The organism is Bradyrhizobium sp. G127 (genome assembly GCF_021502575.1).
Classification (GTDB): domain Bacteria; phylum Pseudomonadota; class Alphaproteobacteria; order Rhizobiales; family Xanthobacteraceae; genus Afipia.
On sequence record NZ_JAKFGN010000001.1, the window covers coordinates 336,134 to 393,366 of the forward strand.

The window sequence follows — 57,233 nt, forward strand, 5'->3', positions numbered from 1 at the left end:
TGAGCGGCGAATCCTGATTGGGGCGCGTCTCGATGGCGAGCTTGCCTGCCTTCGAGACCGTGACGAACACCCAGCCGGAGCCGAACTGGCGTCCGCCGGCGGCGTTGAAATCGGTCTGGAATTTCTCCATGCCGCCGAGATCGCTGGTGATCGCAGCGAGAACCTCGCCCTCCGGCTTGCCGCCGTTCGGACCCATGATCTCCCAGAACATGGTGTGATTGGCGTGACCGCCGAGATTGTTGCGCACGGTGAATTTAATGCCGTCATCCAGGGCGTTGATGTTGCCAAGAATATTCTCGATCGGCGTGGTGCCCAGTTGAGGGTTGGTTTTGGCGGCCGCGTTCATGTTCGCGACATAGGCCGCGTGATGCTTGTCGTGATGGATTTCCATGGTCCTGGCATCGATGTGCGGCTCGAACGCGTTGGTCGCGTAAGTCAGCGGCGGCAGGACAAAGGGGCCGGTGGCGGCGGGCGCTGTTGCGGCGGGGGCTGGCGCCGCCTGGGCGAAGACGGATCGCGGCGCGGCTGCGACGGCGGTGAGGCCTGCGGCTGCGGTCATGAAATGGCGACGAGACAATGCGGACATGAAATCTCTCCCTGGAGATGGTCGATCGGGACGCAGCCGTGATTGGCCGTTTGAACGATACGCCGCCGGCTCAATCCGGTTTCGCGTTATACCCCCATAACGAAAAGGGGCGGCAAAATGCCGCCCCTTAGGTAACACATTATTTTGAAAGCTTACTCCGCTGCGGAGACGCCTTCGGCCTTCTGCTTGGCTTCCAGATCTTCGCCGGTCTCCTGATCGACGACCTTCATCGACAGGCGCACCTTGCCGCGATCGTCGAGACCGAGCAGCTTGACCTTGACCTTGTCGCCTTCCTTGACGACGTCGGAGCTCTTCTGCACGCGGTTGGACGCGAGCTGGCTGATGTGAACGAGGCCGTCCTTCGGGCCGAAGAAGTTCACGAACGCGCCGAACTCCATCACCTTCACGACAGTGCCGTCATAGATCTGGCCGACTTCCGGATCGGAGGTGATCGACTTGATCCACTTGATCGCGGCGCGGATCGACTCGCCGTTGGCGGAAGCCACCTTCACGGTGCCGTCGTCCTCGATGTTGATCTTGGCGCCGGTCTTTTCCACGATTTCGCGGATTACCTTGCCGCCGGTGCCGATCACGTCGCGGATCTTGTCGGTCGGGATCTGCAGCACCTCGATGCGCGGCGCATGTTCGCCGAGCTCGGCGCGGGCGTTGGTGAGCGCCTTCGCCATTTCGCCGAGGATATGGATGCGTCCGTCCTTCGCCTGGGCGAGGGCCTGCTTCATGATCCCTTCGGTGATGCCGGCGATCTTGATGTCCATCTGCAACGACGTGATGCCGGTCTCAGTGCCGGCCACCTTGAAGTCCATGTCGCCGAGATGATCCTCGTCGCCGAGAATGTCGGACAGAACCGCGAAACGTTCGCCCTCCAGGATGAGGCCCATCGCGATGCCCGCGGTCGGCCGCTTCAGCGGAACGCCCGCATCCATCAGCGCCAGCGAAGCGCCGCAAACCGACGCCATCGACGATGAGCCGTTCGACTCGGTGATCTCCGAGACGACGCGCAGCGTGTACGGGAATTCGTGCGGCGCCGGGAGCACCGGATGCAGCGCGCGCCAGGCGAGCTTGCCGTGGCCGATTTCGCGACGCTTGGTGCCGCCGAGGCGGCCGGTCTCGCCGACCGAGTAGGGAGGGAAGTTGTAATGGAGCAGGAAGCGCTCCTTGTAGGTTCCCGACAGCGAGTCGATGTACTGCTCGTCTTCGCCGGTGCCGAGGGTGGTGACCACCAGCGCCTGGGTTTCACCGCGGGTGAACAGCGCCGAACCGTGGGCGCGCGGCAGCACGCCGACTTCGGCGACGATCGGGCGGACAGTGCTCAGGTCGCGGCCGTCGATGCGCCGGCCGGTGTCGAGAATGTTCCAGCGCACGATCTTGGCTTCGACTTCCTTGAACACGTCGAGGACGCGCAGCTTCTCGTAACGTTCTTCGACGCCGTCCTTGAAGAAATGCTCAAGCAGCTTCTGCTTGACCGCGCCGACCGCGGCGTAGCGGTCCTGCTTGACGGCGATGCCGTAGGCCTTGCGCAGGTCCTGCTCGACGATGCCGAGAATTTCCTTCTCAAGGTCTGCGTTGACGGTGGTGACGAGCTCGCGCGGCTCCTTGGCGGCCTTTTCAGCCAGTTCGATGATCGCCTTGATCACCGGCTGGAAGTGCTTGTGGCCGAACATCACGGCGCCGAGCATGATGTCTTCGTTCAGTTCCTTGGCTTCCGATTCCACCATCAGCACGGCGGTTGCGGTGCCGGCGACGACGAGATCGAGATTGGTGTCGGCCATCTCGTCGAGGGTCGGATTGAGGACGTACTCGTCGTTGATGAAACCGACGCGCGCGGCGCCGATCGGGCCCATGAACGGCACGCCGGAGATCGTCAGCGCGGCGGACGATGCGACCAGCGCCAGAATGTCCGGATCGTTTTCCATGTCATGGGACAGCACGGTGACGATGACCTGGGTTTCGTTGCGCCAGCCGTCGGCGAACAGCGGACGGATCGGGCGGTCGATCAGGCGGGAAACCAGCGTTTCCTTTTCGGTCGGACGGCCTTCGCGTTTGAAGTAGCCGCCGGGAATGCGGCCGGCTGCGTAGGTCTTTTCCTGATAGTCGACGGTGAGCGGCAGGAAGTCGACGCCTTCACGCGGCGACTTGGCGGCGACGACGGTGGCGAGCACGATGGTCTCGCCATAGGTCGCGACGACAGCGCCGTCGGCCTGACGGGCGATCTTGCCGGTCTCCAGCTTGAGCGGACGCCCGCCCCAGTCGATTTCGACTGAATGAGATTTAAACATTGGATCGTTCTTTCATGGGTTTACGAAAGAACGGACGCCTGAAATACAAAAACCATGCGCAAGATTGCGGGACGCTGATCGCGCGAACATATCGCGTCAGCGTCCGGCGATCCTGCCATGGTTCTTGAATTTCGAATGGCGTCCATCCTTCCGATGGTACGGGCGATTTCGAAAATATCGGCCCGTGCGACGGGCCGTTGCCCGTCTTCGCCCAGCCGCCGGATTGCTGCTGGACACGCCGCGTGGACTTTTCGATTTGTCCGCGCGTTGGTCGACGCATGATCTGTCCGGATCATGCAAAAACGCGCGCAGTGATGCGCGCGTGCTTCCGTCAGCGACGGATGTTGTGCTTCTCGAGAAGCGACTTGTAGCGCGCCTCGTCCTTCCGCTTCACATAGTCGAGAAGCGAACGGCGCGTGGACACCAGCTTCAACAGGCCGCGGCGGGAATGGTTGTCCTTGCCATGGGTCTTGAAGTGCTCGGTGAGGTTGGCGATGCGTTCCGACAGGATCGCGACCTGAACCTCAGGCGAACCGGTGTCGCCGGTCTTGGTTGCATTCTTCTTGATGACTTCCGCTTTGCGTTCTGCGGCAATCGACATCGTCAAACACCTTCTTTGCGAACCGGACTGGCAGTCAGTCCGTTCAGGTTGAACACGCGCTTGGGGATGAGTTCGCCATTGCCAAGTTCGGCGAGGGCCAGAAGCCTTCCTCCGACGGTGACATAGACTGTGCCGTTTGAAATTGGCGCATCCCGTCCGCGCAACAAAACCGCCTGGCCCCTGTGGAGCCTTGCGGCATCAGCCCGTGTGACGGCCAGTGCCGGGATGTCGTCCAGCGCGGTCTCAACGGGCAAAAGCGCGTCGGCGAGGCTGCCCTCGCCAGACGCGGCTCTATCGCACAAAGCCTCCAGATCTGCCAGCGGAATCATGTCTTCTTCAGTGAAAGGGCCGCACAGCGTGCGCCGGAGCGCGCAGATATGGCCAAAACACCCCAGAATCCGGCCCATATCGCGGGCCAGGGCCCGGACATAGGTGCCCTTGCCGCACTCGGCCTCAAACACCGAACGGTCGTTATCCAGTTGTTCCACAAGGGTTAATTCGTGAATCTCGACCGGGCGGGGGGCCAGCGCTACGACTTCGCCATCGCGGGCGAGGTCATAGGCCCGCTCGCCCTGGATCTTGATGGCGGAATATTGCGGCGGGGTCTGTTCGATGGTTCCCGTGAACTGCGGCAGCAGCGCCCGGATTGCCTCGGGCGTCGGCCGATTGGGGCTGGACTGGGTGACGCGGCCCTCGGTGTCGTCGGTGTCGCGTTCTTCGCCCCAGCACACCGTGAAGCGATAGCGCTTGCGGCCATCCATCACGAAGGGAACCGTCTTGGTGGCTTCGCCGAGCGCGATGGGCAATCCGCCGGAGGCCAGCGGATCGAGAGTGCCGGCATGGCCCGCGCGCTTGGCATTGAACAGACGCTTGAGCACGGCGACCGCGTGGGTCGAGGTCATGCCGACCGGCTTGTCGAGGCACACCCAGCCGTGAACGTCACGGCGGTCGCGTTTCTGCTGGCCGCCCTGGCGCGGTGGCTTGCCGCCCTGCTGCTGGCGCGGATCGTTCGGCCGCGCGCCGCCCGTTGCAGAAACATCGGAAAATTTATTTTCGGCAGGCGCATTCGAATCGGCGATTTGCGGTTCGATCACGCTGTCTGGAGTGGTCACATTCATCAGTCTTGGTCCGAATCTGTCTTGAGGTCTTTTTGAACCGCGGGTGTTCTCAGTAATTTCTCGATCCGTTCTGCTTCGTCGAATCGTTCGTCAACGCGGAAGCGAAGATCAGGCGCAAATTTTAAGTTAACGCGATGCGCGACTTCGCCGCGGAGGAACTTCTTGTTGCGCTCGAGCGCCGCGATCACGTCGTCGATGCCGCGTCCGCCGAGCGGCATCACGTAGATGGTCGCGAGTTTCAGGTCGGGCGACATCCGCACTTCCGGCACCGTGATGATGTGGCCTTCGAGCGCGGGATCGTGCACGCCGCCCTGCGTGAGAATATCCGCGATGGCGTGGCGGATGATTTCGCCGACGCGCAACTGGCGCTGCGAGGCGCCGGTCGTACCGCCGCGCGGGTCGCTGTCCTTCTTGCGAGTTGCCATGATGGTCCTTGCCGAAAATTAATTCGTCATGGCCGGGCTTGTCCCGGCCATCCACGTCCTTGCTGTGAAACTTAGAGAAGACGTGGATGCCCGCGACAAGCGCGGGCATGACGTCCCGTATTATTCAGCGCGCCTGTAAGACTTGGACTTACAAGGAGCGCTGAATGGTCTCCACGCGATAACACTCGATAACGTCGCCGACGCGCATGTCCTGATAGTTCTCGAATGCCATGCCGCATTCCTGACCGGACTGCACTTCCTTCACTTCGTCCTTGAAGCGCTTCAGCGTCGAGAGTTTGCCTTCGTGCACGACCACGTTGTCGCGGATCAGGCGCACATTCGCGCCGCGTTCCACGCTTCCGTCGGTGACGCGGCAGCCCGCGATCTTGCCGACCTTCGAAATGTTGAACACTTCGAGGATCTGGGCGTTGCCGAGCATGGTTTCGCGCAGGGTCGGCGCGAGCAGGCCGGACATCGCCTTCTTCACGTCATCCACGAGATCGTAGATGATGTTGTAGTAGCGGATCTCGATGCCGTTGCGCTTGGCGAGCGCGGCCGCTTCCTTGTTGGCGCGCACGCTGAAGCCGATGATGGCGGCGTTGAAACCTTCCGCCAGCGTAACGTCGGATTCCGAGATGCCGCCGACGCCCGCATGAAGGATGCGCGCGGCGACTTCGTCGGTGCCGAGCTTCTCCAGCGATCCCAGAATGGCTTCGAGCGAACCCTGCACGTCGGCCTTGATGACCAGCGGGAAGTCCTTGCGGCCCGTGGTCTTGAGCTGGCTCATCATCTGCTCGAGCGAACCGCGCATGCCGGAGGAGGCTGCGGTCTTCTCGCGCTTCTGATGGGCGCGATAATCCGTGACCTGACGGGCGCGGGCTTCGTTCTCGACCACGGCAAGGCGATCGCCGGCTTCCGGCGGGCCGTTGAAGCCGAGCACTTCGACCGGCACCGAAGGGCCGGCTTCCTGCACGGTTTCGCCCTGATCGTTGATCAGCGCGCGGACACGGCCCATTTCGGCGCCGGCCACGATGATGTCGCCGACCCTGAGCGTGCCGCGCTGAACCAGCACGGTGGCCACCGGACCGCGGCCGCGATCGAGCTTGGCTTCGATCACGGTGCCTTCGGCCGGACGGTCCGGATTGGTCTTCAGGTCGAGTAGATCGGCCTGCAGCGCAATCATTTCCAGGAGCTTGTCGAGGTTGGTCTTGTTCTTCGCGGACACTTCCACGTCGACCACTTCGCCGCCGAAGGATTCGACCTGCACTTCATGCTGCAGCAGTTCGGTGCGCACGCGCTCCGGCTTGGCGTCCGGCTTGTCGATCTTGTTGATCGCCACGATCATCGGAACGCCCGCCGCCTTGGCGTGGTTGATGGCTTCGATGGTCTGCGGCATGACGCCGTCGTCGGCCGCCACCACGAGGATGACGATGTCGGTGACCTTGGCGCCGCGGGCGCGCATCGCGGTGAACGCGGCGTGGCCGGGGGTGTCGATGAAGGTGATCTTCTTGCCGCTCTCCGGCGAGGTGACCTGATAGGCGCCGATATGCTGGGTGATGCCGCCGGCTTCGCCGCTGACAACGTTGGCGTGGCGCAGCGCGTCGAGCAGCGAGGTCTTGCCGTGGTCGACGTGGCCCATCACGGTGACGACCGGCGGACGCGGCGTGGTATCCGAGGCATGATCCTCGGCGACGTCGAACAGGCCTTCTTCCACGTCAGACGCGGCAACGCGCTTGACGGTGTGGCCCATTTCCTCGGCGATCAGCTGCGCGGTATCGGCATCGATCACGTCGGTGATCTTGTGCATCGCGCCCTGCTTCATCAGCAGGCGGATCACGTCCACCGCGCGTTCGGTCATGCGGTTGGCGAGTTCCTGGATGGTGATGGCTTCCGGAATCGTGACTTCGCGGATCAGCTTTTCCTTCGGCTCGTTGGACGCATGGCCCTTGAGGCGCTGGGTGCGGCGGCGGAACGAGGCGATCGAGCGCTCGCGCACTTCGTCGGCGTTCAGCGCGGTGGAGAGGGTCAGGCGGCCGCGCTGCTTGGCGGGCGCAGGCTTGGCGGTGGGTTTGGCCGCGACCACAGGCCGCGCAACGCCGCCACCGGGGCGGCGAACCATGCGCGGCGCTTCATCATCGTCGGAGCCGTCGGCCGCCACGGCCGCAGGCCGGGCAGGGGTGCTCGGCGCTTTCGCGGGAGAGGCGGCTGCCTTGGCGGCGGCTTCGGTGCGCTTGTTGGCTTCACGCTCGGCGCGGGCCTTGGCTTCTTCCTCGGCGCGATGGCGTTCTTCCTCGGCCTTCTTGCGGGCTTCGGCGGCTTCGCGCTCCTGCTGTTCCTTGAATTCCTTGGTGTTGCGGCGGGCGGCTTCTGCTTCGGCGGCGCGGCGCTCTTCTTCCTCGCGCACGCGCGCGTCGGCAAGCGCGCTGGCGCGCGCGCTCTGTTCGTCTTCGGTCAGCGTGCGCAGCACGACGCCCGATGTGCGCGAGGCCGGACGTGCGGGCTCGGGGCGCGGCGCAGCCTTCACCGGCGCGACAGGAGCGGCCGGCGCGGAAACCGGCGCTTCAGCCGCAGGCGCGGGATCGCCGGCAAGGCGTCGCTTGGTCTTCTTCTCGACCACCACCTGCTTGGTGCGGCCGTGACTGAAACTCTGGCGCACCACGCCGGTCTCTGTGCGCGGTTTCAGCGACAGAGTTTTCGTACCGACGCTCAGCGGTTTGTCGCCAGGATTTTTCGTATCAGCCATTCAACAGTCCCAATCTCGTTCGTTGCTCGCATGCCGGCCGTGCCGGCGATGCTCTAAATCGTCTTGTCCGTCCCGCCGCTGTTGCCGCCGCCGGTCATCCGGAATCGGGTGAGCGTCTGGCAACGCGCGAGGAAGGTTTTGCCTGCCGAGCCCGCGAGCAGGGCAGCATGTACCACATTTGCCCGCCCGAGTGCCAAATCCAATTCATCGCTGCTCAGGACGCTGACAATGGGCAAATCCACTGATTCCGCGGCGTTTTCCCGCATGATGGCGGCCAGTTTGGCATTCAGCTTGCGAATTCCGTCCGGCGCGCCGTCGGTGGCGTGAATCAGGGCGACAGCCTGCCGCCCTTCGATCGCGCTTTCGACCTTGGAGAACCCCGACACCACCTGGCCCGCCTTTGCGGCCATGGCGAGGGCCTCGGCCACACTCCGGACCATCATCCGCTCGACATCGTCGGCCAGTGTCCTGGACACGTGGACGTCGCGCTTGAAACTCTTTGCGAAAACATTGCGCCGGGCGGCTTCCGCAACCGCGGCGTGGGACAGCGAGACCCACAATCCGCGTCCGGGCAGCTTGCGCTTCAGATCCGGGACCGGCTCGCCGGCGGGCGAGACGACGAAGCGGATCAGATCGTCGATCCCCGCGACTTGCCGCGTGACCGCGCACATCCGCTCGGTCCCGGACTTGGTCCGGGGCCCGTGGTCGAGATCTGCTGGATCAGCAATGGCAAGCATGCGCGGGGCATTTCCTTTAACTCTTGATGAGCATGATGTTGTCCGAAGACCGCGTCATTCTCGTTCAAGCCGGATTTTCTTCGGAAGCGGGCGCTTCCTCGGATTTCTTGGCGAGATCGGCTTCGGTGATCCAGCCGGCGGTGACGCGCGCCTGCATGATCAGGGCTTCGGCGTCCTCGCGCGAGATCTCGTTCGCATCGAGAATGCCCGGATGCTTGGTTGTCTCGCCGTCCTTGCGTTCCACCCAACCCACGAGGTCGTCGGTGGCGCAGCCCGCGAGATCCTCGACGGTCTTGATATCGTTCTCGCCGAACTTGACCAGCATCTTCGAGGTCACGCCCGGCACGGTTGTTAAAGCGTCTTCCACGCCCAGTTCCTTTCGCTTTGCTTCGAGTTCGGACTCGAGCTGTTCAAGATATTCCCGGGCACGGCTCTGCAGCTCGTTGGCGGTTTCCTCATCGAAGCCCTCGATGCTGGTGAGTTCCCGCGGGTCCACCAGCGCCAGATCCTCGACCGAACCGAATCCCTCGGACGCCAGCAACTGGCCGACGACTTCATCGACGTTGAGGGCTTCCATGAAGACGCGGGTGGAGTTCTCGAAGTCGGCCTGACGGCGTTCCGATTCTTCCTGCTCGGTCAGAATGTCGATATCCCAGCCGGTGAGCTGCGAGGCCAGACGGACGTTCTGGCCGCGGCGGCCGATCGCAAGGGATAATTGGGTATCGGGCACCACGACTTCAATGCGTTCGCGGTCTTCGTCGATGACGACTTTCGCGACTTCGGCGGGGGCCAGCGCGTTGACCACGAAGGTGGCGATGTCCGGCGACCACGGAATGATGTCGATCTTCTCGCCCTGCAACTCATTGACCACGGCCTGCACGCGCGAGCCGCGCATGCCGACGCAGGCGCCGACCGGATCGACCGAGGAATCGCGGGAAATTACGCCGATCTTGGCGCGCGAACCCGGATCGCGGGCCACCGCCTTGATCTCGACGATGCCGTCGTAGATTTCCGGAACTTCCTGCGCGAACAGCTTCGCCATGAACTGCGGATGGGTGCGGGAAAGAAAGATCTGCGGCCCGCGGGTTTCGCGGCGGACGTCGAAGATATACGAGCGCACGCGGTCGCCGTTGCGGAATACTTCGCGCGGCAGCATTTCATCGCGCCGCACGATGGCTTCGCCGCGGCCCAGATCGACAATGACGCTGCCGTATTCGACGCGCTTGACCACGCCGTTGACGATCTCGCCGATGCGGTCCTTGAATTCCTGATACTGCCGGTCGCGCTCGGCCTCGCGCACCTTCTGCACGATCACCTGCTTGGCGCTCTGCGCGGCGATGCGGCCGTATTCCAGCGGCGGCAGCGTGTCGGCGATGGTGTCGCCGATCTGCGCGCCGGGATTGGCGCGCTGCGCGTCCTTCAGGGAAATCTGGTTGGCGGAATTCTCGACCAGCTCGACCACCAGCATGTGGCGGGTGAGCTGCAACTGGCCGGTCTTGGGATGAATCTCGGCATGCACGTCGGTTTCGCTGCCGTAGCGGGCGCGGGCGGCTTTCGCGATGGCGTCTTCCATCGCCGCGATCACGATTCCGCGGTCGATCGACTTTTCGCGCGCGACGGCGTCGGCGATCTGCAGCAGTTCGAGTTTATTGGCGCTGACAGCGGCCATGACTTACTCTCCTTCGTGGTGGTCCGATGTGCCTGCGCGCTTTTTCTTTTCAGCGGCGAGGCGGTGTTCCTTGGTATTGGTGGGTTTCGGCTTGGGTTTCGGCTTGGGCTTGAAACTCTTGGAAATCGGCAGTTCGGCCCGCGCCTTCTTGGCGTGCTCCGGCGGCGGCGGCGCGAGGCCGAGTTCTTCCTTGATCTCGCGCGCGGCCGATTTGCCCCGGCGCATCGATTCCGCGATCAACTCATCGGTCAGAACCAGGTTGGCGCTCGCAATGTCTTCCATCGTCAGGATCACAAGCGGGTCCTGGTCGGCGCGCACGTCGTCGCGGATGATCCTGATGCCGTTGCCTTCGACGCCGTCGAGCTTGCCGCGGAACCGTTTGCGGCCTTCATGCAGCACGGCCATCTCGATTTTCACCAGATGTCCTGCGTAACGTTCGAAATCGGTACGGCGGACCAGCGGCCGGTCGATGCCAGGAGATGAAATTTCGAGGCGATAGGCGCGCTGGATCGGATCGGCGATATCCATCACCGGCGAAAGCGCCTTGGAGATCGCCTCGCAATCCTCGATCTGCATGGTGCCGTCGGGCCGCTCCGCCATGATCTGCACCGTGCAGCCGGCTTCGCCCGACACCTTGATCCGCACCAGCCGGTAGCCCATGCCTTCCAGCACCGGTGCCGCAACGGTCGCCACGCGCGCGGCGACGCCCGGCTCGACCACAAGGCGCGGTTCGGCAAGCAGCTCGGCATCAAAGGCGTCGTTGGAAGCGGTCATGTCCAGGATCGAAAGCACTCTTGCGGTTGGCGGTCCGGCCGCGACATGCGGCGCGTGTCATGAGGTAATAAAAAAGAGCGGGTCCCGCGGGGCCCACTCTCCTACATGCGCGTATGAGAATTTATCAGTTGCCGCGGATATAGACGTTTTTGGCCTGTGCGGCAAGGCCTTCCGCGCTCCCGGCCGCCGATTGCGCGGCCGGCTTTTCAGGACAGGCAGCGGCCTAATTCGTTGAAACGGCAGCGATGCCGTGCCGGCCATCGGCATTTTGGCGGCCGGAGGCCTCTTTTCGGCCGCTACCGTCCAAAGCGAGCTTTCCGGCTAACCGTTCATTCACCCGGCAGGCCTAGGGTTCCATGGCTCCCCGGAGGAGCCATGGCGCACCGGTAAACCGCCGCGGCCAGCGATGATCTGAGAAACGAATGGCAACGGCCTTTTCCCTGATTCCGGAACTTGACGACATCGTCAAGCACGGCACCCCCGAGAGGCGGGCGGAAGCGATCGAGCGGATTTCGGACCTGTTCCTGCAAGGGGCGGCGAATTTCGAGACCCAGCATGTCGCGCTGTTCGACGATATTCTGGTCGGTCTGGTGCCGGCGACGGAGGTCGAGACCCGCGCCGATCTGGCGGAGCGGCTGGCGACGATGGACAACGCGCCGCCGACGCTGGTGAAGCAACTGGCGCGCGAAAACGAAATCAAGATCGCAGGTCCCATTTTGAGCAAGTCGCCGCTGCTCGATGATCCGACGTTGGTCGATATTGCACAGGGCAAGGGCCAGGAACATCTGGCGGCAATTTCCGGACGACCCACGCTCTCGCCGTCGGTGACCGATGTGATCGTCCGCCGCGGCGACCGCAACGTGGTGCGCAGTGTGGCGGCCAATGCCGGCGCGCAGTTTTCCGATGACGGCTATTCGGGGCTGGTGAACCGCGCCACCGACGACGGCATGCTGGCGGTCACCGTCGGCCAGCGCGAGGATCTTCCGGCGGCTTCGCTGAAGCAGTTGCTGTCGAAGTCGGTCGACATCGTCCGCCGCCGTCTGCTTGAGGCTGCGAAGCCGAAGCAGAAGGCCGCGATCCATCAGGCGATCAACGAGATTTCCGGCGCGCCGAAGACGCCGCAGCCGCAGGCCCGCGATTTCGAACCCGCACAGCGCGCCGTCATGGCTTTGCGCAATGCCGGCGGACTTAACGAAGCGGCGCTACTCGACTTCGCCAGGCAGCACAAATACGAGGAAACGATTGCGGCGTTCGCGGCGCTGACCAGCATGCGGCTGTCGGTGGTTCATCAACTGGTGCAGGGCGATCGCTACGATCCCGTTCTGCTGCTCGCAAAATCAATCGGGCTGGCATGGTCCACCGTGCGCGCGCTGGTGGTGCTGCGGCTCGGACCGGGGCGGGTTCCCGGCGGTCCGGACATTGAAGATGCGCGCCTCAATTACGAGCGGCTGTCTCCTGCAACGGCCCAGCGCGTTCTGGCCTTCTGGCGCACCCGCGACAAGAACCTGCCGGACTAGGAATTCAGCCGTCTGAAAATCAGGTACGCCGCCTTGCGTCCTTCGCGTGCGGCCTTCTTGCCGTATCGCGTCATGGTGTAGCGCGGCCACGGCAGGCGCCAGTCGTCGGCGCGTTCCGCGGTCCACAGGAAATCCCGCGCGCGTTGCATGTGCATCAGCGTCCACGCGCAATAATCGTCGATGTCGCAGACGAAGCGGAACTCGCCGTCCGGTTTGAGAATGCGCGACATTTCGGAAATCGTCGCGTCCTGCACGAAGCGGCGCTTCCAGTGCCGCCGCTTCGGCCACGGATCGGGATGGATCAGATCGATGCGCGCCAGACTCGACGGCTTCGCCCATGCCAGAAGCTCGGCGGCGTCGCCCGCGAACAGACGGATGTTCGTGATGTTGTGCGCCTCGATCTGCGCAAGGATTTTCGCCATGCCGTTGACGTAAGGCTCGCAGCCGATGAAGCCGGTGTTCGGAAATGCGAGCGCTTCGGCAATCAGATGTTCGCCGCCGCCGAAACCGATTTCGAGACGCAACTCATCGATGGGTGAATCGAACAGCGATCCCGGATCGGATGCGTTGGCGTATTCGAGATCGAGCGCAAGATGCGGCAGCAGGTTGTCGATCAGGTCGGCCTGATGGTTGCGAAGCTTGTGGCCCTTGCGTCGTCCGAAAAATGATCCGTGGCCGTGCTCGGCCGTTTTGCGCAAGGGCGCGGAGTCATTGTCTGGCATGGGTCTTTACTCTTGCCGGTCGCAGCCGCGTCGCGATGGCCTTGCCGATCGTGCGTCGCGCGGGGAATTTAGCTTGCGTCGGATTCGCGCGACGCCATCTGCTCGACAAGCTCCACGATGCTGCGGCGAAGTTTGGCGTCGGTGATGCGCGTGAAAGCCCGGGTCAGCGCCAGCCCCTCGGAGGTCGCGAGAAAATCCGAAACGTAAGCAGGCGATTGCGCCTCGCTGAAACCCGCCAGTGCATTGGGGCCTGCAGGTCCGCCTTCGAACAGGAATGAGACCGGCACCTGAAGGATTTCGGAAATCTGCTGGAGACGGCTTGCACCGATCCGGTTGGTTCCCTTCTCGTATTTCTGCACCTGCTGGAATGTCAGGCCAAGCGACTCGCCGAGTTTTTCCTGGCTCATCCCGAGCATGATCCGCCGCATGCGCACGCGGCTGCCCACATACTTGTCGACGGGATTGGGCGCTTTGGTCGTCATCTGCTGGAGCCGCCTATTCCTGTAAATTGGATGCAGTACGAACGCGGATATTAAATCAAGGCTTCGGAATACGCTGCCGGCGATAACATCGTCAAATGCCTGCCCGGCGAATGCTGCATAATCTGCGTTAAACCTTGTGGCGGCATTCGGGCGGCACCTCTCGATACTTGCATTATACCGGATGAGATTGTTCGCTGAATCGCATAATAGTGCAATAGTGCAAGTCACTTCAAAACAGCTACGCGCTAAAAAGCTTTTGGTTTCGCGCGCCGTCTGGTCATGAAGATGAACGCTATCGCCACCGCGATCGCCGCCGGTGCATCCTGCACGCGCGAGAAAGTCGTATTTTGCAGGGGTTTCGGCAATGCGGAGTCGAGTACGCCTTCGCTGCCGAGATCGAGCCGTGCGACGATCCGCCCGAGCGGATCGATCACAGCCGAGATGCCGGTGTTCGCAGCGCGTACAACCGGCAAGCCTTCTTCGATCGCTCTGACCCGTGCCTGCTGCAAGTGCTGGTAGGGACCGGTTGAAATGCCGAACCAGCCATCGTTGGTCAGATTGATGATCCAGCCGGGACGATCGTCGCGCGGCACAATGTCGCCGGGAAAAATCGCCTCGTAGCAGATCAGCGGCAGCACGCGCGGCGCATTCGGCAGCGCCATCGTCCGCCGCCGGTCGCCGGGAATAAATCCGCCGCGCATCTTTGTGATCTGCACGAAGCCGAGTTTTTCCATCGCGGATTGAAACGGTAGATACTCGCCGAAGGGCACCAGATGCAGCTTGTCATAGATCGACAGGATCGTGCCGTCGTGATCGATGACGTAGATCGAATTATAGGCGCGCGTCACTTGGGTCCCGGCGGGCTGATCTGGCGGCCGGACAGCGCCGGTAATCAGCACCGTTCCCTGCGGAAGAAGGCCCGCGATCTGCGCCATGGCGTCGGCTTCGCGCGCGAGGAAAAACGGAAACGCGGATTCCGGCCAGATCAGAATCGTCGCGTCGCGCACGCCGCTCGATTGCGGGCCGGTCGCGCGATCGGATAGCGACAGGTATTTCTCCATCACCATCCGCCGCGCGGCGTAATTGAATTTCACGTCCTGCTGCAGGTTCGGCTGCATCAGCCGCAGCTTGACCTTGTCGACGAACTGCGTCGGCTCGCTCGCCAGACGGGCTGCGCCATAGACGCCCATCGCGGCGAGAACGCAAAGAGAGAGCGTAATCGCAAGCCACGGACGGCGCGTGATCTGGCGGTCGTCGATCAATGTGGCGGGACTCGCGAAGACACAAACGGCGATAAATGTCAGGCCCCACAGGCCGACCAGCGAAGCGGTCTGCGCGAGCGCCAGCGGTTCGGTCAGCGCATAGCCGAGCGTGTTCCACGGAAAGCCGGTCAGGATATGTCCGCGCAGCCATTCGCTGACCGTGAGCGCGCTCGCGAGACTGAGAATCCGGAACGCATCCGCCGTCCAGATCAGGCGCGCCAGCGCAAAGCCGAACGCCATGAACAGCGCGAGCAGCGCGGGCAGCCCCATCACCGCAAACGGCAGCAGCCAGGCGAATGTGTCCGCATCGACCAGGAATGCGTAGCCCACCCAGTAAAGCCCCGCGACGAAATAGCCGAAGCCGAACCACCAGCCGCTCAGTGCGGCGGCGGGAATGCCGCCGAGACGTCCTGCGCCCGCGCCGTCGATCAGCCAGACCATGACCGGGATTGTCAGAAACAGGATCGGCCACGCGTTGAACGGCGCCATCGCCAGCGCCGAGAGCGCTCCCGCGATCAGCGCCAGCAACGTGCGTTTCCATCCCCATGACAGGATGATGCCGGAGGCGATGGCACGAAGTGTCGTCCTCATCCTCTGGCAGCGCCGTCGTTGGACGAAGCCGGGTTGCCCGGATCGGTCACCGGGGCTTGTCCGGCATCGTTCGCAGCCTCGCGCCGCCGCGTCTCGCGATGGCGCAGGTTGGAGCGGTCCTTGTGCGTGCCGATGCGCACGCGCTTGACGCGGCGCGGATCGGCGTCGAGCACTTCGATCTCGAAATCGCCAGGCCCGGAAATGATCTCGCCGCGCACCGGCAGGCGGCCGACCTGCGTGACCAGATAGCCGCCGAGCGTATCGACATCCTCGCCGGCTTCGCCGGTGTCGAAGGCCTCGCCCACCACCGACGTCACGTCCTCGATACTTGCGCGCGCGTCGGCGATGAAGGACCCGTCGGATTGTCTGACCACGGAAGGCGTTTCGTCGCTGTCATGCTCGTCGTCGATTTCGCCGACCACCTGTTCGACGATGTCCTCGATTGACACCAGGCCGTCGGTGCCGCCGTATTCGTCCACCACCAGCGCGAGGTGAATGCGGGTCGCCTGCATCTGCGCCAGAAGATCGATCGCGGGCATCGACGGGGGAACATAGATCAGCTTGCGCATGATGTCGGCGTCGGAGAGCTTCATGCGCAGGTCCACCGCGCGCAGATCGAGCCCGGCGGGGAATGGCTTCTTGCGCTTGGCGTTGATTTCGTCCGGGACCTTCGCCTTCGCGGTGATGAACGCAAGCAGATCGCGGATATGGACGAAGCCTTCGGGGTCGTCGAGCGTGTCGTTGTAGACCACGAGGCGCGAATGGGCCGCGCTTTCGAACAAGCTCATCAGTTCGCCGAGAGATATGTCCCGCTTGACCGCGACGATGTCGCCGCGCGGCACCATGACGTCGGCGATGCGCCGCTCGTGCAGGCCCAGGATATTGCGCAGCATGGTGCGCTCGACGGTGGTGAAGCTGGTCTCGTCGGGCGCGGTGGCGTCGAGCACCACCTGCAGATCGGCGCGCGCCGATCCGGCCTTCCATCCGAACAGCGAACGCAGGGCGCGCATCAGCCACAGTTCGGACGACGGGCGCAGCACCTCGCCGTGGTGCACCGGCACCGGAAGGTTGCCGTGGGATTGCGGCGCGTCGGATTTGTCCGTGTCGGAGTCTGGCACCTAAGTCACCTGATCGTCGTGCGCATACGGATCGGGAATCCCGAGCTGCGCAAGAATATCGCGTTCGAGACCTTCCATGATCTCGGCGTCGTCGTCGTTCTCGTGATCGTAGCCGACCAGATGCAGGAAGCCGTGAACCGCCAGATGGCTGAGGTGATGATCGAACGGCTTGTGTTCGGTGTCGGCCTCAGAGCGCGTGGTCTCATAGGCGATCGCGATGTCGCCCAGCATCCGCGGCGCGTCGTCGTCATCCTTGGCGCCTTCCGGCTGCAGCGCCGGGAACGACAGCACGTTGGTCGGCTTGTCGATGCCGCGCCAGTTCTTGTTCAGCGTGCGGATGCCGGCGTCGTCGGTCAGCATGATCGCAAGTTCCGCACCGGCGGTGTCGGCGTCGACCATCGCGGCGGCGGCCTCAACGGCGCGATGGATCGCGCTCTCCGCGCCGCTCTCGCGGTGCCAGCAGTCAGCCGTGACTAGAATCTCGGTCGCGGGAATGTCGGCGGGCGTCATGATGAAAGATCTTAGTTCGCTGAACGGGTGTTCGATGGTGTCGGTCGGCTCGGTTGGTGTCATCGATAGCAATACATCAGGGCTTGCCGGCGCCGTTCTGCTTCGGCGTGCCTTCGTAGGCAGCGACGATCCGCGCCACCAGCTCGTGGCGGATCACGTCCTGCGCGGTGAATTTCACCTGCGCGATGCCCTCGACGCCGTCGAGCAGCTTGGCGGCTTCCGCCAGACCGGACGGTTGGCCGTTGGGCAGATCGACCTGGCTCGGATCGCCGGTGATAATCATGCGGCTGTTCTCGCCCAATCGCGTCAGGAACATCTTCATCTGCATCGATGTGGTGTTCTGCGCCTCGTCGAGGATGATCGCCGCGTTGGCGAGCGTGCGGCCGCGCATGAAGGCCAGCGGCGCGATTTCGATTTCGCCGCTTTGCAGTCCGCGTTCGACCACGCGCGAATCCATCAGGTCGTACAGCGCGTCGTAGATCGGCCGCAGGTAAGGATCGACCTTCTCGCGCATGTCGCCCGGCAAAAAGCCCAGCCGTTCGCCGGCCTCAACCGCCGGACGTGACAGGATGATGCGGTCGACTTCCTTGCGCTCGAACAGCTGACAGGCCTGCGCCACCGCAAGCCAGGTCTTGCCGGTGCCGGCGGGACCGATACCGAAAACAAGCTCGTGGCGCTTCAGCGCGCGGATGTAGGAATCCTGCGCGGCGGTGCGGGCGCGTACCGGGCGCTTGCGCAGGTTGATTTCCTCGAATTGCGATTTTGCCGCCTTCGGATCGAACTCGAACAGCGACCCCTGCGCGATGACGGCGCGGATCGCGCCTTCGACATCGCCCTGCGCAACGTCCTGACTGCGCGTGGCCTGTTCGTAGAGCATTTCGAGCACGCGCCGCGCGGCGTCGCAGCCGTCGCGCGATCCGGCCACCGTGATGTGATTGCCGCGCGAGTCGGCAACCACGCCGAGTCGGCGTTCGATCAGGGCGAGGTTCTGTCCATAGGGACCGACCAGAGCCGACGCCGCGCCGTTGTCGTCGAAGGCGACGACGATCTGGGCTTCGTGCGGGGATTGAACGTCTCGGTCGTGCTTGCGGCCTGGGGCGAGGGTCGGCGAATCCGCTGCGCTTTTTGGCAAGGGTTCAGGCTCCGGTGGTCATGGCGGTCGGGGACGTGTCGGCTGACGGTGCAAGCGGCGAGACGTGAGAAGGCGCGGCGAGGGCGCCGATCAGGCTGTAACGCTCGAGGCTGTCGACGGCGACGGGCAGCACCTGGCCGATGATGTCGGGAGAAGCCATGACATGGGCGGGCTGCAGATAAGCCGTGCGTCCGACGATTTGGCCGGGATTGCGCGCCGCGCGTTCGAACAGCACATCGACCGTCTTGCCGATCGCCGCCGCATTGAAAGCGGCCTGCTGGCTGTCGATCAACTCCTGGAGCCGCGCCAATCGCTCGTCCATCACCGCTGTCTTGACCGGAGCTGTCGTGACCGTCTCCTGCATGTCCGCGGCCGGCGTTCCGGGCCGGGGCGAATACTTGAACGAATAAGCGCCAGCGTAACTGATTTGTGTGACCAGCGCGAGTGTTGCCGAAAAGTCTTTCTCGGTTTCTCCCGGGAAACCGACGATAAAATCCGATGAAAATGCAATGTCTTCGCGGACCTTGCGGAACCGCTCGACGGTGCGGACATAATCCGCGGCGGTGTGCTTGCGGTTCATCGCCTCCAGAATACGGTCGGAGCCGGATTGCACCGGCAGATGCACGAAGGGCATCACGGCTGGAATATCGCGATGCGCCTCGATCAATGCATCGTCGACATCGCGCGGATGGCTGGTCGAGTAGCGCAGGCGGACGATGCCGGGAATGGCGGCGAGGCGATGCAGCAGCCGGCCGAGCGACCACGGCTGGCCGTCGGAACCTGCGCCATGAAACGCATTGACGTTCTGGCCGATCAGCGTGATCTCGCGCACGCCGTTGTCCGCAAGACGCTGCACGTCATCGACGATGCGCGCGACCGGGCGCGATACTTCCATGCCGCGCGTATAGGGCACCACGCAGAAGGTGCAGAACTTGTCGCAGCCTTCCTGCACGGTGACGAACGAGGAAATGCCGCGCGCGCGGATCATCGCCGGCTTCGGATCGGGCAACGCCGCGAACTTGTCCTCGACGGGAAATTCCGTTTCGATGGCGCGGCCGTCGGCCTTCGCTTTCGCCAGCAGTTGCGGCAGGTGATGATAGCTCTGCGGTCCGACCACCACATCGACCACCGGCGCGCGGCGGATGATCTCGCTGCCTTCGGCCTGCGCGACGCAGCCGGCAACAGCGATCCGCATCTCACGGCCGTTGCGCGCGGCTTCATCCTTGGCGGTGCGCAGCCGTCCGAGTTCTGAATAGACTTTCTCGGATGCCTTCTCGCGGATGTGGCAGGTGTTGAGGATCACGAGATCGGCGTCGTCGACGCTGGCGGTTTCGACGAACCCCTCGGGCGCCAGCGTGTCCACCATGCGCTGCGCATCGTAGACGTTCATCTGACAGCCGTAGGACTTGATGTGCAGCTTGCGCGGCGGAGTCATCGAAACCTTGCAGTTCAGCGGCCCCGGTTCGGCCGCTCCAAAATGTCATGTGGCGCGTATTCTGGTCGCAGAACCGGTATCCACTTCTGCGGAACACGCGCTGCGCTTCAAATATAGATAAAGAGCGCCGAAATCCAGCGACCGGGCCGCCTCCGGGACGCTCAAAAACGGTCTAAATGGCTGTTATTTCATCGCGATTGAGGCTTTGCGCGATGAGATCCGGCAAAGCCCGCATATCGTTGAACGTCGCATTTGCGCCTGCGGCGCGCAGCGCAACGGATGTGGCGGGCCGGCAGTGACTGCCGCCGTGGAAGCCAAGCACGGTCATTCCGGCGGCGCGGGCGGCCGTCACGCCGGGCACGCTGTCCTCGATGACGAGGCATCGCGCCGGCGGCGTATTCATCTGTGCTGCGGCAAACAGAAACAGATCGGGCGCGGGCTTGCCGCGATCGACCTGCATCGCGGAGAACAGATGCGGCGTGAAGTGGCCGAGCAATCCGGCGGTGCCGAGGCTCCTGCGAATCCGCGTCGGTGTGCCCGACGATGCCACGCAGATGCGCGGCGACAATCCGGCCAGTGCGTCGGCGATATAGGGAATGGGTTGCAGCTTTTCGTCGAACACGCGGTCGATCGTTGCCTTCAACTGCGCGGTATAGGCGTCGGGCAAGGTGCGGCCGAGTTCGCGCTCGACTTCCAGCCGCGCCTCGCGCGCCGAACGTCCGAGAAAGCGGTCATGCACCTGCTCGGCGGAGATCGGGTAGCCGTGCTGGGTCAGCACTTCGGCATGAACCACGCAGGCCAGCGCTTCGCTGTCGACGAGCACGCCGTCGCAGTCGAAGATCACGAGATCGCAAGGGGACGAGGTGGTCAAGTCTTGTCGTCGTCCCTAGTCTTTTCGTCTAACGGCACGCAATACAGCTCCAGCCGGTGATCGACCAGCTTGAAGCCGAGCTTGCGCGCGATTTCGGTCTGGAGCTTTTCGATTTCCTCGGAGGTGAACTCGATCACCGTGCCGTCGCGCAGGTTGATGAGATGATCGTGATGACTCTCGGGCACCTGCTCGTAGCGGGCGCGGCCCTCGCGGAAATCATGGCGCTCGATGATGCCGGCGTCCTCGAACAGCTTGACGGTGCGATACACCGTCGAGATCGAGATCTTGTCGTCGACCGCGACGCAGCGCCGGTAGAGTTCCTCGACGTCGGGATGATCGGCGGCTTCCGCCAGCACGCGCGCGATGACGCGGCGCTGCTCGGTCATCCGCATTCCCGCTGCGGCGCAGCGCTTTTCGATGTCCGTATGCTTGCCAGCAGGCATGGATTTGAGAGCGGTCATAATCGGTTCCGGTGGGTGCTAGTGTCCTGAATCCGATGTTCGCCTGCTTTTGCGGCGCACTCCATAGCGAACTTCGGATTCAAAAGGACACTAGAATCTCTAATTCCAGTGTGGTTTTGGTTCGCAAGTCCTCAAATGGACGGGCCGAGAAATGTTGCGGACTTGCGAACCACCACACTGGCGTCTTTTGCCACCGGCGCGAGCTTACAACAAGTCTCGCCGCATCACTATGGCGTTCAATTCCTGACCGCTGGAGTCCTTGTAATAGCGCTCGCGGCGGCCGACCGTGCGAAATCCGGCGCGTTCATAAAGCGCGCAGGCGGGCCGGTTGTTCTCCTCGACCTCGAGGAACACGGTTTTCAGGCCGCGCCCGGCAAGGTGTCCCAGATGCGTCCGCAGCAGGTCGCGGGAGAAGCCGCGTCCGCGATACTTCGGCGCCACGGCGACGGAGAGGATTTCCGCCTCGTCCGCCGCGGTGCGCGACACGATGAAGCCGATGATCGCTCCGCCGAGCCGAAGCCGGTGGGCGAGGGTGTTGCGCTCGATCAGGATCTGCTCGAATTCGTCGGTGCCCCAGCCGCGATGGAACGATGCCCGATGCAGCCGCGCGAGATGCGGCGCATCGCGCAGGCTGGCGGGCTCGACCACCGCGTCCGCACGCGTGAAAAGTTTTGCAAACAGTCCGGCGAGAAATGCGGGAATGCGCATGATCAGGAACGCGCCGCTGGTTGCGCGTACCCCGCCTTCGGTTTGGCGTCGGGCGGCCGCAGATAAAATGGTTTCGCCGGCGATGTGCCGGGTTCGGTCGTGGCTCCGAGCCACGCGACCCAGCCGATGTCCGGGCCGGGTTTCGGATCGACCAGCGCCGGCGCTGGGACCTGCTTCGGCCAGCGATCCGCCAGCAATTGCGCGGCATTGCCGACCATGCGCAGCGCCCCGAAACGCGCCGCCGCGAACGTGTCCTCGATCGGCGCCACCGCCGGCCGCATCAACGCCGCGCCATTGCCCGCGACAACCTGGAAATACACATGGTCATGCCGTGCATCGATCGCGGCGATAATCGGCTGCTCCTGCTTGTCGGCGACCAGCGGCGTCACATAGGCCGACAAGGTGGTGAGTCCGACGACCGGCTTGTCGGCGGCAAGGCCGATGCCGCGCGCCGCCGAAATGCCGACACGCAATCCAGTGAAGCTGCCCGGCCCCGTGGTCACCGCGATGCGGTCGAGGCCGAGATAGGGAAGACCCGAGGCCTTCATGACGCGGTCGATCAGCGGCATCAGTGCTTCGGCATGGCCGCGTTTCATCTCCAGGGTTTCCTGCGCGATCATGGTCATCGCGCCGGCGTCCAGCACGGCGGCGGCGCAGTAATCCAGCGCGGTATCGATGGCGAGAACGATCATGGAGATAGCTTTAGCAGTGATGGATACGGAAATCTTGCTTCTTCCCCTCTCCCACAAGGGGAGAGGGGAAGAAAGCAGTATTCACAGCACGCTTTAATTCACAGCACGTCGCAAATGAAAATGGCCGGGACAAGCCCGGCCATGACAATCTGAAAAATGTGAGAACGAACTGAGATAAACTCAGCCGTTCATCGGCCGGACTTCGACCACGTCCGGAATGAAGTGCTTCAAGAGGTTCTGAATGCCGTGCTTCAGCGTCGCCGTCGAGGACGGGCAGCCGGCGCAGGAGCCCTTCATGTCGAGATAGACGATGCCGTCCTTGAAGCCTCGGAAGGTGATGTCGCCGCCGTCGCTGGCGACCGCCGGGCGAATCCGCGTTTCCAGCAGATCCTTGATGATCGCGACCGTCTCGGTGTCGGCCTCGTTGAAGAACTCGTCGGCATGGGGTGCATCGCCGTCCGCCACCTGACCGTCGGCCAAGAGCGGCGCGCCCGACATATAGTGCTCCATGATGACGCCGAGGATCGCGGGCTTGAGATGCTGCCAGTCGCTGTCGTCCTTGGTGACGGTCACGAAATCGGAGCCGTAGAAAACGCCGGTGACGCCCGGCACGCCGAACAGCCGCTCGGCCAGCGGCGAGCGGGTGGCGGCGTCGCGGTCGGCGAATTCCATGGTGCCGCTGTCGAGCACGGCGCGGCCGGGAATGAACTTCAGGGTGGCGGGATTGGGGGTCGCTTCGGTCTGGATAAACATTTGATTCTCCGGCGCATCGCCGGTTCAAGGCCGGCGCGAACGGGTTAAGTGTGCGGTTCCTATAGCACAGATAGCGCCTCAAAAAGCACCATCAAGGGCGCATGAGGGGTGTTCCGAGCCGCGAACGGGGTTCCGGGTCGTCTCCGCGAAAGCGGGACCCCATACTCCCCGGCTTACTGCAGCAATCCGACGTGAATCCTGTGGTTATGGGTCCCGGCCAGCGCCGGGACGGCGCGGTGCGTGATCTAAAGTGCGTGATCTTACGACAAAGCGTCGATGTCGGTGTCGCTGAGGTTGCCGGGCACGATGGTCATCGGGACCGGGAATGTCCCCGCGGCATTTGCCAGCAGGGTGATGATCGGCCCCGGTCCCTCCGCGCCCGCGCTCGCGGCCAGCACGATCATGGCGATATCGACATCCTTGTCGATGACATCGAGGATCTGCTCGCCGGGATCGCCTTCACGGATGACGCGCTCGGGCGTAATGGCGGCAATGCCATTGGCGCGGCCCGAGGCGCGGTCGAGTGCCGCGTTCGCGGTTTCCTCGGCTTCGGCCTGCATGATTTCGGCAACGCCAAGCCATTGCTGATTGCGGTCGCCGGTATCGATGACACGCAGCATCACCACGCCGCCGCCGACGCGCATCGCCCAGCGGCTCGCATAATAAACCGCACGATCGCCTTCCGCGGTGTCGTCAACGACGACCAGACATTTCGGCTTGTGACCCTGCTCGTAACTTCGTCGCTGGCTGCTCATGCATGTCCCGGATGATGAACCGGGATCATGCTGCCACGCGCGAGGGCGCGCCGACAAGACGAGAAGAGGCTTGACGGAACCCGATTCGCGACGAGTCATCCAAGGGGCATGATCTGGTCCGAAAACCGGCTGCCACTTTTCGGGATCATGCTCTACCGCTTGCGAATGAATCCGACGATGTCCTTTACCGCGTTCATGGTCTCCGACGCGATGACGCGCGCGCGATTCGCGCCGTCAACCAGCACCGAGTCCACGTAGGCGTGATCCTGCGTCAGCTTCTTCATCTCCGCGCCGATCGGGCCGAGCTTTGCCACCGCGAGATCGACCAGCGTGGACTTGAAGCCGGAGAACTGTCCGCCGCCGAATTCGCGCAGCACGTCAGGCTTGGATCGACCGGAGAGCGCGGCGTAAATGCCAACGAGGTTGTCCGCTTCGGGGCGCGTCTTCAGGCCCTCTTCCTCGCTCGGCAGCGGCTCCGGATCGGTCTTGGCCTTGCGTACCTTCTGCGCGATCGCGTCGGCGTCATCGGACAGATTGATGCGCGAATAATCCGATGCGTCCGACTTCGACATTTTCTTGGAGCCGTCGCGCAGCGACATCACGCGCGTGGCGGGGCCGGTGATCAGCGGCTCCGGCAGCGGGAAGAATTTTTCATCGAAACTGTGCGCGCGAATCGAGTCCGAAAAATCGTTGTTGAACTTCTGCGCGATGTCGCGCGCCAGTTCGAGATGCTGCTTCTGGTCTTCGCCGACCGGCACATGGGTGGCGCGATAGACCAGAATGTCGGCGGCCATCAGGTTCGGATAAGCGTAAAGACCCACGGATGCGTTCTCGCGGTCCTTGCCGGCCTTCTCCTTGAACTGGGTCATGCGGTTGAGCCAGCCCAGCCGCGCCACGCAGTTGAACACCCAGGCGAGCTCCGCATGTTCGGAAACCTGGCTCTGGTTGAAGACGATGTGCTTCTTCGGATCGATGCCGGCGGCGATGAAAGCGGCCGTGACCTCGCGGATGTTGCGTGTCAGCTCAGTGGGGTCCTGCCAGACCGTGATGGCGTGCAGGTCCACCACGCAATAGATGCAGTTGTGGGTGTCCTGAAGTTTGACGAAGTTGACGATGGCGCCGAGATAATTGCCGAGGTGCAGATTGCCCGTCGGCTGGACGCCTGAAAACACCAGTTCTTTTGCAGCCATTTTTACTCGTTCCTGTGCCGCCGCCGCCCGGCAGCCGTCCCAAAGATGCGCGTCTTTATAGCGTTTTCGGGCGAGGTGGATACCGGTTCGCGTGAGGAAAACGTATGAAAATACCGAGTCCTGCGAGGGTTACTCACGCAAGCCGCTATCGCGCAAATTGCCGATGGCTTCGCCCCAGCTGACCACGCCGAACAGATCCAGCAACAGGCCGTAGAACGAGACCCCCGCTGCCACCAGCCCGCCGAGGATGGTGATCTCGGCTGCAAAGCCCGCATTCGCCGTCACGGGAGCCACGAAGGATTCGGCAAGGAACAGCATGGCTCCCATCGCCGCTGCGCAGGCGGCGATCCGCGGCAGCCGCCGCCGCGCCACGGCGTCGATGGAGAAGCCGAAGGTGGCGGCCCCCCGCCAGCCGAGCACGGCCGCGCAGAACCATGCGCCGAGCGAGATGCTGGCGGCGACCCCGCTTGCGCCATAGACGTGTCCGAACACCAGTCCGCAGATCACCGCGACGATGACGCCGAGGATGGTCGCCACCAGCGGCGTCCTGGTATCCTCGCGCGCAAAGAAGGCGGGCGACAGCACCTTCACCAGAACATGCGCGGGCAAGCCGAGCGCGAGAATGGAAAGCGCCTGCGCGGTGGCGGCGGTGTCCGCCGCGGTGAACGCCCCATGCTCGAACAGCACGCGGATGATCGGTTGGCTCAGGATGAAAAGGCCGAGCGTCGCCGGCAGCACGAGGCCGGTGGCAAGTTCCAGCCCGCGGGATTCCGCCTGCATCAATGCGGGCTTGTCCCCGCTGCGAATCGCGCGGGTCATTTCCGGCACCAGCACGGTGCCCATCGCTACGCCGACCATGCCGAGCGGCAATTCGATCAGACGGTTGGCGAAATAAAGCCACGACACCGCGGCGGGGGAACGGGAGGCGATGATCGCGCCGCCGACGATCAGGAATTGCGGTCCGGCGTTGGCGATCATGCCGGGAATGCCCTTGCGGAAGAAGCCGCGAATCTGCGGATCGAACGAAATCCTGATCGGCGTCGCGACGCCGTCGCGCCACGGTCTGCGCTGCACGAGGATCAGCATTTGCAGGCATCCTGCGACGCCGACCGCGCCGGCGATCACCGTGGCCGAAAACAGCGGATCGTGCCGCCACACCAGCAGCACGATGAGCACAGTAATCATGGTGATATTGAACAGCACCGGCGAAATCGCGGTCAGCATGAAGCGATGCTCGGCGTTCAGCACGCCCATCATCACGATGGACGGTCCGACGAAGGCAAAATACGGCATCATCAGCCGGGCGTCGGTGACGGCGAGTTGCAGCGTCTCCTGCCCGATGAAGCCCGGTGCAAGCGCCGAGATCACGAGCGGCATCAGCAGGCCGAGCAGGAGCGCGATGCCGATCAGAATGAGACTGACGCTGCCGAGCACCCGGCCTGCAAACGCCGAGGCGGCGATCGCGCCTTCGGTTTCGCGCACCCGCAGATAGTCCGGCACCAGCGCCGCGTTCAGCGCGCCTTCGGTGAACGAGCGCCGCGTCACGTTGATGAACTGGAACGCCACCAGAAACGCATCCGCGATCGGGCCTGCGCCGAGCAAGGCTGCGACCAGCGCGTCGCGCGTGAATCCCAGCGCGCGCGACGTCAGCGTTCCGGTGGATACGGTCAGGATATGACGGATCATCGGGCTGTTCTGCGGGTCACATGCTTGCTGGCGGACGTGGTGTCGTGATAGGTCGCCGGTTGCTCCAACGATCTGGAACTGGCGGCATTCTCCCTGAAATACCAGCTTTTGCCGGTTTTGCTCCTTTCCTACAGGAATATCATTAATGACCGCAGCGACATACGACGTTCTCGGCATCGGCAACGCCATCGTCGATATTCTGGCGAAGACCGAGGACGGCTTCCTCGCGGAACAGGGCATGACCAAGGGCGCGATGGCGCTGATCGACGAGGCGCGGGCCGCGGCGATCTATCAGGCGATGGGACCGGCCATCGAGATTTCGGGTGGCTCGGCCGCCAATACCATTGCCGGTCTCGCCGATCTCGGCGCCCGCACGGCGTTCGTCGGCAAGGTCCGCGACGATCAGCTCGGCCATGTCTTCAGCCACGACATCCGCGCCGCGCAGGTGGCGTTCGCGACCCGTCCCGCATCAAACGGTCCCGCAACGGCGCGCTGCTATGTACTGGTATCGCCGGACGGCGAGCGCACCATGAACACCTATCTCGGCGCCGCACAGGACCTGTCGCCCGCCGATATCGACCCGGCGCAGATCGCGGCCTCGTCGATCGTCTATCTCGAAGGCTATCTGTGGGACCCGGCCAACGCGAAAGAGGCATTCCTGAAAGCCTCGCAGATCGCCCACGACAACAAGCGCAGCGTGGCGCTGACATTGTCCGATGCGTTCTGTGTCGGCCGCTACCGCGACGAGTTCCTCGATCTCATCCGCAGCAAGACCGTCGATCTGGTGTTCGCTAATGAGGCCGAGCTGTCATCGCTGTATCAGACCGACGACTTCGACAAGGCGCTGGCGCAACTGCGTGCCGATGCGTCGCTCGCCGTCGTCACCCGCAGCGAGAAAGGCTGCGTGGTTGTTTCCAGGGACAAGGTGACAGCGGTTCCGGCATTTCCGGTGAAACAGGTCGTGGACACCACCGGCGCGGGCGATCTGTTCGCGGCGGGATTTTTGTTCGGCACCGTGCGTGGCCTCAGCCATGAGCAGTGCGGACGGCTCGGTGCGCTGGCCGCCGCCGAGGTCATCCAGCATATCGGCGCGCGACCGCAGACTTCGCTGAAGGCGCTGGCAAAGGACGCCGGGTTGCCGGTGTGAGCCGCCACCCCCGGCGCCATTCACCATGCCAATTGTTCACCATCTGGTGACCGCCGGTTAACCGCGATTGCGCTTGAAGCCCGTCGTGCCCGCATCCATATGGCGAGTAGAGCGTTCCTGCCGGAACTTTTTCCGGCCGAATTCGTTCAGTCGTTCGTCCGTGGCAAGTGCGCGGACCAGAAGCCAATATTCAAGAGCAGACCCGCGCGTGCGGCGGGAAGAAGGGCGCTATGACCTCGACCTGGAGCGAATGGAAACGTTATCCGAAAGCCGCACGCGGCGAGAAGCTGGAAGCGCCCATTGGACCCGGGGTTTTTGAGGTGAGGCACACGTCCTCCGGAGCGCTGTTCGCTTTCGAGGCCGTCGATAACCTGGCACTGGCATTGTCGTCGATCACGTCGACGCCGAAGTCATTTGCGTCGTGGTTCGGCAAGCGCGATCCGGTCACATCACCCGATCTGGAATATCGCACTTATGCGACGTCGACGCGCGAAGAGGCCAAGGTCGCGGCAGAGCGCATGATCGGCCGCCGCGAAGCTTTCATGAGCCACGTTGCCTGATTTTCCGCGGAAGCTATCGCCGCAGCACGCCGATCATGCGGCTGGCGAATGTCAGCCGCTCGGCCATCACTGACATGAAATAGGTCAGTAGCTTCTGGCCCAGAGCCGGATTGTCGGTCGTGATCGCTTTGAACGCGTCCGCGCGCAGCATGTAGAGCACGCTGTCGACTTCCGCCTGGATCGTGGCGCTGCGCGGCTGGCGCGCAACGAGGCCCATCTCGCCCACCGTGGTATGACGGCCCAAACTGCGGACGCGTGTGGTGCGGCCCTCGCCGGCATCCACCATGACGCCGACCCTGCCGTTCAGAATAAACAGCATCGAATCCGCCGGCTCGCCCGCGCGCGCGATGATCTCGAACGCGCCGACCTCGATGCGCTGGCAGCGCCGCGCCAGGTCCGCGGCGTCCTGGTCGCTGCCGAGGATGGCCGCGAACCAGCCTTGCAGATCGCCTTCTTCCTGCGCCAGCCCGCGATGCCGGGCGATGATCTCGTTCTCGCACCACTCCAGCGCGTGATCGAGCTCCGGCATCACCAGCACATCGCCCGACAGAAACTCTCCCGACCGCAGCATCTTTTCGGTGGCGGGCGGCAGATTGACCACAACCAGCTTCACGCCGCTCTCGATTGCCGAGCGCCGGATCTGCGCGAAGCTGTAGGCTGCCGATGAATCGATGCCGGTCACCAGTCTGAAATCGAACACCAGATAGCGGCACTCGGGATGGTGCAGCAGCAGCGCTTTGACATGCTGATAGAGACGGTTGGCCGAACCGAAGAACAGATAGCTTTGCAGGTTGAGCCCGTGGATTTCCTTGCCGTGGCTGGCCAGCAGCGCCAGATCATCACGCGAGCGATCGAGCGAACTGCGGTACTCGGCGCCGTTGAAGCCGAATTTGATCGAGCTGATGCGCGAGGCGCTCAAGGCGAATGTCGCGCAGCCGATGATGGTTCCGATCACCACGCCGGCGACGAAGCCCCACTTCACGATGATGAAGATAATCGCGAGCAGCGACAGATATTCGATGGTGGACAGCCGTCGCCGCGATTCGACAATCCAGCGGTTGAGCTGATCGACTCCGAGATAGATCAGCAGCCCGCCGAGAATGAATTTCGGCATGTAGCTGAGCAGTGCCGGGTCGGCCACCAGCATCAGCACGGCGATCGCCGACACCGTCAGCCCGGAGAGGCGGCCGGTTGCGCCGCTGCTGGCATTGAGCAGCGACCGGCTGAGCGAGATGCATCCCGCATAGCCGCCGAAAAGCCCGGACAAAATGTTGGCGGCTCCCGCGACATTCAGCTCGCGCTCGAGATTCGCCTCGCGATTGGTCGCAACCTCTATGCCGGTGGTATTGAACAGCGTGCTGATCGCGGTGACGAAGATGACGGCGATGAGATTGCCGATCAGTCCCGGCAGCGCCTGCCACGGATAGTTTCCGATGTCGTCCAGGTGCCATGGCATCGTCAGGCTGGCGCGCGGCAGCGACTTGAATGTCCAGCCCAGTGCCTGGGCCTGTTCCACCGAGAGGCCCGCGAAGGCGAAGACGATATGGGTCACCACGATGCCGGCAATCAGGATCGCCGGTAGCGCAAGCGGATTACGGGAGCGGTGCCACGTCCGATAGATCGTGAATGCCAGTGCGCATCCGGCGAGAAGCTCGTACACCGTCATGGCATTTGCGAACGAGGGCAGGGTATCGAGCCGCACCGAAAGGCCGGTAATGACCCGGACTCCGCCCAGCGCGATCAGCAGAGCCGTCGCGCCGAGAAAGCCGCCGATTACGGGGTAAGGCACATAGCGGATCGCATGGCCGATCCGGGTTAACCCCAGACTGCAGAGCACCACGCCGGTGATGATGGTGGCGGCGGACAGCGTCAGCAGCACCGGGCCGAGCAGCGGGGCGGACGGGTCGGCTGCCGCGATATGTTCGACCAGCGACGCCGCCAGAATGGCGGTAACCGCCGCGGTGGATGTTTCCGGGGCTCCGATCGCGAAGGGAAAGGTGCTGCCCAGCGCGACCACCGCCGCGATGATCGCGGTTGCCGTGAACGTCGCCGCGATGCCGTAGGGCAGGTACGCCACCAGCGGTCCGGAGAAGATCAGCACGGAATAGGACAGGCCGAAGGCTATGGTCAGAACGGCGGGGGCTGCGCTCGCGATCATGTCGTTCAGCCGGGCGCGAAAGGTCGCGTCCGGGCCGAAGACGGGGTTGGTGGAGGGGAAAGCCACGCGGGATGTCCATGCAGGAAGGCAGGCCTGTCCTAGACGACCGCAACGCTGACGTAAAAGAGAATCTTGTGACAATTATTTTTACGGGCGGCGCTTGCGCGCAATGAGAATGCGCGGCGCGATTCAAGGCAAAGGCCGCGCCGTTTCCGGCGCGGCCTTTGCCGTGTTCGTGAATGTCTGCCGGTGCGGCTTAGCGTCCCGTGAACTTTGCCGGGCGCTTTGCGAGGAAGGCGCCGACGCCTTCCTTGAAATCCTCGCTCTTGCCTGCCTTGAGCTGCGAACGCATTTCAAGATCGAGCTGATCCTCGAACGAATTGTGCTCGCTTTCCCAGTAAAGCTGGCGGATCAGCGAAAGCGCCACGGTCGGTCCGTTGGCGAGATCGTGCGCGAGCTTCTTGGTTTCCTCGGCGAGAGCCGCGTCATCGACCACGCGGTTGACCAGTCCCCACTCCAGCGCCTTCTCCGCCGGCAGGCGTTCGCCCAGCAGCGACAGCTCGACCGAACGGGCCTTGCCGATCAGCCGCGGCAGGATCCAGGTCGAACCGCAATCCGGCACCAGGCCGATGCGGCGGAAGGCCTGCAGGAAGTAAGACGAACGCGCGCACAGGATGAGGTCGCCCATCAGTGCGAAGCTCATGCCCGCGCCGGCCGCCGGTCCGTTGACCGATGTGACCAGTGGGCAGTGCAGGTTGCGCAGGCGGCGCAGGAACGGATGAAACACGGTCTCGAGCGACGATCCCGCGGTCTTGCGGCCGGGGCTCTTGTCGTTGCGGCCTTGGAGGTTGGCGCCGGTGCAGAACGCCTTGCCAGCGCCGGTCAGCACGACGCAACGGACCTCGTCGCGTTTGTCCTCGATGACATCCAGCGCTTCGGTCAGGCCTTCGTACATGTCCGGCGAGAAGGCGTTCATGACCTCCTGATGGTCGAACATCAGCGTTGCCACCGGTCCGTCGAATTCCAGTCTGCAATGTTTGAACTGCATGCGTTCCTCGTTTGATTGATTTTGATTGATTGAACGTGACGTCCGGCAGGGCTGCCGTGTTCGTTTCGGAGCGAACTATTCCGGAAAGCAGATGGCGTGTAAACGGCGCGTCTGATCGCAGGGCGGCTGTCGGACCAGCCATGCACTGCGAACTTTAATTTCGCATGGCGGAAGCGATGCGCGAATCCTTGCGGGTTTGATTTTGCCGGGCCGATTGGCCAATGTCGCGACGAACGCGGCGCGGCAAATGCGCGACGCCAACCCTACAACCGGAGTGAAACGATCATGGGCATTTTCGATCTGAGCGGCCGCGTGGCGGTGGTGACCGGCGGCAATGGCGGCATCGGCCTTGGCATCGCGCAGGCGCTTGGCGAGGCCGGCTGCACCGTGTCGATCTGGGGCCGCAATGCCGAGAAGAACGCGCGGGCGGCGGCAACGATCAAGGGCGGCAAGGTCGAAACGCGTGTCTGCGACGTGACCGACGCCGCCTCGGTGAAGGCCGCGATGACGGCGACGCTGGACAAGTTCGGCCGCATCGACGGCTGCTTTGCCAATGCCGGTATCGGCGGCGGCGGCCGGCATGCGTTCATCGACCGCACCGAAGAAGATTGGCGCAAGATGTTCGCCACCAATCTCGACGGCGTGTTCCATGTATTTCAGGCGGCGGCGCGGCACATGACCGAGCGCGCGGAGAAGGGCGACGCGTTCGGGCGGCTGGTCGCGACATCGAGCATGGCGTCGCTGTTCGGCACGGCGCGCAACGAACACTATGCGGCGACCAAATCCGCCATCAATGCCGTGGTCCGCGCGCTTGCGGTCGAACTGGCGCGCTACGGCGTCACCGCCAACGCGATCTTGCCCGGCTGGATCAAGAGCGACATGACGGAAGGGCTGATGGCCAACGACAAGTTCGTCGGCAACGTGATGCCGCGCATCCCGATGCGCCGGTTTGGCGAGCCGTCGGATTTCGGCGGCATCGCGGTGTACCTGATGAGCAAGGCATCGTCCTATCACACCGCCGACATGATCGTGATCGACGGCGGTTATACGGTGTTCTGAGGTGCGAGGAAACCGAGCTACAAGCGTCATTGCGAGAAGCACTCGCGACGAAGCAATCCAGTTTTTTTGATTCAAAGACTGGATTGCTTCGCTCGCAATGACGCGGAGACGAAGCCGCTATTTGCCCTGACCTCGTTCCGGATGGCCATACTTCTTGCGGAACGTCTCGGCATCGCCGAAATCGGCGAAACCGATATAGTGCTGGTGCGCCGAGACCGCTTTGCGGGCATGCTTGATCGGGCACCAGTACTGCTCGGTGCGGCCGGCGATCTCGCCCGCATAGGCCATCAGGCCGTTGCCGTAGGAACAATAAGCGCAGTTGAGCGCTTCCAGAATGTTCAGATAGGCGAGGTGAGCGCGGTCGAAGATGAAATAGTCGCTGCGTTTCACCTTCTCGATGCCGTAGACCGGAAAGCAGATCCACTGGTAGAGCGTGATCGTGAGATCGAGGATCACGAACGGCACGATCATGCCGTAGATCACCGGCGCGGTAACGACCGTCATCAGGTTCGCATTGAAGACATATTTTGCGAGACTTACGCGCAACTCGCGATGGGCGCGCAGGATCTCTTCTTCGAACACCGCGCGCTTGCCTTGCAGGGTGTAACGCAGCTTGGCGCGGCGGATCGCGAACTCCGCCTCAAGCTCGCCCTGAAGCAGCTTGATCTGCGCGGCGAGACGATCGATGTTGTCGCTCATTGAAAATTCGCTCATGAAGAGATCTGCTTTCGGAGAAGAGTCTTAGGAATATCTGTTCGGGGAATTGCCGGCGCGAAGCGTGTCCGCGCGCGTCACTCCGGCAGTGGAATGAACTCCTGCTCGTCGGGCACATGGGCGAAACGCCCGGTCTTCCAGTCGGCCTTGGCTTGCTCGATGCGATCCTTGCTGGAGGAAACGAAATTCCACCAGATGTGGCGCGGGCCTTCCAGCGCGGTGCCGCCGAGAAACATCATCCGCGCCGGGCGCGTCGCCTTCACGGTGATGCGGTCGCCCGGACGAAAGATCAGCAGCCGCGGCCCTTCGAATCGTTCATTGGCGATCTCGATTTCGCCGTCGACCACGTAGATCGCGCGCTCTTCATGATCGGCATCGAGCGGCACGCGCATGCCTTCGTCGAGTGCGACTTCGGTGTAGAACCACTCCGACACCATATCGACCGGCGATGTCACGCCGAACGACGAGCCTGCGATGACCCGCGCCTTGAATCCCGTGTCCTGCACTTCCGGCAGCGTGGCGGCGGCGAAATGCTGGAACGACGGCGCGATCTCTTCCTTGCCCGCAGGCAGCGCGATCCAGCTTTGCAGGCCGAGCATCTTCTGGCCGTTGGCGCGCTGCACGTCCGGCGTGCGCTCGGAATGGGCGATGCCGCGGCCCGCCGTCATCAGGTTCATCGCGCCGGGCTGGATCTCCTGAATGTTGCCCTCGCTGTCGCGATGCATGATGCTGCCGTCGAACAGGTAGGTGACAGTGGCGAGACCGATATGCGGATGCGGCCGCACATCCATGCCCTTGCCGGCGACGAACTGCACCGGGCCGAAGTGATCGAAGAAGATGAAGGGGCCGACCATTTGCCGCTTGCCGTGCGGCAGCGCGCGGCGCACCGCGAAGCCGTCGCCGAGATCGCGGGTGCGCGGCACGATGATGAGTTCAAGCGCGTCGCAGGTCTGCGGGTCGCCGAGGATCGGATCGTTCGAGGGCATCCAGCTCATGGCGCGTCTCCGGGTTGTTGTGTCATTGCCGGGCATCGCCGTTCAAAGAACGGCGTCGCTTCCGCTCGCCTATGACCCGGCAATCCATCGTTCAAGAAAATTCACTTATGGTGGATACGCGGGTCAAGCCCGCGTAGGACAATCGAAATTGGTGTGCTGTTTGTCGCCTCAGGCGCTGGCCGGGGTCTCCACGATTGCACGCGCGGGCAGCATCTTACGAACCGCCGGAGATGATGCAACCTGCCCCTTTTCGGCGTAGGCCTCGTGATTGGTCTCGATCTTGTCGAGCGCATAGAGGTAGTTGACCATCAGCCCGTGCGACTGCTGCATGCCCTTGTCGGAGCGGTCGCCGAGGAAATTCAGCCGCTCCAGCTGGGCGCCGTTGCCGAGATGGAACCGCGCCACCGGATCGACAGGATGTCCGCGCGGGCCTTTGACTTCGAGGAAGTAATACGCCGCCAGCGGCAGCAGCGTGGCTTTGACCTGTTCGGCGATGGCCGCGTCATCGGCCCAGTCCGCCCGATCGAGCGCATCGAGTGTCGCGCGCGCCGCCGCATCGAGCAGCGTCGAACTCTCCTCCGCGCGTTCGCGCTTCAGCCAGGCCGCGAAGCCGGGCACCGGCGAGAGCGTCACGAAGGTCTGCACGTTGGGCAGTTCGCGCTTGATGTCCTCGACCACCTGCTTGATCAGGAAATTGCCGAAGGAAATGCCGCCAAGCCCGCGCTGCGTGTTCGAGATCGAATAGAAGACTGCCGTGGTGGCCTCCGATGCCGCGATCGGCGTGCGCGTTAGATCCAGCAGCGGCGCGATCGCTGCGGGACTCTCGCGGGTCAGCGCCACCTCGACGAAGATCAGCGGCTCATCGACCAGTTGCGGATGGAAGAATCCGTAGCAGCGGCGGTCCGACGGGGCGAGGCGGCTGCGCAGGTCGTCCCAGTTCGAGATCGCATGCACCTGCTCGTAGCGGATGATCTTTTCCAGAATGTTGGCAGGCGTGGTCCAGTCGATCCGTTGCAGCACGAGAAAACCTCTGTTGAACCACGACGAGAACAGATGCACGAAATCGCCATCGACATGCTTGAGCGCGGGATGATCGGCGATATGCGCCAGCAGCGCCTCGCGCATCCGCACCAGCGACGCGGTGCCGCCGGGCGCAAGATTAAGCCGCCGGATCAGTTCCTGGCGGCGCGGCTCGGCAGCCTTCAATAATTTGCTTACGGTGTCCGGCGAGGTGCCCTTGTCGCGCACGGCGTCCATTGCCGCGTTGAGTTCGGCCATGTCCGGCCCGAACAGATCGGCAAGCGCATTGAGAAAGGCGAGCTGGTCGTCCTCGCTCGCCGCCGCATAGCCGGCCAGCAAGGTGTTGGCGAGCGCGACGCCGCTGGCCTCGCCGCGCCGGGACAGCAGCGTTTCGCCGAGCGTGACCAGTTCGGCTTTCGACATCGCGTCCGAACCGCTCGACAGGCCGAGCAGGCTGCGGCCGCGTGTGGTCAGCGTGTTGAGAAGATTGCCCAGAAAGGCGCGATCCAGTCCCAGTGTCGCCATCGCGTCAGTCAGCTCCCGTGCGATCCGGCCTTGTCGGCGAATGATACGCAGGGAATGCGACCGATTCCAGACGCTGCGTCCCCGACTTTCGTCCGGGAATGCCCGATGTGCGGGCGTTTCGGATGGTGCGGCTCAAAGCCGCGCGAGCGATGTGACCCGGTCGATGCGGTCGAACTTCTCCAGCGACAGCACCGCGTCGGCAAAGCGGTCCGCGCGTTCGTGCAACACCGGCCGCGCCAGTTGCAGGAACTTTTGCTGCATCGCCGCCGCATCGGGAAACAGCGACGGCTCGCCGGACGGATCGGGAATGATGCGCTCCAGCGTGCCTTCGCCGCTTTCGATCGAGACGCGCGCGCCGAACGGATGGCTTTTGCCTTCCAGCCGGGCGTCCTGCACCACCTCGATCCGGTCGGCGAGCGCCTCGATGGCGGGATCGCCGAGCCGCTTGTAGTCGTCCCAGCCGAACGAGCCCTGATCCAGCGCCAGCGCGCCGGTGAAGAACATCGAGAACTGTCCGCCGACCACGCTGCGGGCGTGGCGCTTGGTGGCGGCGTCGCCGGTCAGCGTGATGCCGTTGCGGTGCAGGCCGATCTCGACACTTTTAATGTTTTCCGGCGTCAGGTTGTGCTCGCGGCGCATGGCGATCAGTGCGTCGATGGCGGCGTGGGTGTAGCGGCAGCTGGGATAGGGCTTCACGCCGATCTTCATGGTCTCGTAGACGTGGCCAAGGTCTGCCGTGGCTTTCTCGGGATGCGGGTCATCGGTGTAGCCCACAAGCAGGCCGTGCTTGCCTTCGACCGATTCGGTGGAGCCGATGAAACCTTCACGCGCCAAGGAAGCTGCGACCACGCCGTTCATCGCGGCGGCGCCGACCTGATAGCGCTTGTTCCACGCCCCGTTGACGAGAAATTGCAGCGAGCCCGCGGCCTGACTGCCCGACACGCCGAATGCCGCGACGATCTGGTCCGCGCTGAGCTTGTAGAGCTTCGCCGCCGCCGCCGCCGCGCCATAGGTGCCGGCGGTGGCGGTGGGGTGAAAGCCCTTTGCGTAATGCGATGTCGGATCGAGCGCGTTGCCGAGGCGGCAGCAGACTTCATAGCCCGCGACGATAGCGGTCAGCACGTCGCGTCCGCTCGATCCCAGAATTTCACCCACCGCGAGCGCGGCCGGCACCACCGGCGCGCTGGGATGCAGCGAGGAATCGGCATGGGTATCGTCGAAATCGAGCGAATGGCCGAGCGCGCCGTTGAGCAACGCCGCGATGGCCGGCGTGTAAGTCTTGGCGTCGCCACAGACGGTGGCATTGCCCTTGCCGTCGAGACCGAGCGTGGCGAGCATCGCCAGCAGCGACGGCGTCGATTCCGCTTCGCTGCGCGCCCGCACGGCGCTGCCGAGAAAATCCAGCGTCAGCCCCTTGGCGCGCTCCAGCACTTCGGACGGAATATCCTCGTATTTCAGGTTCGCGACGTAAGCGGCCAGCGTTGCGGTTTCATTCGCCATTGTTCATTCGTCTCCCGGAACTGGCCGGGAGGCTATGCGGCCCACGCCCCGCATTCAAGCCGGGCTGGTGCATGGCGCGGCTGTGCAACGGGGTGATCGGCGTCCCGATCTGAGCCGGGACGCCTTACCGGTAAGTCCGGACCGCTCAATCGTGGGGTATGATGGCGTAGGGCGTCGCATAGGGTTCGACGCGCAGCGACGTATTGGCGATCAGGCCGATCTTCGCGGTGGGCGCTTGCAGCATCTCGCCGTTCGCGCCGCGCTTGACGTTGTATTGCCAGACCGTGATGTCGCCTTTCTGCGTCAGCGCATGGGCGACCGCGCCGGCATCGGTGCCGCCGAGCACCTTGAGTTCGGTTTCCGACAGGCCAATGACAATCTCGTCCTTGACGGTGACGACTTTGAATAGATTCATCTTGGTCTCCTGGGCCCAGGCGCCATGTGCGGCGGCAAGCGCCAAAGCTGCCAGGGCGAGGCGGGTCGCGGTTTTGCGCCGGGAAAACATGGGTCGGTCCTTTGTGCGATGGTGCGTGGCGAGGCGGGATTTGCGAGGTCGGACGCCTCATTCCCTTGGTCGCGTCAGCCCGCCAAAGGTTCATCGCGGATTTGCCGCAGCATCGCCGGAACGATCATGTTGTGGAACGGCATGATAACGGCGAGATAGGCGCGGCCGAGCAGGTTGTGGGTCTTGACCAGCGTCGTTGCCGTTACCTGCCGATCGGGTGCCGAACCTGCCACATCTACGATGACGCGGAAGTCGAGATGCCTGTCGTCAAAGCCCGCGACGACGCGTTGCGGCGTCTCCGCAATCACAGGAAACGGTCCGATCGAATTCGCCGCGATGGCTTTCCTGTGGGAGGGCGTCTTGAGGCCCAGCGGCGCGACGATGGCGTTGCGCAGCCGCATCAGCCGGTCTATCCAGGGCGGCGGATTGAGAAACATCCGCTCCGCCGCCTGCCGCGCGGTGAGGTCGGCGTCGCCGGTCGCGATGCGAAACGTATCGGCGAACTGCGCACCGGGAAGCAGATGCGCCAGTGAGGCATCGGTCGCGAGGGCGTTGACTGTCATACCGCGATTTCCAGACGCCAAGCCAGTTCGCGACAACGCAGCCGGGGAGCGCTTACACGTCGACGTTGGCGTCGAGCGAGTTGTCCTGAATGAACTCGCGGCGTGGTTCGACCACGTCGCCCATCAGCTTGGTGAAGATGTCGTCCGCCGCGTCGACTTCCTTGACCTTCACCTGCAGCAGCGAGCGCGCGTTGACGTCGAGCGTCGTCTCCCACAATTGCTGCGGATTCATTTCGCCGAGGCCTTTGTAACGCTGGTAGGCGACGCCCTTGCGGCCTGCGTCGGTCACCGCCTCGAACAGGCTGATCGGGCCATGGATCGGGGTCTCGGTGTCCTTGCGGCGGAGCATCGCGCTGCGCGGATAGGCTTCCTGCAGCCGCCCGGCATATTCATCGAGCTTGCGCGCCTCGGCGGAGCCGAGCAGCGCGTCGTCGATAATGGCCACATCCTTGACGCCGCGCACTGTGCGCTCGAAGAAATAGCCCTCGCCTTCGGTGAATTTTCCGATCCAGCCGCGCTCGACTTCGTCGGCCAGCGCATCAAGGCGCTTGGCGATGTAGTCCGCCGCCGCATTGGCTTTCTCGATGTCGCCGATCACGTGCGGCGCGAGCACGCCGGCAATCGCCGCCTGTTCGACGACGCTGCGGTTGTAGCGGCTGTGCAGGCTGTTGAGGATGCCGCGAATGACGCGCGCGTCTTCCAGCAGCGCCTGAAGGTCGCGGCCCTTGCGGTCCTCGCCCGACGCCAGCTTGAGAACGCAATCATCAAGGCCGGTCTCGATCAGGTAATCTTCCATCGCACGCTCGTCCTTGAGGTACTGCTCGGACTTGCCGCGCGTCACCTTGAACAGCGGCGGCTGGGCGATATAGAGGTAGCCGCCTTCGATCAGCGCCGGCATCTGCCGGAAAAAGAACGTCAGCAGCAGCGTGCGGATATGCGCGCCGTCGACGTCGGCGTCGGTCATAACGATGATCTTGTGATAGCGCAGCTTGGAAATGTCGAAATCGTCGCGGCCGATGCCGGTGCCGAGCGCGGTGATCAGCGTGCCGATCTGCTCGCTCGACAGCATCTTGTCGAAGCGCGCTCGCTCGACGTTGAGGATTTTTCCGCGCAGCGGCAGGACGGCCTGGAATTCGCGGTTGCGGCCCTGCTTGGCGGAGCCGCCTGCCGAGTCACCCTCGACGATGAAAAGTTCGGACTTGGCCGGATCGCGCTCCTGACAGTCGGCGAGTTTGCCGGGCAATGATGCGATGTCGAGCGCGCCTTTGCGGCGGGTGAGGTCGCGCGCCTTGCGCGCGGCTTCGCGCGCGGCGGCGGCTTCCATCACCTTGCCGACGATGGTCTTGGCTTCGGCGGGATGTTCCTCGAACCAGGCGGAGAGCGCCGCGTTCAGCACGTTCTCGACCACCGGCCGCACTTCCGAGGACACCAGCTTGTCCTTGGTCTGCGACGAGAATTTTGGGTCAGGCACCTTCACCGAAAGCACGGCGGTGAGGCCCTCGCGGCAATCGTCGCCGGTCAGCGCGATCTTTTCCTTCTTCGCCATGGCTTCGGCATAGCCGGTGACCTGGCGCGTCAGCGCGCCGCGGAAGCCCGCCAGATGGGTGCCGCCGTCGCGCTGGGGAATGTTGTTGGTGAAGCAGAGCACGTTCTCGTGGTAGCTGTCGTTCCACCACATCGCGACTTCGACGCTGATGCCGTTCTGCTCGGCGCGCATCACGATCGGGGTCGGCACCACCGGCTTCTTGTTGCGGTCGAGATATTTGACGAATTCCTCGACGCCGCCCTCGTAGAACAACTCTACGCGCTGCTCGACCGCGTGACGCATGTCGGACAGCAGGATGTTGACGCCCGAATTCAGGAACGCGAGCTCGCGCAGGCGATGCTCCAGCGTCGCGAAATCGTACTCGACATTGGTGAAGGTTTCGGTGGAGGCCAGAAAGGTGACCTCGGTGCCGCGCTTGCCGTGGGCGTCGCCGACCACCTCGAGCGGGGCGACCGCGTCGCCGTGCTTGAACTGGATGTAGTGCTCCTTGCCTGCGCGCCAGACCCGCAGTTCGAGTTTGCTGGAGAGCGCATTGACCACGGAGACGCCGACGCCGTGCAGACCGCCGGAGACCTTGTAGGAATTCTGGTCGAATTTTCCGCCGGCATGGAGCTGGGTCATGATGACCTCGGCCGCCGAGATGCCTTCGCCCTTGTGAATGTCGGTCGGAATGCCGCGACCGTCGTCGCGCACGGTGACCGAATTGTCGGGATTGAGAATGACCTCGACACGCGTGGCATGACCGGCCAGCGCTTCGTCGATGGCGTTGTCGACGACTTCGTAGACCATGTGATGCAGGCCGGAGCCGTCATCGGTGTCGCCGATATACATGCCCGGACGCTTGCGGACGGCATCGAGACCTTTCAACACCCTGATCGATTCAGCGCCGTATTCCGCTCCCGGATTGGGGACAGGTTCGGCGCTGGTTTGCCGGGCTGGTTCGGTCATGAGGTGCCTTCAAAGATGGGTCGAATCAGGTCGCAAAAAATGCGCCCTTGAACGTCAATTTGTGCCATGAAAACGGATGTGCGCCTAGGACAAAGTGGCGGTCGGCAAGCTGTTGAATAAATGGGATTTTTCGGCTGTTTTTCAAGGCCCGGAAACGGCATTTTCAGGGCTGTAGGAAAGCGCGATTCGCGAGAGTTCATTAGGCAGGAATCGCGGCGATTTCGATCTCGATTTGGAGCCGTCATGCCCGGCCTTGTGCCGGGCATCCACGTCTTCCTTCGACCACGGCAAGACGTGGATGGCCGGGACAGGCCCGGCCATGACGAACGAAAGATCGCGTTACGAGGTCACCCCCGCCGCTTCACCGTTCCCGCCTCGACATCGAAAATGTCCGCGCGCGCGGCGACGTCGGTGAATGCCACCGGGTCCGCGCCGGTCATCCAGACCTGCGCGCCGAGGGTTGCGAGTTCATCGAACAGCGCCGCGCGGCGATTGGGGTCGAGATGGGCGACGATTTCGTCAAGCAGCAGCAGCGGCGTGATGCCGGTCATTTCGGCCACAAGGGTGGCGTGAGCCAATATGAGGCCGATCAGCAGCGCCTTCTGCTCGCCGGTGGAGGCATCGCGCGCCGGCATGTTCTTCGGGGCGTAGATCACCTGCAAGTCTGTCAGGTGCGGCCCGTTCAGCGTGCGCCCTGCGGCGGCGTCTTTCGCGCGGCTGTCGCGCAGCATGTCGCGGTAACGGTCCTCGACGGCGGTGGCGGGTTCATTAAGCAGCGCGTTCTCCATCCAGCCGTCGAGCGCGATCAGCGCGGACGGAAAAGCCGATTTGCTGCCGCGCGCGGCGAGCATCGTACTCAATCGCTGCAAGGTCTGGCCCCGCTGTGCGGCGACGGCGACGGCCAGTTCTGCCGTCTCGCGCTCGATGGCGTCGCACCAGTGGGCGTCGAAGTTGCGGTCTTCCAGCAGGCGGTTTCTGGAGCGCAGCGAGCGGTCCAGTGCAGAAACGCGGCTGGCATGCTCAGAATCGATGGCGAGCACGAGGCGATCGAAGAAACGGCGGCGTTCCGACGCTGCACCCATAAACAGGCCGTCCATCGCCGGAGTCAGCCACACCATGCGCAGATGATCGCCGAAGGCGGCGGCGGAGGTGACCGGCTCGCGGTCGATCCGCGCGCGGCGGCTTGACGACGCGCCTTCGGACGCCGGCGCGTCGATGCCGGTGCCGAGCGTGGCAAGGCCGAGCGCGCCTTCCACTTCGGCCGAGACTGCCCACGAGCCGTCGCCCTGGATGTCGGCAACGTCGTCCAGCGTGGCGCGGCGCAGTCCGCGCCCGGGGGACAGAAACGAAATCGCTTCGAGGCAGTTGGTCTTTCCGGCTCCGTTGGGGCCGACCAGCACCACGACATCGCCACGCGTATCCACACTCGCCGCGCGGTAGTTGCGGAAATGCGTGAGGCTGAGGCGCAGAATGCGGGAGACGGTCATGGTGAGCCGTCTTACAGCAGAATGCGGGTTTCTACACCCGCATCGGCATCAGGACGTAGAGCGCGCCCTTGGAATCCTTGTCCTGCACCAGCGTCGGCGAACCGGGATCGGCCAGACGCAACACCGCGACCTCGCCTTCGATCTGCGCCGCGATGTCGAGCAGATAGCGCGAGTTGAAGCCGATATCGAGCGGATCGGAGGCGTATTCGACTTCGAGTTCTTCCGTCGCACTTCCCGAATCCGGATTGGTCACCGACAGCACCAGCTTGCCGGGGGAGAGCGCGAGCTTCACGGCGCGGCCGCGCTCGGATGAAATCGTCGAGACGCGATCAACAGCGGCCTCGAAATCCTTCTTGTCAACGATCAGTTCCTTGTCGTTGTTCTGCGGAATGACGCGGCCGTAATCGGGGAAAGTGCCGTCGATCAGCTTCGAGGTCAGCACCACGTCGCCGATGGTGAAGCGGATCTTGCCCTGCGACAGTTCGATCTTGATCTCGGCCTCGTTGTCCTCGATCAGGCGCTGCACTTCGCCGACCGTCTTGCGTGGCACGATGACGCCCGGCATGCCCGCGGCGCTCTTCGGCAGCGGCAGATCGACCTGCGCGAGGCGGTGGCCGTCGGTGGCGACCGCGCGCAGCGTCGCCTCCTTGGCGCTGCCCGCTGCGTGGAGATAGATGCCGTTAAGATAATAGCGCGTCTCTTCGGTGGAGATCGCGAACTGCGTGCGGTCGATCAGCCGCTTCATGTCGGCCGCGGCCAGCGTGAACGAATGCGTCATGTCGCCGGCGGCGAGATCGGGGAAGTCGCTCTCGGGCAGCGTCTGCAGCGTGAAGCGCGAGCGGCCGGCGCGGATCGCAAGAACTGATCTGTCACCGTCGCCTTCCAGTACGATCTGCGAACCGTCCGGCAGCTTGCGCACGATGTCGTAGAACATGTGCGCCGGCACCGTGGTGGAGCCGCCAGTGCCGGCTTCGGCCGCGAGCGTTTCGGTGACTTCGAGATCGAGGTCGGTGGCCTTCAGGCTGAGGCGCGATTTCTCGGCGCGGATCAGCACGTTGCCCAGGATCGGGATCGTGTTGCGGCGTTCCACCACGCGGTGAACGTGGCTCAGCGATTTCAGGAGTTGCGCCCGCTCGACGGTAACCTTCATGACACTTCCGCCCGATCCCAAGTTCTGAAACTCCACATCTGGAGTTCCAAGTCCGGAGCAAGTCCGCAAATCCCGGACAGGTCCATATCGCTATTGGAGGTGCCGGGCGGCTGGACAGCGCCACGGCGACTGAACCCGCAGACCGGCAAAGCGGGGGCTTCGCCGGGGGCCGCGGGGGACCGTAAGGTGACGCGGTTGGCCGCGAAGCGCAAGGGTTTGCGCCGCTGGAAGGCGGCTTTCCCCGCCTGTTATCTCGGACCATTAGCCCGGGGAGGACTCACTCCTGAAGCTGGCGCTTCAGGAGTTCTACCTCGTCGGACAGCGAAATGTCCTTGGCGACCAGCGCCTCGATCTTGCGGACGGCATGCAGCACCGTGGTGTGGTCGCGGCCGCCGAACCGGCGTCCGATCTCGGGGAGCGAGCGCAGCGTCAGCGTCTTGGCCAGATACATCGCGACCTGACGCGGGCGGACCACATTGGCGGTGCGGCGCGAGGACAAGAGGTCCGAGCGGCTGACATTGTACTGCCGGGCCACCACGCGCTGGATGTCCTCGATCTTGACCCGCTTCGGCTCCATCGGCCGCACCAGATCGCGCACCTCGCGCTCGGCCATTTCCAGCGTCACGGTGGTGGCGTTGAGCTTGCTGTGAGCGAGGAGACGGTTGATCGCGCCTTCGAGGTCGCGGCCGTTATGGGTGATGGTCCTGGCAAGATATTCCAGCACCGGCATCGGCACGTCGAAGGTGGCGTGATGCGCCTTCGCGGCGGAGACGCGCGACTTCAGGATTTCCAGCCGCAGCTCCTCGCCGAGCGATCCCATTTCGACCACAAGGCCACCGGCCAAGCGCGAGCGCACCCGGTCATCGAGGCTTTCCAGATCGGACGGCGGCCGGTCGGCGGCGATCACGACTTGACGGCCGGCGTCGATCAGCGCGTTCAGGGTGTGACAGAATTCCGACTGGGTCGATTTGCCCTGCAGGAACTGCAGGTCGTCGATCACCAATACGTCGATGCCGCGCAGCGCTTCCTTGAAGGCCAGCGCCGTCTGCGATTTCAGCGCGGCGACGAAGCCGTACATGAATTTTTCGGCGGTCAGATACAGCACCTTGCGTTCGGTGCCGGAATTTCCGGCCCACGTCACCGCCTGCAGCAGATGAGTTTTGCCCAGACCCACACCGGCGTGAATGTAGAGCGGGTTGAACATCACGCTGTCGCCGCGGCGGCCCTCGGCCACCTGACGGGCCGCGGCGTGCGCCAGCGTGTTGGAGCGGCCCATGACAAAGGTCGCAAAGGTCAGGCGCGGATCGAGCGGCGAGCCGCCGAGCGCGTCGTGGCTGGCCGAGACGGGCGCCGTTGCGGTGTTGCGCAGTTCGGGCGCGGGGCGATTGCCGGTCTGCTCCGGACGGCGCAGGTCCTGCGGCGACTTTGCGTCCTTCATCGGAGCGGCGCATCGCATCGCGGTGCGCACCGTCAGTTCAACGCGGGTGACGCCGGGCGCTTCCGCCTGCCAGCAGGCCAGAACGCGGTCGGTGTAGTGGGTTTGAATCCAGCTCTTGAGGAATTTGGTCGGCACCGTCATGTGCACGCAATCGTCATGGATGCGCTCGAGGTCCATGCGCGCGAACCAGCTCGTATAGAAATCCTCGCCGACATTGGTGCGAAGCCGGTCCTTGAATCGCGCCCACTGGTCGCGCTCGGTGTCTGCCAGTTCGATGCCGGTTGGGATGGTTTGTGCCGAGATGGTCATTTTTGCTGTGATCTTCTGATTGAGTTCTGGTCCGGCGATACGATCGCCACGAAATTATTTTGCCGACGCCGCTCTGCTTCTCCCGTTGCCGCGGACGCTCCGCCGTTCGGTGCTGGTGCACCGTGAGGCATTGCTGCGATGTAAGGAGAACGCCGCGCGCGGCGTCAGCGCGTACTGGAATAAAGAGGCGGGCCGCAGGGCGCGGCTGGCGTGTCAATCGAAACCGGATTGATGAAACGGAATACCGTGAGGAAGTTCTGCTGACGCTGGATATTTCTGGACATAAAAACTCCCCCTCCGGCCGCGGACAAGCCGCGGCAAGTTATCGTCACGTTCGTTTGTTCAGTTCTGTCGCGCCGTCCGATCAGTTGACTGTCGGACTTACCCGCCGCTTCGTCTCGCCCGTTCAACCCTCAAGCCGAATTCCGCTTCGCTGAATTCCACTCGCCGCCTCATCACCTGCCCCGGGCACGATCCGGACCGAACCGCTCTTCGCTTTCGCGATCATGCCTTCGACTTCAGGCTCAACTCCAAAACTTCAACCCTTCGAAGCGCTGGATATGTCCGTCCATGGCTGTCTCACTTTGTTACGCGGTTTCCGGATCGGTCCGGCCCGCGGTGGAGACATTTCGACACGGCAAGCCGCCCTCACAAACCGCGTGAGTTTGAACCCGACCATCGCTTGGAAAGCGCCGCTGACGTGCAGACCCGTAACTGACTTGCATGCCCGCCCAAGGTTCTCAAACCGCGCTGATCAGAAGAGCCGTGGGCGACGCGACGGAATAAGAAATACACGAGGCGCTGCGGCTCGCAATGAAATTGATTCTGGATCGCGCGGTTGAAATTCGACTTGCGGGTGATGTGAAACCGTCAGCGCTTCATGACAAAACAGCAAGGTTTTGAATCTGTGCACAGATTCGAAAAGTCGGACAACTGTCACAAATCGCGCGATCGCCAAAACCTCGTTCATAAAAAATATACGTTTGATCCGGTCGCGATCGCGTTTTCCAACTGCTGTTCGCCGCTATGCCGATAAGGTCTTCGTCATGCGTGGATTTTCGTGATCGGCGGGAGAGGGTAACCCTTCGCGCTGTTTCGGTCGTGCAGCATCAGCGCCCTTGCAATTTGAAAACATCGCACGCGCGGCAGAAGCCGTTCGTCGTCGGAGCAATTAACCTTGAATGGTGTTCGTCTGACGATGGTCGGCGTGCATTGCAGTCCGATCGGCAGTGCAACCGCAAAAGAAAAAGCCCGGCATCGGCCGGGCTTTTGTTGGTCAGCTTTTTCGGATCAGTTCATTTGATGAGTGAGAACTCACTCGCGATCATATGTCCGGTCGTTCGGACGATCCGCCGCCGGATTACTTGGCGAGCTTCGCGATCTGGTGCGTGAGGCGCGACACCTTCCGGCTCGCGTTGTTCTTGTGAATGATGTTGCGCTGCGCTGCCTGCATCAGTTCCGGTTCCGCGCGCTTCATCGCCTCGAGGGCGGCGGTGCGGTCGCCGTTCTTGATGGCGTCCTCAACGGTGCGAACCGAGCCGCGCATCTGGGTACGGCGCGACTTGTTGATCACGGTGCGACGGGCAATCTTGCGAGTCGCCTTCTTGGCAGAGGTTGTATTGGCCATGGTCTCTCGGTTTCTCTCGGTCCGTCAGGCTGCGGCTGCCATTGTGAGCCGCCGGTCTGATCGATATCGACCGTTCGGCCGATGCTGGGTGAAAATGGTGTGCTCTGAAATGTTCTTCGCTAAGGACACGTCTAACAGAACATGCTCTTAAAGAACATCGGCGGCAGGATTGCGCCCGCCGCCAGTTGCGGGTTCTTATAGGGACACTGGTCCGGACCGTCAACGATTTCCGGGCCCGTTTTGGGCCTTCCGGGACCGGATCGGGCCTTCCGGCACCGGTAAAAGTGGTTGAATAGAAGGGGTAAACGATGATCCGCGGGTTTTTTCGTCTGATCGGGCTGTTTTTGCTGGTCGTCGGCTTCCTGTCGCTGGTTTACGACGGAGCCCGAACCATCGCCGACCAGACGCTGCGGATCACCCGTCTCGGCGAGCTGTGGAACGACATCAACCAGGCTAGCCAGCAGTCGTTTCAGGCCATGGTCGAGGGGGTCTCGCCCTTGCTCTGGAGCAGCGTGATGAAGCTGCTGCTCAACCAGCCGGCCTGGGCTGTGATGGGGATCCTGGGCATCCTGCTGATGCTGGTGTTCCGGCCGAGCAAGCCGCTGATCGGCTACTCGCGGAACTGAGATCGTCTTTTCCGCCACCCGACCGGCTCCGGCGATGCCGCAGATATGATGGAATGGCCCAACCGTAACATCATAGCGTCTGTTGCGTAGACACACATATAGAGTGTCGTCAAAATCAGACACGCCAGCCATCAGGAGCAGCCATGTTCTTCTCCCGCAAATCCCTTGAAGTGCCGAGTGCTGCGGATGCCCTGCCGGGCCGCGCGACGGCGCTTCCCACCGCGAAGACCCATTTCGTCAACGGCCATGCGCTGAAGGGCCCGTATCCGGCCGGCCTCGAGACCGCGATTTTCGGCCTCGGCTGTTTCTGGGGCGCCGAGCGCAAGTTCTGGGAAATGGAGGGCGTCTATGTCACGGCGGTCGGCTATGCCGGCGGCGCGACCCCGAATCCGACCTATGAGGAGACCTGCTCGGGCCGCACCGGCCATACCGAAGCGGTGCTGGTGGTGTTCGATCCGCAGAAGGTCTCCTACGACGCGCTGCTCAAGACGTTCTGGGAAAGTCACGATCCCACCCAAGGCATGCGTCAGGGAAACGACATCGGCACGCAGTACCGCTCGGCGATCTACACCACCAGCGATGCGCAGATGAAGGCCGCGCTGGCGTCGAAGGATGCCTACAACAAGGCGTTGAAGGACAAGCGCTACGGATCGATCACCACGGAGATCGCCCCGGCCGGTCCGTTCTATTTCGCTGAGGATTATCACCAGCAGTATCTGGCGAAGAATCCCGCCGGCTATTGCGGTCTCGGCGGCACCGGCGTGTCGTGCCCGATCGGCGTGGGCGTGAGCGCGTAAACGTCATTGCGAGGAGCACTTGCGACGAAGCAATCCTGCCTTTTCTGTTTCTTTCTCGATTGCTTCGCGGAGTTTATCATCGGGGCGGCCATAGCGCGTCAAAGACGCGCGTGAACGCGCTTTTGGCCGGACCCGTTGGCTCGCAATGACGGGGAACATTTGCTTTCCGGATGCCTGCTTACCCTTTGTTAACCATAAATGCCGCACACCGGGCCTGTCTCTCATGTGAGGACAGGCCCGGAGCGTTTCATGCGTGCGTCGCGGTTGTCGCTGATCGCTGTCGTTTTTTTTGCGCTGGCTGTTTCCGGCTGCATGCACACGTCTCCGGCGGCGACGACCGGCTACGCCCCCGTCGATGAGCCTTACCGGCTCGATGCGGGCGACAAGCTGCGTGTCGTGGTCTACGGCCAGGACGGTCTCACCAACACCTACGCCGTTGGCGCCAGCGGCGCGATCACCATGCCGCTGATCGGCGCGGTGCCCGCGCGCGGTCTGACGCCCGCCGAACTCGCTGCTTCCGTCACGGCGCGGCTGAAGAAGGGCTATCTGCGCGAGCCGTATGTGGCGGCGGAGATCGACACCTACCGTCCGTTCTTCATTCTCGGCGAAGTGGCGGCCCCCGGACAGTATCCCTACGTGCCGAAGCTGACGGTGGAAACCGCGGTGGCCATCGCCGGCGGCTTCACCCCGCGCGCGGAACGCGGCGCGATCAAGCTGACGCGGGTGGGCGAGGCCGGCGCCGCGCAGGCGGTCGTGCCGCCCGGCACCTTCCTCAAGCCCGGCGATACGATTGTCGTCGCCGAGCGGTGGTTCTAGTTCTGTGCCGCTGGTGCGGTGCTAGCGTGGTGTTGCGTGATTCATCCACGCGTCGTCCCGGCGCAGGCCGGGACCCATAACCACCATCGGCAATGTTTTGGCAGGATAGCCGAGCTTCCTGAAATGTGAACTCAGGGAGTATGGGTCCCGGCCTGCGCCGGGACGACGCTCTATTCTTGGGTGACGGCTTACTTCAAGTGCGTCCCGAAGAACGCAAGGCTGTGCTGCCAGGCGAGATCAGAACTCGCCTTGTCGTAACTGGTGCGTTCGTCGCAGCCGAAACCGTGCTGCGCGCCGGGATAGACGAACACCTCCACCTCCGGCCGCTTCGCCTTGATGGTCTCGATATCGCTCAACGGAATGCCGCCGTCCTTCTCGCCGAAATGCAGTTGTGTCGGCACCGTGGGTTTGTCGTCGGCGAAGCGCGCCACCGCGCCGCCATAGTAGCCGACCGCCGCGCTCAAGCCTGAAAGTTTGGTCGCTGCCACATAGGCGACGCTGCCGCCGAGACAGAAGCCGATGATGCCGACCGGGCCGACACCTGCCGCCGCATCGATCGCCGCCTGCGTATCGCGCCGCATCGCCGGCCAGTCCGGTGCTGCGACGAATTTGCGCGCCACCGCCACTTCCTCCGGCGTGTAGCCGGATTGGAAGTCAGGCTCGATGCGGTCGAAGATTGCGGGCGCGATGGCGACATAGCCTTCGTTCGCCAGCCGGTCGCAGATGTTGCGGATATGCGAATTGACTCCGAAAATTTCCTGGATCACCACGACCGCGCCCTTTGGTTTTGACGCGGGATCGGCGCGATAGCCGCCGAGCCTGAATCCGTCTGAGGCAGTCAAGGTCACGGTCTTTCCCATGCGGACGTCCTCCGGTGTGGTCTGGAATGAGAGGGATGAGAGGCGGTGGCGCTTATTGCCACATCCAGTTGCGGCTCCAGTCGGCCTTCCAGCCGGTGAGGCGGCCGCCGCGGAACTGGAGATAGAGCGGGTCGTCGCGGAACGACCACCGGCTGCCGCCGACATTGCGGATCACCAGAAAGATTTCATTGCCCGGCCGTCCGCTCACATAGGCCAGCGGCTGGCCCAACGCTGCAGCGGCATCGTCGGCGCTCATGCCGAACACCAGCGGTGTGTGATTGGACAGCGTGGTGGTGAACGGCGAGGACGGTATCTGCCCGGCGTGCACAGGGCTATGCGCAACGACGAGGGCGACAAGCGTGACGAAGGGCACTAGTTTCATGCGCAAATACTTGTTGGATTTGTCGATCAAGGCAAGCCGAAAGCCGATCTGGGAGGATCAACTTTTTGTCGACATTGCGGATAGGTGCGGGATCGGCGTGGTGGGGTGACCGCATCGAGCCGGCGAAACTCAACGCCGAGCGGGGCGACCTCGATTATCTCTGCTTCGAGACCATGGCGGAAGCGACCGTTTCGGCGGCGCAGGTGCGCAAGCGGCGCGATCCGTCGTTTCCCGGCTATGACACCTATCTCGACGACCGCGTGACAGCGGTGCTGCCGGGCTGCCTGAAACGCGGCACCAGGATCATCAGCAACCAGGGCTGGATCAATCCGGACGGCGCGGCGCAGCGCATCGTCGAACTGCTGCGGGAGCACGGCGCAAAAGGAAAGAAAGTCGCCGCGGTCTCCGGCAGCCTCATCACGGATCGGATTGCGGCGCTTGGCGGCACCATTCTTGAGAACGGCGCGCCGGTCTCCTCGATCGCGTCCGAGATCATTTCCGCCGAGGCCTATCTCGGCGCGGAGCCGATAGTCGAAGCGCTGCGTCAGGGCGCGGACATTGTGGTGACAGGCCGCGTCGCTGACCCGTCATTGTTTCTCGCGCCGATGATGCATGAATTCGGCTGGCGCGCGGACGACTTTGCAAAGCTCGGCGCGGGCAGCGGGCTTGGTCATTTGCTCGAATGCGGCGCGCAGGTCACCGGGGGCTATTTCGCCGATCCCGGCTTCAAGGACGTGCCGGACCCGTGGGATCTGGCGTTCCCCATCGCCGAGGTCGAGAGTGACGGCAGCGCGGTGATCGCCAAGGTCGCAGGCACCGGCGGCGCGATCAACGCCATGACGGTGAAAGAGCAGATGCTCTACGAGGTGCACGATCCGCGCAACTACATCACGCCGGATGTGGTGGTGGATTTCACCGGCGCGGTACTTGAAGAAGTCGGGCCTGATCGCATGCGCGTCAGCGCCATCGGCGGCAAGCCGCGCACGCCGACGCTGAAAGTCTCGATGGGCTGCATGGAAGGTTTTATCGGCGAAGACATGTTCTTCTATGCTGGTCCCGGCGCGCTGCGCCGCGCGCAACTCGCGAAGCAAATTCTCGAAGAGCGCTTCCGCATCGTCGGGCTTAAGGCCGACGACCTGCGCATCGATTTCCTCGGTCTCAACGCCATCCATGGCGAGGCGACACCGGACGATGCGCCGGAGCCCTATGAAGTCGCGGTGCGGGTCGCGGCCCGCTGCAAGACCCGCGAGGAAGCCATGAAGGTCGGCCGTGAGATCGACGGCATGGCGGTGTCCGGCGTCGCCATGACCGGCAAGCGCGTGCCACATCAGGACCGCACCCGCGAGATTATCGGCGTGTGGTCCACCCTGGTGCCGCGGGAGACCGTCGCCCCCGTCATCGCCTGGTACGAGAGCTGAGCCATGCCAAATACTTTGCAGGTCAAGCTCGAACGCGTGGCGCATGTCCGCTCCGGCGACAAGGGCAACACCTCGAACATCGCGGTGATCGCGTATCGCGACGAATTCTATCCGCTGTTGAAAGAGCAACTGACGGCGGCGCGCTTCAAGGCGTTCTATCGCGGCGCGATCAAGGGCGAGGTCACGCGTTATGAGGCCGACAACCTCGCGGCGCTGAATTTCGTCGCGGAAGGCGCGCTCGGCGGCGGCGTATCGCGCAGTCTCAGCCTCGATAATTACGGCAAGGCGCTGTCGGCGGCGATCCTCGGGTTTGAGATCGAGGTGCCGGAGCAATACGGCAATCTGCTGCGCGGCGGATAACCTGCGTTCGCATCGAAGCACCACAATGTTTCGGCGTGGCAACGTCGGCGGGAAGAACCGGAAGAAAGTTGGCGGCGATATCATGACTCTTGCAATCGAGACGCCGCAGCCACGCACCGTGCTGAACCTTGCGCTGCTGTTGCTGCTGGCGACGCTGTGGGGCTCGGCCTACACGCTGATCAAGGTCGGCGTGGCGACGATTCCTCCGCTGACGCTGATCGCGGGGCGCACGCTGATCGCGGGCATCATTCTGCTGGTGATCGTGGCCCTGCGCGGCATCGCCATGCCGCGCGATCCTGCGGTCTGGCGGCGGTTCATGATCCAGACCTGCCTCAACAGCGCGATCCCGTTCACGCTGATCGCGTGGGCCACCCGTTACGTCGATGCCGGGCTCGCCACCATTCTCGGCTCGAACGCGCCGATCTTCGCCTTCCTGCTGACGCTGCTGTTCGTCCGCCATGAGCGCCCAACGCTGCGCCAGTCGCTTGGCGTCGCCGCGGGGCTTGCCGGAATCTGTCTTGTCGTCGGCGTCAATGCATTCAACGGCCTTGGCAAGGATGTCCTGGCGCAGCTTGCGCTGGTTCTCTCCGCGGTCGCGTTCGGCGCGTCGGCGCTGTTCGGGCGCAACTTCAACGGCCTCGATCCGATGGTGCCGGCCGCCGGATCGCTGATCTGCGGTGCAATCCTGCTGACGCCGTTCAGTCTCGTGATCGATCAGCCGTGGACGCTCGCACCGTCAACGCATTCGCTTCTCGCCCTGCTGGCACTGGCGGTGTTCTCTACCGCGATTGCCTTCGTGATCTATTTCAAGCTGATCCAGTCGCTAGGCTCTGTTGGCGCAACGGCACAGGCCTATCTCCGCGTGCCGATCGGCGTCGCGGTGGGTGCGATATTTCTGGGCGAGACGCTGTCGCCGACGGTCTGGATCGGACTGGTCTGCGTGATTGCCGGCATCGCTGCGATGACGATTCCGCAACGCACCTCATCGGCCACGTTGTCCTGACAAGACAAACCGGCTTTGTTGCCGCGTTGCACAACAAAGCCACGCCGCGCGCCGCGCAATTCATTTTGCTTTGACCGATTCTAATTTGCATTGCCTGCGGAAAAAAACGCGCTCATTCTCTGCGCGTCCGTCATCCACCCGGTGCATGGCGGACGAAAGACCTCGACGTCAGTCATCGCCGTAAGCGATGTCGTGCACCGGCAGGGAAAGAAACGATGCCCACTCTCAGCATTAACGGGCGGAGCATGTCCGTCGACGCGGCCAACGATACGCCGCTGCTCTGGGTCATTCGCGAACAGTTACAGATGACCGGTACGAAATTCGGCTGCGGCGCGGGTCTTTGCGGCGCATGCACGGTTCACGTCAACGGCGAAGCCGTCCGCTCCTGCCAGACCGCGCTCGGCGACGTCGCCGGCAAGAAGATCACCACCATCGAAGGACTGAGCGCCAAGGGCGATCATCCGTTACAGAAGGCCTGGATACTCGAACAGGTGCCGCAATGCGGCTACTGCCAGTCCGGGCAGATCATGCAGGCGGCATCGCTGCTTGCGAAGAACACCAACCCGACCAAGGACGAAGTGGTCGCGCATATGGACGGCAACCTGTGCCGCTGCATGACCTATTCACGAATTCAGAAGGCAATCATGCGGGCCGCCGCCGATATGCGCACCGCCTCGAACGCGCCAGCGGATCGGAGAGCGACATGAACAAGCACATCAAGTTGAATTCATCATCGACCGACCTCAGCCGCCGCTCGTTCGTGGTCGGCGCATCAGCCGCCGGTCTCGCCCTCGGCTTCGTCTCCGTTCCGGGTTCAGCCGCGCTCGCCGCGCCCGGCAGCTTCGATCCGAGCGTGTGGTATTCGATCGCGCCGGACGGTCTGGTCACGGTGACCTGCGGCAAAGCCGACATGGGCCAGCATGTGGCCTCGACCATGGCGCAGCTCGTGGCCGAAGAACTCGGCGCAAGCTGGAAGGACATGCGGGTGCAACTCGCCTCCAACGATCCCAAGTACAACGATCCGGTGCTGGGCGCGCAGATCACGGGTGGCTCGTGGAGCACCATGATGAACTTCGAGACCATGAGCCGGGCCGGCGCCGCGGGCCGCATCGCGCTGACCGAAGCTGCCGCCGCCATGATGGGCGTGCCGGCCGGCGAATTGGTGGTGCGGGATTCCGCTATCTCGCATCCGAAGTCGAACAAGTCGCTGACCTTCGCGCAGATCGTGAAAAGCGGCAAGGCGACCAAAACCTTCACGCCGGATGACCTGAAAGCGCTCAAGCTGAAGACGCCGGATCAATATACGCTGGTCGGCCATTCAATCCCGCAGATCGACATTCCGTCCAAGACCAACGGCAGCGCGAAGTACGGTATCGATGCGTTTCTGCCCGGCATGGTCTACGGCAAGATCGTGATGCCGCCGGTGCGCTACGGCGCAACGGTGAAGGCGGTGGATGACAGCGCGGCGAAGAAAGTGCCGGGCTTTATCAAGGCGGTGACGATCGACGACAAGACCGGCACCACCACGGGCTGGGTGGTGGCGGTCGCCAATACCTTTGCCAACGCCAAGAAGGCGGCAGATGCACTGAAGATCACCTACGACAACGGACCGAACGCCAAGGTCTCCAGCGCCTCCCTGCTCGAAGAGGCCCGGAAGCTGCAGGCCGACAGCGCCTCCGGGCTGTTCTTCGTCAAGAACGGCGACACCGCGGACGCGCTCGGCAAGGCGGCGAAGGTGATGGAGGCGGAATACACCACCAACATCAACATCCATGCGCCGATGGAGCCGATGAACGCCACGGCTGAGCTGAAGGGCGACATCTGGCACCTGTATTCCGGCAACCAGTTCGCCACCCGCACCGGCGCTATCGCGGCCGGTGCGCTCGGCATCGATCCGAAGTTCATCGTTATGCATCAGGCGTGGCTGGGCGGCGGCTTCGGCCGGCGTCTCGACGGCGACATGATGGTGCCGGCGGTGCTGGCGGCGAAGGCCGTCGGCAAGCCGGTGAAGGTGATCTACTCGCGCGAGGACGACATGACGATGGACTTCTCGCGTCCGCTCACCTTCCAGAAGATCAAGGCCGGTCTTGACGACAGCGGCAAGCTGGTCGCGTTCAATCACGACGTGGTCAGCGCGTGGCCGACCAAGCGCTGGGGCATTCCGGCCTTCCTGTCGCCGGATGTCGAAAAGAAGGGCGCGCTCGATGCCTTCACGGTGAACGGCGCGGACTTCTTCTACACCGTGCCCAACCATAATGTCCGCGCGATCCTCAATGAACTCGCGCAGTCGGCGACGCCATCGGGCCAGCTGCGTTCGGTCGCGCCCGGCTGGACGTTCTGGGCGGTCGAAAGCATGCTCGACGAACTCGCGGTGACCGCCGGAAAAGACCCGGCGCAATTCCGCATCGACATGCTCGACGGCGCCGGTGCCAATGCCGGCGGCGCGCAGCGGCTGCGCAACACGCTGCTGGCGGCGATGGGCATGGCCGGTTACGGCACCAAGAAATTGCCCAAGGGCGAAGGCATGGGTGTCGCCTGCGTGTCGTCGCAGGAACGCGCCACCGCGAGCTGGACGGCCTGCGTCGCCCATGTCGCGGTGGACGACAGCGGCGAGGTCAAGGTGAAGAAGCTCACGGTGGCCACTGATGTCGGCACCCAGGTCAACCCGGACGGCATCCGCGCCCAAGTCGAGGGCGCGGCGCTGTGGGGCATGTCGCTGGCGCTGTTTGAGAAGGCCACCATGAAGGATGGCGCGATCGAGCAGACCAACTTCGACAGCTACACCCCGATGCGGATGAGCCAGATCCCCGAGGTGGCGGTCAACGTCATCGCCAATGGCGAGCCGCCGACTGGCGTGGGTGAACCTGCGGTGACGGTGGTGGCGCCGGCGCTCGCCAACGCGATCTACAACGCGGTCGGCGCGCGGGTCCGTGCGCTGCCGATCACGGCGGACGCGGTGAAGGCCGGAATGCGGAAGTCCTGACCGCGGTCTGACGTATAGCTACGATGACAACCGGAGGCATCCTGATCGATACCTCCGGTTTTTCATGTCGAGGTTGCGGAGTTTCGTCTCTCGACAGTCGATATCCGGCGTCTGACGTCGCGCCAAACCTGTAATTCAAGCCAGCGCGGAGACTGCGGCGTGGATCTTTCGCGACGAGTTTGTGTTTAAGGCGACGCTGATCGGGCTCGGCTGCTTTACGATCGTGGTCGGGGCAGTGGCCTGCCTTCTGGCGCTGGTGAAACGGGTCGACCGCGGCTGAAGCCGGCCGTCATTCCCTTTTCACCGGCACATCTCGCCGCGTCATGAAATCCACCACCCGGTCCGGCGTCAGCGCGCGGCCGATCGGACCGAGATGCGCAATGAATCCCACATAATACCGCGTTCGCGGGCGCGCGACGGTCGCGGCCCTGACGACGGTGCGCGCCACGGTCTCCGCGCTCAGCACGCCGAATCCCCGCGGATCGAGAAAGTTCGTCATGCGCGCCGCCAGCCGCTGCTTGAAATAGGCGTAAGGACTCTGCGGACCGGTCTCCGGAATCGTCGTCAGCAATGTGGCGCCGAATCGGGTCGCGATCGGGCCGGGCAGCACGTTCACCACGTCGATCCCAAACGGCTCGACCTCGGGACGTAGCGAGTCGGTCAAGGCCTCGATGGCAAATTTGGTGGCGTGATAGGCACCGCCGCCGATCGAACTGACCCGTCCCGCCACCGAACTGACATTCACAATCCGGCCGCGTCCGGCGCTGCGCATCGCCGGCAACGCCAGTTGCGCCAGGCGAAGCCCGCCGAACACATTGGTCTCGAACTGCCGCCGCAGCGCCCCGAGGGGAATT

The 57,233-nt window shown here is 63.5% G+C and carries 52 protein-coding genes (2 of these 52 running past the window's edge); 12 read left to right on the forward strand and 40 right to left on the reverse strand.

Translation table 11 applies throughout. The features are described 5' to 3' along the window. From LVY71_RS01670 to rimP, 9 genes are all read right to left on the reverse strand, one after another. Positions 1-586, reverse strand: the 5' portion of a protein-coding gene (locus LVY71_RS01670; protein WP_235097564.1) for a superoxide dismutase. The gene continues 167 nt to the left of window position 1, outside the view; only the first 586 of its 753 coding nucleotides appear in the window; its start codon is at positions 584-586; the stop codon falls past the left edge of the window. A 152-nt stretch (positions 587-738) separates the two neighbouring features. Further along, positions 739-2,883 carry a polyribonucleotide nucleotidyltransferase gene (gene pnp / locus LVY71_RS01675; RefSeq protein ID WP_235097567.1) on the reverse strand — a complete coding sequence of 715 codons (2,145 nt, stop codon included), beginning with the start codon at positions 2,881-2,883 and terminating at the stop codon, positions 739-741. A 331-nt stretch (positions 2,884-3,214) separates the two neighbouring features. Next, positions 3,215-3,484 (reverse strand): 30S ribosomal protein S15, encoded by a 270-nt coding sequence (rpsO, locus tag LVY71_RS01680; RefSeq protein WP_019199072.1) that lies wholly within the window; start codon positions 3,482-3,484, stop codon positions 3,215-3,217. Positions 3,485-3,486: 2 nt separating this feature from the next. Next, the gene (gene truB, locus LVY71_RS01685; RefSeq protein ID WP_235097569.1) at positions 3,487-4,602 is read right to left on the reverse strand and encodes a tRNA pseudouridine(55) synthase TruB; all 1,116 of its coding nucleotides are present in this window, start codon (positions 4,600-4,602) and stop codon (positions 3,487-3,489) included. Beyond that, positions 4,602-5,027 (reverse strand): 30S ribosome-binding factor RbfA, encoded by a 426-nt coding sequence (rbfA, locus tag LVY71_RS01690; protein ID WP_235097571.1) that lies wholly within the window; start codon positions 5,025-5,027, stop codon positions 4,602-4,604. Before rbfA ends, truB begins: the two co-directional genes overlap by 1 nt. A 148-nt stretch (positions 5,028-5,175) precedes the next feature. Beyond that, entirely contained in the window at positions 5,176-7,770 is a 2,595-nt protein-coding gene (infB, locus tag LVY71_RS01695; protein ID WP_235097573.1) for a translation initiation factor IF-2, read from the reverse strand. Positions 7,771-7,823: 53 nt separating this feature from the next. Beyond that, the gene (locus LVY71_RS01700) at positions 7,824-8,507 is read right to left on the reverse strand and encodes an RNA-binding protein (RefSeq protein WP_235097575.1); all 684 of its coding nucleotides are present in this window, start codon (positions 8,505-8,507) and stop codon (positions 7,824-7,826) included. Positions 8,508-8,571: 64 nt separating this feature from the next. Further along, entirely contained in the window at positions 8,572-10,176 is a 1,605-nt protein-coding gene (gene nusA / locus LVY71_RS01705; protein ID WP_235097577.1) for a transcription termination factor NusA, read from the reverse strand. A 3-nt stretch (positions 10,177-10,179) separates the two neighbouring features. Beyond that, entirely contained in the window at positions 10,180-10,950 is a 771-nt protein-coding gene (gene rimP / locus LVY71_RS01710) for a ribosome maturation factor RimP (RefSeq protein WP_235097579.1), read from the reverse strand. 422 nt (positions 10,951-11,372) lie between these two features. Here rimP and LVY71_RS01715 point away from each other — a divergent pair, with 422 nt between their 5' ends. Continuing rightward, positions 11,373-12,467 carry a DUF2336 domain-containing protein gene (locus LVY71_RS01715; protein ID WP_235097581.1) on the forward strand — a complete coding sequence of 365 codons (1,095 nt, stop codon included), beginning with the start codon at positions 11,373-11,375 and terminating at the stop codon, positions 12,465-12,467. On the opposite strand, the gene trmB is transcribed toward LVY71_RS01715, so the two are convergent. The 15 genes from trmB to murJ form a co-directional block, all read right to left on the reverse strand. Further along, positions 12,464-13,189: a tRNA (guanosine(46)-N7)-methyltransferase TrmB gene (gene trmB / locus LVY71_RS01720; protein WP_235097584.1), complete on the reverse strand. Its 726-nt coding sequence runs from the start codon at positions 13,187-13,189 to the stop codon at positions 12,464-12,466. The two genes, LVY71_RS01715 and trmB, sit on opposite strands and share 4 nt — an antisense overlap. 68 nt (positions 13,190-13,257) lie before the next feature. Beyond that, on the reverse strand, positions 13,258-13,671 hold the full coding sequence (locus LVY71_RS01725; RefSeq protein WP_235097587.1) for a helix-turn-helix domain-containing protein: 414 nt from the start codon (positions 13,669-13,671) through the stop codon (positions 13,258-13,260). A gap of 245 nt (positions 13,672-13,916) precedes the next feature. Next, the gene (gene lnt, locus LVY71_RS01730) at positions 13,917-15,524 is read right to left on the reverse strand and encodes an apolipoprotein N-acyltransferase (protein WP_235097588.1); all 1,608 of its coding nucleotides are present in this window, start codon (positions 15,522-15,524) and stop codon (positions 13,917-13,919) included. Beyond that, positions 15,521-16,642 carry a hemolysin family protein gene (locus LVY71_RS01735; RefSeq protein ID WP_235097590.1) on the reverse strand — a complete coding sequence of 374 codons (1,122 nt, stop codon included), beginning with the start codon at positions 16,640-16,642 and terminating at the stop codon, positions 15,521-15,523. The genes lnt and LVY71_RS01735 overlap by 4 nt, the downstream gene beginning before the upstream one ends. Next, entirely contained in the window at positions 16,643-17,152 is a 510-nt protein-coding gene (ybeY, locus tag LVY71_RS01740) for an rRNA maturation RNase YbeY (protein WP_235099983.1), read from the reverse strand. It lies immediately after the preceding gene. Positions 17,153-17,228: 76 nt separating this feature from the next. After that, complete coding sequence (locus LVY71_RS01745) at positions 17,229-18,284, reverse strand: PhoH family protein (RefSeq protein ID WP_235097592.1); 1,056 nt, start codon at positions 18,282-18,284, stop codon at positions 17,229-17,231. Positions 18,285-18,288: 4 nt separating this feature from the next. Beyond that, complete coding sequence (miaB, locus tag LVY71_RS01750) at positions 18,289-19,719, reverse strand: tRNA (N6-isopentenyl adenosine(37)-C2)-methylthiotransferase MiaB (RefSeq protein WP_235097594.1); 1,431 nt, start codon at positions 19,717-19,719, stop codon at positions 18,289-18,291. 172 nt (positions 19,720-19,891) lie between these two features. Further along, complete coding sequence (locus LVY71_RS01755; protein WP_235097596.1) at positions 19,892-20,590, reverse strand: HAD family hydrolase; 699 nt, start codon at positions 20,588-20,590, stop codon at positions 19,892-19,894. Beyond that, the gene (locus LVY71_RS01760) at positions 20,587-21,051 is read right to left on the reverse strand and encodes a Fur family transcriptional regulator (RefSeq protein WP_235097597.1); all 465 of its coding nucleotides are present in this window, start codon (positions 21,049-21,051) and stop codon (positions 20,587-20,589) included. Before LVY71_RS01760 ends, LVY71_RS01755 begins: the two co-directional genes overlap by 4 nt. 204 nt (positions 21,052-21,255) lie before the next feature. Next, a complete protein-coding gene (gene rimI, locus LVY71_RS01765; protein WP_235097600.1) occupies positions 21,256-21,759 on the reverse strand; it encodes a ribosomal protein S18-alanine N-acetyltransferase in 504 nt (167 codons plus the stop codon). Positions 21,760-21,761: 2 nt separating this feature from the next. Continuing rightward, complete coding sequence (gene tsaB, locus LVY71_RS01770; RefSeq protein ID WP_235097602.1) at positions 21,762-22,451, reverse strand: tRNA (adenosine(37)-N6)-threonylcarbamoyltransferase complex dimerization subunit type 1 TsaB; 690 nt, start codon at positions 22,449-22,451, stop codon at positions 21,762-21,764. 180 nt (positions 22,452-22,631) lie between these two features. Further along, positions 22,632-23,204 (reverse strand): NifU family protein, encoded by a 573-nt coding sequence (locus LVY71_RS01775; protein ID WP_235097604.1) that lies wholly within the window; start codon positions 23,202-23,204, stop codon positions 22,632-22,634. A gap of 260 nt (positions 23,205-23,464) precedes the next feature. Beyond that, on the reverse strand, positions 23,465-23,959 hold the full coding sequence (locus LVY71_RS01780) for a universal stress protein (protein ID WP_235097606.1): 495 nt from the start codon (positions 23,957-23,959) through the stop codon (positions 23,465-23,467). A gap of 152 nt (positions 23,960-24,111) precedes the next feature. Continuing rightward, positions 24,112-25,149, reverse strand: coding sequence for a tryptophan--tRNA ligase (gene trpS, locus LVY71_RS01785; RefSeq protein ID WP_235097609.1), 1,038 nt, complete (start codon positions 25,147-25,149; stop codon positions 24,112-24,114). Between the two features lie 129 nt (positions 25,150-25,278). Next, positions 25,279-26,835, reverse strand: a complete 1,557-nt coding sequence (gene murJ / locus LVY71_RS01790; RefSeq protein WP_235097611.1) for a murein biosynthesis integral membrane protein MurJ — start codon at positions 26,833-26,835, stop codon at positions 25,279-25,281. Positions 26,836-26,980: 145 nt separating this feature from the next. Between murJ and LVY71_RS01795 the strand changes: the two genes are divergently transcribed. Next, entirely contained in the window at positions 26,981-27,982 is a 1,002-nt protein-coding gene (locus tag LVY71_RS01795; protein WP_235097613.1) for an adenosine kinase, read from the forward strand. Positions 27,983-28,212: 230 nt separating this feature from the next. After that, on the forward strand, positions 28,213-28,542 hold the full coding sequence (locus LVY71_RS01800) for a hypothetical protein (RefSeq protein ID WP_235097614.1): 330 nt from the start codon (positions 28,213-28,215) through the stop codon (positions 28,540-28,542). Between the two features lie 13 nt (positions 28,543-28,555). Here the strand turns inward: LVY71_RS01800 and LVY71_RS01805 are convergent, their stop codons facing one another. Continuing rightward, positions 28,556-30,700 (reverse strand): SLC26A/SulP transporter family protein, encoded by a 2,145-nt coding sequence (locus LVY71_RS01805; RefSeq protein ID WP_235099984.1) that lies wholly within the window; start codon positions 30,698-30,700, stop codon positions 28,556-28,558. 256 nt (positions 30,701-30,956) lie between these two features. Further along, positions 30,957-31,748 (reverse strand): enoyl-CoA hydratase/isomerase, encoded by a 792-nt coding sequence (locus LVY71_RS01810; protein ID WP_235097616.1) that lies wholly within the window; start codon positions 31,746-31,748, stop codon positions 30,957-30,959. Positions 31,749-32,033: 285 nt separating this feature from the next. On the opposite strand from LVY71_RS01810, the gene LVY71_RS01815 reads away from it, so the two are divergent. Further along, positions 32,034-32,807 (forward strand): SDR family NAD(P)-dependent oxidoreductase, encoded by a 774-nt coding sequence (locus tag LVY71_RS01815; RefSeq protein ID WP_235097618.1) that lies wholly within the window; start codon positions 32,034-32,036, stop codon positions 32,805-32,807. 117 nt (positions 32,808-32,924) lie between these two features. Here LVY71_RS01815 and LVY71_RS01820 read toward each other — a convergent pair whose 3' ends face one another. The 11 genes from LVY71_RS01820 to rpsT form a co-directional block, all read right to left on the reverse strand. Beyond that, entirely contained in the window at positions 32,925-33,506 is a 582-nt protein-coding gene (locus tag LVY71_RS01820; protein WP_235099985.1) for a hypothetical protein, read from the reverse strand. A gap of 92 nt (positions 33,507-33,598) precedes the next feature. Next, on the reverse strand, positions 33,599-34,516 hold the full coding sequence (locus tag LVY71_RS01825) for a pirin family protein (protein WP_235097620.1): 918 nt from the start codon (positions 34,514-34,516) through the stop codon (positions 33,599-33,601). 168 nt (positions 34,517-34,684) lie between these two features. After that, positions 34,685-36,061, reverse strand: a complete 1,377-nt coding sequence (locus LVY71_RS01830) for a malonyl-CoA decarboxylase (RefSeq protein WP_235097622.1) — start codon at positions 36,059-36,061, stop codon at positions 34,685-34,687. Between the two features lie 132 nt (positions 36,062-36,193). Further along, the gene (locus tag LVY71_RS01835) at positions 36,194-37,561 is read right to left on the reverse strand and encodes an MmgE/PrpD family protein (RefSeq protein ID WP_235097624.1); all 1,368 of its coding nucleotides are present in this window, start codon (positions 37,559-37,561) and stop codon (positions 36,194-36,196) included. A 145-nt stretch (positions 37,562-37,706) separates the two neighbouring features. Beyond that, on the reverse strand, positions 37,707-38,066 hold the full coding sequence (locus LVY71_RS01840) for a hypothetical protein (RefSeq protein ID WP_235097626.1): 360 nt from the start codon (positions 38,064-38,066) through the stop codon (positions 37,707-37,709). A gap of 74 nt (positions 38,067-38,140) precedes the next feature. After that, positions 38,141-38,629, reverse strand: a complete 489-nt coding sequence (locus tag LVY71_RS01845) for a DUF2867 domain-containing protein (protein WP_235097629.1) — start codon at positions 38,627-38,629, stop codon at positions 38,141-38,143. Between the two features lie 52 nt (positions 38,630-38,681). Beyond that, positions 38,682-41,123 carry a DNA topoisomerase (ATP-hydrolyzing) subunit B gene (gene gyrB / locus LVY71_RS01850; RefSeq protein WP_235097631.1) on the reverse strand — a complete coding sequence of 814 codons (2,442 nt, stop codon included), beginning with the start codon at positions 41,121-41,123 and terminating at the stop codon, positions 38,682-38,684. A gap of 347 nt (positions 41,124-41,470) precedes the next feature. Next, positions 41,471-42,610, reverse strand: a complete 1,140-nt coding sequence (recF, locus tag LVY71_RS01855) for a DNA replication/repair protein RecF (protein ID WP_235097633.1) — start codon at positions 42,608-42,610, stop codon at positions 41,471-41,473. A 31-nt stretch (positions 42,611-42,641) separates the two neighbouring features. Continuing rightward, positions 42,642-43,760: a DNA polymerase III subunit beta gene (gene dnaN / locus LVY71_RS01860; RefSeq protein WP_235097635.1), complete on the reverse strand. Its 1,119-nt coding sequence runs from the start codon at positions 43,758-43,760 to the stop codon at positions 42,642-42,644. 277 nt (positions 43,761-44,037) lie between these two features. Then, complete coding sequence (gene dnaA, locus LVY71_RS01865) at positions 44,038-45,507, reverse strand: chromosomal replication initiator protein DnaA (RefSeq protein ID WP_502797526.1); 1,470 nt, start codon at positions 45,505-45,507, stop codon at positions 44,038-44,040. A gap of 1,360 nt (positions 45,508-46,867) precedes the next feature. Next, positions 46,868-47,134 carry a 30S ribosomal protein S20 gene (gene rpsT / locus LVY71_RS01870; protein ID WP_235097637.1) on the reverse strand — a complete coding sequence of 89 codons (267 nt, stop codon included), beginning with the start codon at positions 47,132-47,134 and terminating at the stop codon, positions 46,868-46,870. Between the two features lie 308 nt (positions 47,135-47,442). On the opposite strand from rpsT, the gene LVY71_RS01875 reads away from it, so the two are divergent. The 3 genes from LVY71_RS01875 to LVY71_RS01885 all read left to right on the forward strand — a co-directional run bounded on the left by LVY71_RS01875 (position 47,443) and on the right by LVY71_RS01885 (position 49,373). Further along, entirely contained in the window at positions 47,443-47,760 is a 318-nt protein-coding gene (locus tag LVY71_RS01875; protein WP_235097639.1) for a hypothetical protein, read from the forward strand. A gap of 143 nt (positions 47,761-47,903) precedes the next feature. Beyond that, positions 47,904-48,557: a peptide-methionine (S)-S-oxide reductase MsrA gene (gene msrA, locus LVY71_RS01880; protein WP_235097641.1), complete on the forward strand. Its 654-nt coding sequence runs from the start codon at positions 47,904-47,906 to the stop codon at positions 48,555-48,557. A 249-nt stretch (positions 48,558-48,806) separates the two neighbouring features. Further along, positions 48,807-49,373, forward strand: a complete 567-nt coding sequence (locus LVY71_RS01885; RefSeq protein WP_235097643.1) for a polysaccharide biosynthesis/export family protein — start codon at positions 48,807-48,809, stop codon at positions 49,371-49,373. A 188-nt stretch (positions 49,374-49,561) separates the two neighbouring features. Here the strand turns inward: LVY71_RS01885 and LVY71_RS01890 are convergent, their stop codons facing one another. Together LVY71_RS01890 and LVY71_RS01895 are read right to left on the reverse strand one after the other, a co-directional pair. After that, entirely contained in the window at positions 49,562-50,233 is a 672-nt protein-coding gene (locus tag LVY71_RS01890; RefSeq protein ID WP_235097644.1) for a dienelactone hydrolase family protein, read from the reverse strand. 52 nt (positions 50,234-50,285) lie between these two features. Next, positions 50,286-50,615, reverse strand: a complete 330-nt coding sequence (locus LVY71_RS01895) for a hypothetical protein (protein WP_235097647.1) — start codon at positions 50,613-50,615, stop codon at positions 50,286-50,288. A 65-nt stretch (positions 50,616-50,680) separates the two neighbouring features. Between LVY71_RS01895 and LVY71_RS01900 the strand changes: the two genes are divergently transcribed. The 5 genes from LVY71_RS01900 to LVY71_RS01920 all read left to right on the forward strand — a co-directional run bounded on the left by LVY71_RS01900 (position 50,681) and on the right by LVY71_RS01920 (position 56,379). Beyond that, positions 50,681-52,033, forward strand: coding sequence for an acyclic terpene utilization AtuA family protein (locus LVY71_RS01900; RefSeq protein ID WP_235097649.1), 1,353 nt, complete (start codon positions 50,681-50,683; stop codon positions 52,031-52,033). A 3-nt stretch (positions 52,034-52,036) separates the two neighbouring features. Then, positions 52,037-52,393, forward strand: coding sequence for an AtuA-related protein (locus tag LVY71_RS01905; RefSeq protein ID WP_235097651.1), 357 nt, complete (start codon positions 52,037-52,039; stop codon positions 52,391-52,393). An 82-nt stretch (positions 52,394-52,475) separates the two neighbouring features. Further along, positions 52,476-53,396: a DMT family transporter gene (locus tag LVY71_RS01910; protein ID WP_235097653.1), complete on the forward strand. Its 921-nt coding sequence runs from the start codon at positions 52,476-52,478 to the stop codon at positions 53,394-53,396. Between the two features lie 215 nt (positions 53,397-53,611). Next, positions 53,612-54,103, forward strand: a complete 492-nt coding sequence (locus LVY71_RS01915; RefSeq protein ID WP_235097656.1) for a (2Fe-2S)-binding protein — start codon at positions 53,612-53,614, stop codon at positions 54,101-54,103. Beyond that, entirely contained in the window at positions 54,100-56,379 is a 2,280-nt protein-coding gene (locus LVY71_RS01920) for a xanthine dehydrogenase family protein molybdopterin-binding subunit (protein ID WP_235097658.1), read from the forward strand. Before LVY71_RS01915 ends, LVY71_RS01920 begins: the two co-directional genes overlap by 4 nt. A 289-nt stretch (positions 56,380-56,668) precedes the next feature. Here LVY71_RS01920 and LVY71_RS01925 read toward each other — a convergent pair whose 3' ends face one another. Then, positions 56,669-57,233 carry the 3' portion of an SDR family NAD(P)-dependent oxidoreductase gene (locus LVY71_RS01925; protein ID WP_235097660.1) on the reverse strand. Its footprint extends 290 nt past the window's final position, so the window shows 565 of its 855 coding nt (coding positions 291-855); its start codon lies off the right edge, out of view; the stop codon is at positions 56,669-56,671.

Excerpts from the sequence above, each read along its gene's own strand:
- pnp (WP_235097567.1), bottom strand. The coding sequence starts at position 2,883 with ATGTTTAAATCTCATTCAGTCGAAATCGACTGGGGCGGGCGTCCGCTC.
- rpsO (WP_019199072.1), bottom strand. The coding sequence starts at position 3,484 with ATGTCGATTGCCGCAGAACGCAAAGCGGAAGTCATCAAGAAGAATGCA.
- truB (WP_235097569.1), bottom strand. The coding sequence starts at position 4,602 with ATGAATGTGACCACTCCAGACAGCGTGATCGAACCGCAAATCGCCGAT.
- rbfA (WP_235097571.1), bottom strand. The coding sequence starts at position 5,027 with ATGGCAACTCGCAAGAAGGACAGCGACCCGCGCGGCGGTACGACCGGC.
- infB (WP_235097573.1), bottom strand. The coding sequence starts at position 7,770 with ATGGCTGATACGAAAAATCCTGGCGACAAACCGCTGAGCGTCGGTACG.
- LVY71_RS01700 (WP_235097575.1), bottom strand. The coding sequence starts at position 8,507 with ATGCTTGCCATTGCTGATCCAGCAGATCTCGACCACGGGCCCCGGACC.
- nusA (WP_235097577.1), bottom strand. The coding sequence starts at position 10,176 with ATGGCCGCTGTCAGCGCCAATAAACTCGAACTGCTGCAGATCGCCGAC.
- rimP (WP_235097579.1), bottom strand. The coding sequence starts at position 10,950 with ATGACCGCTTCCAACGACGCCTTTGATGCCGAGCTGCTTGCCGAACCG.
- LVY71_RS01715 (WP_235097581.1), top strand. The coding sequence starts at position 11,373 with ATGGCAACGGCCTTTTCCCTGATTCCGGAACTTGACGACATCGTCAAG.
- trmB (WP_235097584.1), bottom strand. The coding sequence starts at position 13,189 with ATGCCAGACAATGACTCCGCGCCCTTGCGCAAAACGGCCGAGCACGGC.
- LVY71_RS01725 (WP_235097587.1), bottom strand. The coding sequence starts at position 13,671 with ATGACGACCAAAGCGCCCAATCCCGTCGACAAGTATGTGGGCAGCCGC.
- lnt (WP_235097588.1), bottom strand. The coding sequence starts at position 15,524 with ATGAGGACGACACTTCGTGCCATCGCCTCCGGCATCATCCTGTCATGG.
- ybeY (WP_235099983.1), bottom strand. The coding sequence starts at position 17,152 with ATGACGCCCGCCGACATTCCCGCGACCGAGATTCTAGTCACGGCTGAC.
- miaB (WP_235097594.1), bottom strand. The coding sequence starts at position 19,719 with ATGACTCCGCCGCGCAAGCTGCACATCAAGTCCTACGGCTGTCAGATG.
- LVY71_RS01760 (WP_235097597.1), bottom strand. The coding sequence starts at position 21,051 with ATGACCGCTCTCAAATCCATGCCTGCTGGCAAGCATACGGACATCGAA.
- rimI (WP_235097600.1), bottom strand. The coding sequence starts at position 21,759 with ATGCGCATTCCCGCATTTCTCGCCGGACTGTTTGCAAAACTTTTCACG.
- tsaB (WP_235097602.1), bottom strand. The coding sequence starts at position 22,451 with ATGATCGTTCTCGCCATCGATACCGCGCTGGATTACTGCGCCGCCGCC.
- LVY71_RS01775 (WP_235097604.1), bottom strand. The coding sequence starts at position 23,204 with ATGTTTATCCAGACCGAAGCGACCCCCAATCCCGCCACCCTGAAGTTC.
- LVY71_RS01780 (WP_235097606.1), bottom strand. The coding sequence starts at position 23,959 with ATGAGCAGCCAGCGACGAAGTTACGAGCAGGGTCACAAGCCGAAATGT.
- trpS (WP_235097609.1), bottom strand. The coding sequence starts at position 25,149 with ATGGCTGCAAAAGAACTGGTGTTTTCAGGCGTCCAGCCGACGGGCAAT.
- murJ (WP_235097611.1), bottom strand. The coding sequence starts at position 26,835 with ATGATCCGTCATATCCTGACCGTATCCACCGGAACGCTGACGTCGCGC.
- LVY71_RS01795 (WP_235097613.1), top strand. The coding sequence starts at position 26,981 with ATGACCGCAGCGACATACGACGTTCTCGGCATCGGCAACGCCATCGTC.
- LVY71_RS01800 (WP_235097614.1), top strand. The coding sequence starts at position 28,213 with ATGACCTCGACCTGGAGCGAATGGAAACGTTATCCGAAAGCCGCACGC.
- LVY71_RS01805 (WP_235099984.1), bottom strand. The coding sequence starts at position 30,700 with ATGATCGCGAGCGCAGCCCCCGCCGTTCTGACCATAGCCTTCGGCCTG.
- LVY71_RS01810 (WP_235097616.1), bottom strand. The coding sequence starts at position 31,748 with ATGCAGTTCAAACATTGCAGACTGGAATTCGACGGACCGGTGGCAACG.
- LVY71_RS01815 (WP_235097618.1), top strand. The coding sequence starts at position 32,034 with ATGGGCATTTTCGATCTGAGCGGCCGCGTGGCGGTGGTGACCGGCGGC.
- LVY71_RS01820 (WP_235099985.1), bottom strand. The coding sequence starts at position 33,506 with ATGAGCGACAACATCGATCGTCTCGCCGCGCAGATCAAGCTGCTTCAG.
- LVY71_RS01825 (WP_235097620.1), bottom strand. The coding sequence starts at position 34,516 with ATGAGCTGGATGCCCTCGAACGATCCGATCCTCGGCGACCCGCAGACC.
- LVY71_RS01830 (WP_235097622.1), bottom strand. The coding sequence starts at position 36,061 with ATGGCGACACTGGGACTGGATCGCGCCTTTCTGGGCAATCTTCTCAAC.
- LVY71_RS01835 (WP_235097624.1), bottom strand. The coding sequence starts at position 37,561 with ATGGCGAATGAAACCGCAACGCTGGCCGCTTACGTCGCGAACCTGAAA.
- LVY71_RS01840 (WP_235097626.1), bottom strand. The coding sequence starts at position 38,066 with ATGTTTTCCCGGCGCAAAACCGCGACCCGCCTCGCCCTGGCAGCTTTG.
- LVY71_RS01845 (WP_235097629.1), bottom strand. The coding sequence starts at position 38,629 with ATGACAGTCAACGCCCTCGCGACCGATGCCTCACTGGCGCATCTGCTT.
- gyrB (WP_235097631.1), bottom strand. The coding sequence starts at position 41,123 with ATGACCGAACCAGCCCGGCAAACCAGCGCCGAACCTGTCCCCAATCCG.
- recF (WP_235097633.1), bottom strand. The coding sequence starts at position 42,610 with ATGACCGTCTCCCGCATTCTGCGCCTCAGCCTCACGCATTTCCGCAAC.
- dnaN (WP_235097635.1), bottom strand. The coding sequence starts at position 43,760 with ATGAAGGTTACCGTCGAGCGGGCGCAACTCCTGAAATCGCTGAGCCAC.
- dnaA (WP_502797526.1), bottom strand. The coding sequence starts at position 45,507 with ATGACCATCTCGGCACAAACCATCCCAACCGGCATCGAACTGGCAGAC.
- rpsT (WP_235097637.1), bottom strand. The coding sequence starts at position 47,134 with ATGGCCAATACAACCTCTGCCAAGAAGGCGACTCGCAAGATTGCCCGT.
- LVY71_RS01875 (WP_235097639.1), top strand. The coding sequence starts at position 47,443 with ATGATCCGCGGGTTTTTTCGTCTGATCGGGCTGTTTTTGCTGGTCGTC.
- msrA (WP_235097641.1), top strand. The coding sequence starts at position 47,904 with ATGTTCTTCTCCCGCAAATCCCTTGAAGTGCCGAGTGCTGCGGATGCC.
- LVY71_RS01885 (WP_235097643.1), top strand. The coding sequence starts at position 48,807 with ATGCGTGCGTCGCGGTTGTCGCTGATCGCTGTCGTTTTTTTTGCGCTG.
- LVY71_RS01890 (WP_235097644.1), bottom strand. The coding sequence starts at position 50,233 with ATGGGAAAGACCGTGACCTTGACTGCCTCAGACGGATTCAGGCTCGGC.
- LVY71_RS01895 (WP_235097647.1), bottom strand. The coding sequence starts at position 50,615 with ATGAAACTAGTGCCCTTCGTCACGCTTGTCGCCCTCGTCGTTGCGCAT.
- LVY71_RS01905 (WP_235097651.1), top strand. The coding sequence starts at position 52,037 with ATGCCAAATACTTTGCAGGTCAAGCTCGAACGCGTGGCGCATGTCCGC.
- LVY71_RS01910 (WP_235097653.1), top strand. The coding sequence starts at position 52,476 with ATGACTCTTGCAATCGAGACGCCGCAGCCACGCACCGTGCTGAACCTT.
- LVY71_RS01915 (WP_235097656.1), top strand. The coding sequence starts at position 53,612 with ATGCCCACTCTCAGCATTAACGGGCGGAGCATGTCCGTCGACGCGGCC.
- LVY71_RS01920 (WP_235097658.1), top strand. The coding sequence starts at position 54,100 with ATGAACAAGCACATCAAGTTGAATTCATCATCGACCGACCTCAGCCGC.